Below are 55,710 nucleotides of genomic sequence, written 5' to 3'. Positions count from 1 at the left end.
GAAAATAACTACTGGCCTTAAGAGCTCGCGCCTGAGGGTTAAGTTCCTCATTTGTTTCAGATATATAAGTTTGTTTTGCTGCGGAACTTTTGCTGTGTTTCCTACTACTGGCAAATGGATTTAACGAGAGTAATTATCAAATGGCTGACCACCCCGTTTTTGAGCGTGCGACACGATTTCTGTCGGCGTTGCGTCACTGTCAGGTTCTTGGTTTGCAGGTGCACAGCGCCTCCACCGAAGGGCTCACGGTTATCCTGCCGTACAGCCCGAAAATCGTGGGCAATCCGCAAACCGGGGTGATTCATGGCGGGGCAATCACCTCGTTGATGGACACGGCCTGCGGGATGTCCACTTTGTGTGTACTACCGGAGTTCGAGGTTTGCCCGACTCTTGATCTGCGCATCGACTACATGCACGCCGCTGAACCCGGCAAAGATGTTTATGGCTTCGCTCAATGCTACCGGGTAACGACCGATGTGATCTTCGCTCGCGGCTTTGCTTATCAGGATGATCCCGGACAGCCGATCGCCCATGTCGTTGGCACGTTCATGCGTATGGGGAAGGGGCTCAGGGGCACCAAAGGTTTCGGCGGTGCGATCAAGGGGGAAGGTCAATGAGTGATGAATTGAAGGATCAACTGCAACAGGCCCACGAACAGGGTGACTACACGCCGCTGCTGAAGTTGATCCCCTACGCCGGGCTGATCGGCATCGAATGCTCACGGGTCGGTGATGAGTTGCTTTTCAAGCTCCCGGCGAACAAGGACAACATTGGTAACCCTTTATTGCCGGCGATCCACGGCGGCGTTATTGCCGGGTTCATGGAGCTGGCCGCTGCCCTGCATTTATTGATTTTTACCGGTGCGCCGGGCGTGCCGAAGATCATCGACTTTTCCCTCGATTACCTGCGAGCCGGGCAATTTCGCGACACTTGGGCCAAGTGCGAGGTCTGCCGGCAGGGGCGGCGAGTCGCTAATGTCGCGGTCACAGCATGGCAAAGCACCGAAAACGAACCGATTGCCACTGCCCGTGCGCACTTCAAAATCGATGACCCCTTGAAATCCTGAACACTGCCCCAAACTCTGATGACAACCCGCCGCAGACCATTCGGGTCGCGGCCAATGCCATCTGATTGGAGTTTGATGACCATGAGTGTGGAAACTCAAAAGGAAACCCTGGGCTTCCAGACCGAGGTGAAGCAACTGCTGCACCTCATGATCCATTCGCTGTATTCCAACAAGGAAATCTTCCTTCGCGAATTGATCTCGAACGCCTCTGACGCTGTAGACAAGCTACGCTTCGAAGCCTTGGCCAAGCCTGAGTTGCTCGAAGGTGGCGCAGACCTGAAAATCCGTGTGAGCTTCGACAAAGACGCCAAAACCGTCACCCTCGAAGACAACGGTATCGGCATGAACCGTGACGATGTGATCACCCACCTGGGCACCATCGCCAAGTCGGGCACTGCCGATTTCATGAAAAACCTCTCGGGCGATCAGAAGAAGGATTCTCACCTGATCGGTCAGTTCGGCGTCGGTTTCTACTCGGCCTTCATCGTTGCAGACCAGGTTGACGTGTACAGCCGTCGCGCCGGCACACCTGCCAGCGAAGGCGTGCACTGGTCGTCGAAAGGCGAGGGTGAGTTCGAAGTTGCCACGATCGAAAAACCTGAGCGCGGCACTCGCATTGTCCTGCACCTGAAAGCGGCGGAAGACGAGTTCGCCGATGGTTGGCGTCTGCGCAACATCATCAAGAAGTACTCCGATCACATTGCCCTGCCGATCGAACTGCCGAAGGAAGTCACCGCAGCCGAAGGCGAAGAGCCGCCAGCCGTTGAGTGGGAAACCGTCAACCGCGCCAGTGCCCTGTGGACCCGTCCTCGCACCGAAGTGAAGGATGAGGAATACCAGGAGTTCTACAAGCACATCGCCCATGACTTTGAAAACCCGTTGGCCTGGAGCCACAACAAAGTCGAAGGCAAGCTCGAATACAGCTCGCTGCTGTACGTGCCGGCCCGCGCACCGTTCGACCTGTACCAGCGTGAGGCGCCGAAAGGCCTGAAGCTGTACGTGCAGCGTGTGTTCGTGATGGATCAGGCCGAGTCGTTCCTGCCGTTGTACCTGCGCTTCATCAAGGGTGTGGTCGACTCCAACGATCTGTCGCTGAACGTGTCGCGGGAAATCCTGCAGAAAGACCCGATCATCGACTCGATGAAGTCGGCGCTGACCAAGCGCGTACTCGACATGCTGGAAAAACTGGCGAAGAACGAGCCTGAGCAATACAAAGGCTTCTGGAAAAACTTCGGTCAGGTCATGAAAGAAGGCCCGGCCGAGGATTTCGCCAACAAGGAAAAAATCGCCGGGCTGCTGCGTTTCGCATCGACCCATGACGAAGACGGCGAGCAAGTTGTCGGTCTGGCTGACTACCTGGCGCGCGCCAAGGAAGGTCAGGACAAGATCTATTACCTCACCGGCGAAACCTACGCGCAGGTCAAGAACAGCCCGCACCTGGAAGTCTTCCGCAAGAAAGGCATCGAAGTGCTGCTGCTGACCGACCGTATCGACGAGTGGCTGATGAGCTACCTCAGCGATTTCGACGGCAAGACGTTTGTCGACGTGGCACGCGGTGATCTCGATCTGGGCAACCTGGACTCGGAAGAGGACAAGAAGGCCGCAGAAGAAGTCGCCAAGTCCAAAGAAGGTCTGGTCGAGCGTCTGAAGACCGCGCTGGGCGATTCCGTTGCCGAGGTTCGCGTGTCCCATCGTCTGACCGATTCGCCAGCCATTCTGGCCATCGGTGAACAGGACCTGGGCCTGCAAATGCGCCAGATCCTCGAAGCCAGCGGGCAGAAAGTGCCGGAATCAAAGCCGATCTTCGAATTCAACCCGAGCCACCCGCTGATCGAGAAACTCGACGGCGAGCAGAACGAAGGACGTTTTGGCGACCTGTCGCACATCCTCTTCGATCAGGCCGCTTTGGCGGCTGGCGAAAGCTTGAAAGACCCGGCCGCGTACGTGACCCGTCTGAACAAGCTGCTGGTTGAACTGTCGGTTTAATCACGTTGCAAAAAAAACCCGCTTCGGCGGGTTTTTTCATTCTGGTGTTTAACAAATCAGGAGTCAGAAATGAGCCAAGTCACTGTACGTTCCGTGGTCTATCAGATTGATGGCCAGCCTTTTGAAGGCCGGTTAGCCTTCGATGCCGATCATAAGGGCGCGCGTCCGGGTCTGTTGATGGCGCCGAACTGGATGGGCGTCAGTGCCGGCGCCGAAGAGGTCGCCAAATCGGTCGCAGCCAAAGGCTACGTGGTGTTGATCGCTGACGTTTACGGTCAGGCGGTGCGTCCGCAGAACGCCGATCAGGCTGGTGCGGCGATGATGCCGCTGAAAAATGATCGGGCCTTGCTGCGCAAGCGCATGCAAGCGGCGTTCGAGCAGTTGCACACGCAGGGTGAAGCCGCGGTCGATATTTCCAGGCTGGCGGTGTTCGGCTTCTGTTTTGGCGGTTGTTGTGCGCTGGATCTGGCGCGTACCGGTGCGCCGGTGAAGGCAGTGGTGTCGTTCCACGGTACGCTGGATTCGCCAAACCCGGCGGAGGCGAAGAACATCAAGGGCTCGGTGCTGGTGTTGCATGGTGCTTCCGACCCCTTGGTGCCGAAAGAGCAATTGCCGGCTTTCGAAGATGAGATGAACGCGGCGAACGTGGACTGGCAATTGCTGAGCTACGGCGGTGCAGTGCACTCGTTTACCGATCCGCACGCCAATGTGCCGGGCAAGATGATGTACGACGCGAAGACCGCTGCGCGCGCCTTCAAGTCGATGCATGACTTATTGGATGAAGTGTTCAGGGGCTGATTCAGGCGGCGCCTGTTCTGGCCTCTTTTCCCGCATTGGAACGCGTTCCAGTGCGGGAACAGGCTTGCTCGCGAAGAGGGTTAATCAGCGACACAAGATTCAGGGCAATTCAATCCGCTCACTTTCCCCGGGCACTGTCGGCCAATCCCCGGCCGCCCATTTGCGCCGTGCCTCATCAATGGCTGCCGGATCGCTCGCGACAAAATTCCAGTTGATCCGCCGAGGTCCGTCCAGCGGGGCGCCGCCGAACACCACAGCATGACAATCAGTCTCGGCAAACAAGCTCATCTCTTCCCCGGGCGGGAGCACGACCAATAGATGGGGGTCGATCGTTTCGCCATTCAATTGCGCATCACCACTCAACACATACACCGCCCGTTCTTGATGCTCGGTCGGGATCAGTAGTGTGGTTGCCGCTTGCATTTTCACTTCGGCGTACAGCGTAGGAGAAAGCACCGGTACCGGCGATTCAAGACAAAAGCCTGACCCGGCAATCATCCTTATCTGCACGCCGAGGTTATCGCTGACGGGTAGCGTCGCCGCCGGGTGATGGCTGTAATGCCCAGGGCCTTGCTCATGATCCTTGGGCGAGGCCAGCCAGATCTGCAAACCGTGCATGGTGAAGCTTTGCTTCCACAACGGCTCGGGTGTGCGCTCGACGTGAGCGATGGCGCTGCCAGCGGTCATCCAGCTGACATCGCCAGCGCTGACCACCTGATCGGAGCCGAGGCTGTCCTTGTGCTGGATTTGCCCTTCAAACAGATAGGTCAGGGTCGACAGGCCGATGTGCGGATGCTGTCGGATGTTCATGCCTTTGCCCGTCGGATAAATCGTCTCGAGCATGTGATCAAAAAACACGAAAGGCCCGACGCTGCGGCATTTGGCTGACGGCAGTGGGCGCAGAATCGGCTGGCCTTCGACGTCTTCGGCGCGCGCGCGGATGATCAGAGGTTGCGTGTCCATGGTGCATTCCAGGCTGAGCGGGTGATGTGCAGAGCATAACCCGCCGCAGCGCGCGTGTTGATTATTGGCTGTCGAAGCCTTGTGGCGCGTGGGTTTCGATCGTCACGTCGGTGGTGGTCATCAGCTTGTGGATTGGGCAGCGGTCGGCAACGCGCAGCAGTTCTTCACGCTGGGCGTCAGTCAATACGCCTTTGAGGGTGAGTGTGACGTGCAAGACGTATTTGCCTTTTTGTTCTTCGCTGTTGTCGCGTTTGACGTCGACACCTACGCCCGTCAGCGGGATGTCTTTCTTCTTTGCGTACATCTTCAGGGTTATTGCCTTGCAGGCCCCCAGAGCCGCGTCAAAGTAATCATGCGGCTCGGGGGCCGAGCCTTCGCCACCGGCAGATTTCGGTGCGTCGGCAAACAGTTCGTGGTCATCGATCCTTACGGTGTGACGAAAGCCTTCAGCGGAGACGGTATTGACGGTAACGGTCATGGGAACCTCACTGGCAGTAGGAAAAGTCGTTCGATCAAAAAAGACCTTGCAGTTATAGAGCATTCCCACCGGCACGCGTTCCACTTTCCTGCGGGATGAACCCTTGTCGTCAGGGCGGGGTCTAGGTTATGCCTACTTGTTGGAGATTAATTGTGTCCCTGTATCGTTTGAGTCTTGCCTGCCTTCTGGCCTTTGCCAGTTCGGCCAGTGCCCGCGAATACACCTACAGCGACGCGCACCTGCACTACGTGGATTTTTTCCAGGAAACGGCTGGCATGTCGAAACTGCTGACAGCCATGAAGGACAACTTCGTCGAGCATGTGATGATTTCCGGTATTCCCGTGGCCAAAAAGTGGCACGAAGACGAACCCAAACGCCCGCGTTATTACGCCGGCGATGATGCCGATGCGTATTGGTACAGCGCCACCGACGTGATCGTTGCAGATGCGGTGCAAAAACTAACGCCTGAACAACGCCCCTTTTTCCATCCCTTTCTTTCAGGTTTCAACCCCAACGACAAAAACTCTGCTGCGCACATCCAGCGCATGCTCGATCTGTACCCGGGGCTATGGCAGGGCATCGGCGAGGTGTTCACCCGCCATGACGATCTGACGGCGCTGACGTCTGGTGACACGCCACGCGCCAATAACGAAGCGATGACCAGGATCTATCATCTGGCGGCGGAAAACGATCTGCCGGTGATGCTGCACTCCAACATCACCTCCAAACGTGAGAAAAATCCGCTTTATCTGAGGGAAATCGAAGAGCCGCTGCGTAATCATCCGCACACCCGATTTATCTGGGCGCACGCGGGGACAAGCGCCGAGATTCATCGGCATCAGACACAGTTGAAATTCCTGCTTGCGACCCTGACGCGGATGCTTGAGGCCTATCCGAATCTCTACATCGATCTGTCCTGGACCATGCTCACTCCGTATCTGCTGGATGCGCAGGGGAAGCCTCGCCCGGTATGGCTGGCACTGGTAGAGCGTTATCCGGAGCGCTTCATGCTCGGTTCGGACGTGGTCGGGCGATTCAACAGGCTCGGTCAGGAAATGCACAGCTTCAAACCGTTTCTCGATGCGCTACCGGAAGACGTCGCCCATAAAGTCGCAAAGGACAACTTCCTGGCGATCTTGCCACGAACGGAGCTCAAATCCGCTAAAACCACGCTGAATCGATAATGCCGCGTGTTCGGAGTATTAAGGCGTTTTGATATCACGTTTTGGTCTTACGCAAATTTCCGCCGGGCCGATACCTTCTAGAGCAACCAGCTGCAGGGTTGATGCAGCGCTTTTGGAAGGAAGGAACCAGAGCAATGAGTATCCGTAGTCTCAATATTGCCCCGCGCGCCGGATTGGGTTTTGGCCTGTTGGCCCTCATGGTGTTTGCCCTGGGGGTGTTCGCCTTGCTGCAAATGTCCAACATGCGTGCCCAGTCCGATGAGGTCGATAAAAACTGGTTGCCGAGCGTGATGGCCGTCGGCGAGATGAGTCAGGACATGCTTCGCCTGCGGGCGTTGACCATGCGCCTGTTGATCGACCGTGATCGGCAGGCGCTTGAGCAGAATGTTGCCAAACTCAATGAGTTGCGCGGCGTGCTCGGTGAAGCTCAGCAACGATATGACGTGCTGATCGTGCTGCCCCAGGAGCGTCAGTTGTTTGATCGTTTCAAAGTTGCCGAGCACAAGTACCTGGAGTTTCAGGCGCAGGTGATGCAGTTGTCCGCACAGAGTCGGGTAGAGGAAGCGGCGGCGATTCTCAACACTCAGATGAGCCCGTTGGCCGATGACATCACGGTCACCCTGCGTGAACTGGTCGAACTGAACAAGCACAACGCCAATCTTGCTACCGAAGCTGCACGGTTAGTGTTCATCAATTCGCGGGTGTGGGTCGGTGTGATGATCGCCGTCACGGCGTTGATCACCATAGGCCTGGCGTTGTTACTGACCCGCAGCATCGTGATGCCGTTGGCGCAGTCGTTGGGCGTGGCGCAAGTGGTGGCCGGAGGTGATCTGACTGGAGAGATCGACATTGCAGGCAAGGACGAGCCGGCGCGACTCCTGCAAGCGCTGCAAAGCATGCAGCACAATCTGCGTGACACGATTCGGCATATCTCCGAGTCATCCAGCCAGTTGGCTTCGGCGTCGGAAGAACTCAGTTGTGTCACGGAAGACGCAACGCGCGGACTGCATCAGCAGAGTCTCGAAATCGAGCAGGCGGCCACGGCGGTCAATCAGATGACGGCAGCGGTGGAGGAGGTGGCCAGCAACGCGGTGGCGACGTCCGAAGCCTCGCGCGAATCCGATCGTATTGCCCAGCATGGTCGTGAACAGGTGCGCCAGACCGTGACGTCGATTGAGTGTCTCGCCCAGGACGTTACCAATAATGCGAGTCAGGTGGAGGATTTGGCGCAGAAGGTTCATGGCATCAGCAAGGTACTGGATGTCATTCGTTCAATTGCCGAGCAGACCAATCTACTGGCCCTTAACGCTGCGATAGAGGCGGCGCGGGCCGGCGATGCCGGGCGTGGGTTTGCAGTGGTGGCCGATGAAGTGCGGGCGTTGGCCCATCGTACCCAGCAGTCGACGCAGGAAATCGAGCAGATGATTGGCGGTATTCAGCAGGGCACCGATTCGGCGGTCAGTTCGATGCAGCAGAGCAATGGGCGAGCGGGTTCAACACTGGAGTTGGCCAAAGCTGCGGGAGTGGCGTTGGAGGAGATTGCGTCGGCGTTTACGCTGATCAACGAGCGCAATCTGGTGATCGCCAGCGCTTCGGAAGAGCAGGCCGCGGTAGCGCGGGAGGTGGATCGCAATCTGATGAACATCCGCGATCTGGCGATGCAGTCGTCGGCGGGGGCTAATCAAACCAGTGCAGCGAGTCAGGAGTTGTCGCGGTTGGCGGTGGATCTGAACACCATGGTGGCCAAATTCTCGGTATGACTCGATAGCCGATCGCAACGGTGAACCCGCTCACAGTGGTTGTGTGTTGTTGCGCAAATTGCAGGCATGAAAAAGCCCCGCTTTGCGGGGCTCTTCAATATCGCGCTGGATCAGCTACCTTTGACAACCTTGCCGTTGACCGTGCCGTCCTGGAGCATGATGTTGTACTCCTTGCCGTCGGTTTCAACCTGTTGCAGGCGAACCAGCAGATAGTCCCAATCCTTGGCGAACCACAGGACGGTGATGCGCTTGCTTTGTGTCGGGTCGCGCACGCGCTCGACTTTGATCGAATCGATCTTGCCAGCCTTGGTGTCGACCTTTTCCGAGCCCAGCACGCGGAAGTCATAGGTGTCGACTTCGCCATCATCGACCACTTGGTAGCTCATGGTCTTTTTGCCGGCAGCTACGTCATGTTGCAGCGCCAGCTGATAAGTGGATTTGTCGACCATGCCACGGTTGAGCGGGATCTTCACCGCGTCGCCACGGTCAGTGCCGGTAACCATTTTGCTGTTCCAGTCGAAATCCAGGTCAGCCTTCTTGGCTTTGCCCAGGCCACCCCGTTCGAAGTGGTAGGACTGCGGCAGCAAGGTGTCCTTGTCCAGGGTCAGGGTGCTTTTTTCACTCAGGCTGGCAATCATCATCGATGCCTTGAAGCTGAGCGTCCAGACGCCGTTGGCATCCTTGGTCAGGCTGCGTTCGGCGGTGCCGCTCATGGGCAACTGTTTCCAGTCGGCGGTATAGCTGGCGGAGAACGGTTGAAGGTCTGCTGCCTGCGCGAAAGGCAGGGCGAGCAGAGCGCAAGCGAAGAGCAGGGCGCGACGCATAATATCTCCTAGTTTCGAATCAAGTGGCCGCTGGCCGCGAGTAGCTGGCTATCCAGTAAAGCACCTTGTTCTCCGAGCGTCAGCCTGCCTTCGGCAAACCAGCGTACCGCCATCGGATAGATCAGGTGCTCCTGAACGTGAACTCGCTGCGCCAGACTCTGCGGCGTGTCGTGCAACTCTACCGGTAATACTGCCTGTACGACCAGTGGTCCGCCATCGAGTTCCTCGGTGACGAAGTGTACGGAGCAGCCGTGCTCGGTGTCGCCGGCTTCCAGCGCGCGCTGATGAGTGTGTAACCCTTTGTATTTGGGCAGCAGCGACGGATGGATATTGAGCAGGCGACCCTGATAGTGGCGAACGAAATCAGCGCTGAGAATGCGCATGAAACCGGCCAGTACCACGAGTTTGGGATTGAATTCGTCAATCAGTTTGATCAGGGCAGCATCGAAGGCCTCGCGACCTTCGAATGCCTTGTGATCCAGCGAGCGGGTGGCGATACCCGCGTCACTGGCGCGTTGCAGGCCGTAAGCGTCGGCGCGGTTTGAAATCACCGCAGCGATGCGAACCGGGCTGTCGCCGGTCCGCGAGCTGTCGATCAAGGCCTGCAAGTTACTGCCGGTGCCGGACAACAGCACCACGACATCACAGGTTGCGGACATTAATGAGCCTTAAGGTTCTTCAGATCAACCTGAGCTGCGCCTTCGGCGGCGGCAGCGATCTGACCGATGAGCCAAGGCTGCTCACCCGCTTCACGCAGGGTGTTCAGGGCCACTTCAACGTGCTCCTGAGCCACGCAGATGACCATGCCTACGCCGCAGTTCAGTACGCGGTGCATCTCGGTTTCGTCAACGTTGCCTTTTTCTTGCAGCCAGTCGAAGACGGCCGGGCGAGTCCAGCTGGCCACGTCAACAACGGCCTGGGCGCCTTTTGGCAGAACGCGCGGGATGTTGTCGAGCAGGCCGCCGCCGGTGATGTGGGCCATGGCTTTGACGGCGCCGGTGTCTTTGATCAGCTTGAGCAGCGGCTTGACGTAGATGCGGGTTGGCGCCATCAGCAGGTCGGTCAGCGGTTTGCCGTCGAGCTGGATGTTTTCGATGTCGGCGCCGGACACTTCGATGATCTTGCGGATCAGCGAGTAGCCGTTGGAGTGCGGGCCGGACGATGGCAGGGCGATCAGGGCGTCACCGGTGGCGACTTTCGAGCCGTCGATGATTTCGGCTTTTTCCACGACACCGACGCAGAAACCGGCCAGGTCGTAGTCTTCGCCTTCATACATGCCAGGCATTTCTGCGGTTTCGCCGCCCACCAGCGAGCAACCGGACAGTTCGCAGCCAGCGCCGATGCCGGTAACGACCTGGGTTGCAGTTTCGACGTTGAGTTTGCCGGTGGCGTAGTAGTCGAGGAAGAACAGTGGCTCGGCGCCGCACACCACCAGATCGTTCACGCACATGGCAACGAGGTCGATGCCGATGCTGTCGTGCTTGTTCAGGTTCAGTGCCAGACGCAACTTGGTGCCGACGCCGTCAGTGCCGGAGACCAGCACAGGCTGCTTGTAGCCGGCCGGGATTTCGCAGAGGGCGCCGAAACCGCCCAGGCCGCCCATGACTTCCGGGCGCGCAGTGCGCTTGGCGACGCTCTTGATGCGTTCGACCAATGCTTCACCGGCGTCGATGTCTACACCGGCGTCCTTGTAGCTCAGGGAGGGTTGCTTGCTCATGATCCAGGCCTTTAGGGGGGATTCAGGGGTAACGACCGAGTTCAGCGGGAACGCCGAAGTCGATGGGGCGATTGCCTCACGCGAGTTTCGAGGTGCCCGGCTGTTGCCGGTCTGCGAAGGCGCGCGATTTTATCAGGCTTGAGGGGCAGCGGCCATCCTCGCACCGACGGGCAGGGGCATATCGGCCGAAATTTTTTGCAATTGAGCCGTCCGGGTGCCTGTATAAGGTGTTGCAATTAACCGTCTATCGTTATCACTGTGCAAAAACTTACCGCCGCTGTGTGAATGTTTTGCAACGGCCGGTGGTCACAGCCTTGCTCAATCGGTTCACGCGGCCTGTTCCAGCCGCTCCTGTCGACGGGAATTTTCCATGCGTTTTTGTAAATTGTTGTTTGTGTCCTGTTTGTCTGTGGTCAGCCTGGCGAGTCATGCCGAAAACCTCAAAGGCCTTTATCAAGTGCGTGAGCCGGTCAGCGGCCAAGCGCCGCAAGAGCGTGATCGCGCGACCCAGGCCGCGCTGGACACCCTGGTGTTGCGCCTGACCGGTGATCCTAAAGCCCCGCAAAATCCCGGGTTGGCGCCGATCAGGAAAGATCCGCAGCAGATCATCACCCGGTTCGGCTTTGATGCCGGTCCACCTGAGGTGCTGAAAGTCGATTTCGACCCCAATACCACCGAGCAGGCCTTGCGCCGCGCCGGGTTATCCCTGTGGGGGGCCAGTCGGCCGTCGATTCTGGGTTGGTGGCTGAGTGACTCGACCGAGGGTTCGAGTCTGGTCGGTGATGGTCAGGCCGCTGCTGCGCCGCTGCGTGCAGCCGCTCAGCATCGCGGTTTGCCATTGCGTTTGCCGCTGGCGGACCTCAGCGAACAATTGGTTGCTAGCGCGCCAGTACTGGAGGGCTCTGATCCGGCGCCATTGCAGGACGCTTCGGAACGCTACAATGCTGACGCCTTGCTGGCAGTACATGCCCGTGAAGAGGGCGGGCAGTGGCAGGCCAAATGGCACTTGTGGATGGCCGATCAAAAAGACGCGGGGAGCGTGCAGGGTGCCGATCAGGCCGCCGTGGCCGATGCCGTGATGCTGGCGGTTGCCGAGCGACTGGCGCCGCGTTATGTGGTCAAGCCCGGCACTTCAGGTCAGCAGACGCTGGAGGTGCAGGGCATGAATCTGGAGCGCTATGCGACGTTGTTGCGGGTGCTCGAGCCGTATGGGGTGCGTCTGCAGAGTGTTGATGGCGATCGTATCGTCTATCGGGTCAATGGCAGTGTCGATCAGTTGCGTGCTCAGTTGTCGCTGGCGAAGTTGCAGGAGTTGCCGGCCGCAGCGCCAGTGCCTGTGGCTGCGCCGCAAGCGTCGGTCCAGGGTGCAGCGCCGGTTGCTGCTCCGGCCCCGACACCTGCGGCGCCGTCTCTGCGGTTTCGCTGGTAAGTCTTTCCTTATATAGAAGAAGCAGGAGTGGTAAATGGCCGATACGCGGCGTTGGTTCTGGCTCGGTGGGGTGGTCCTGCTTTGCGCGTTTGTGTGGTTGCTGCACCCGATCCTCACGCCGTTTCTGGTGGCGCTGCTGCTCGCTTATCTGTTCGATCCGCTGGTGGATCGACTGGAAAAGCTCGGGCTGTCCCGAACCTGGGGCGTAATCACCGTGTTTGCCTTGTTCTCGCTCATCGTGACGGCGCTGTTGTTGGTGTTGGTGCCGATGCTGGCCAAACAGATGCTGCGATTGTATGAGTTGACCCCCCAAATGCTGGACTGGTTGCAGCACACGGCGGTGCCATGGGCGCAGTCGAAGCTGGGGTTGGCGGATGGCTTCTGGAAATTCGACAAGGTCAAGGCGGCCATCAGCGAGCACATGGGCCAGACCAGTGACATTGTCGGTGTGGTGCTCAGTCAGGCGACGGCTTCGGGGCTCGCGCTGATTGGGTGGTTGGCCAATCTGGTGCTGATCCCGGTGGTGGGTTTCTATCTGCTGCGAGACTGGGACTTGATGATGGCCAAGATTCGCAGCCTGCTGCCGCGTGATCGTGAGGAGCGCGTGGTAACGCTGGCAGGCGAATGCCATGAGGTGCTAGGGGCATTCATGCGCGGTCAGTTGCTGGTGATGCTGGCGCTGGGCGTGATTTACGCGGCTGGGCTGATGATCGTCGGTCTGGAGTTGGGGCTGTTGATCGGTCTGATTGCGGGTCTGGCGGCGATCGTGCCGTACATGGGTTTCGTGATTGGCATTGGTGCGGCGCTGATTGCCGGGTTGTTCCAGTTCGGAGGGGATCTGTACCCGATGGTCGGGATCGTCGCGGTATTCATGATTGGTCAGGCGCTGGAAGGCATGGTGCTGACGCCGCTGCTGGTGGGCGACCGGATCGGATTGCACCCGGTGGCAGTGATCTTTGCGATTCTGGCCGGCGGCGAGTTGTTTGGTTTCACCGGGGTACTGCTGGCGTTGCCGGTAGCGGCCGTGATCATGGTGCTGGTGCGACATGTGCACGATCTGTACAAGGATTCCGACATTTATAGTGGCGTGGACGAACTCGAGCTGTGATCGAGACGGGCGACCCGGCAGATCGCCGGGTTGGCTCGTGTCTTGCGGGTGATACGGGTCTGACCGCGTCAGAGAATCTGTCATAAAACCAATGCGTTAACGCAAACCTTTGATTTTGCTTGGACTCTGTCGCATTGTGCGCTCAGCTTCACGGGTATAAACTTCGCAAACTTTACACAGAGGCCACTAACGGTTCCTTGAGAACTGTTCAGTCAGCATGAAACCGATTCAGCTGCCCCTAGGTGTGCGTCTGCGCGACGACGCCACCTTCATCAACTACTACCCAGGCGCCAATGCCGCTGCACTCGGCTATGTCGAGCGCCTATGCGAAGCCGACGCCGGCTGGACAGAAAGCCTGATCTACCTGTGGGGTAAACACGGCGTAGGGCGTACGCATCTGTTGCAGGCCGCTTGCTTGCGATTCGAGCAGATGGGTGAACCTGCGGTGTACCTGCCGTTGGCCGAGTTGATGGATCGTGGCGTCGAAATCCTCGACAACCTTGAGCAGTACGAACTGGTCTGCCTGGATGACTTGCAGGTCATTGCCGGCAAGGCTGACTGGGAAGAGGCGATGTTTCATCTGTTCAACCGTCTGCGTGACAGCGGTCGGCGCTTGCTGATTGCCGCTTCAACCTCTCCGCGTGAGCTGCCAGTGAAACTGGCTGACTTGAAATCACGCCTGACCCTGGCGCTGATTTTCCAGATGCGTCCTCTCTCCGATGAAGACAAGTTGCGTGCGCTGCAATTGCGTGCGTCGCGTCGCGGTCTGCACCTGACGGATGAGGTCGGACATTTTATTTTGACTCGCGGCACTCGCAGCATGAGCGCGCTGTTTGATCTGCTCGAGCAACTCGATCAGGCCTCATTGCAGGCTCAACGCAAGCTGACCATTCCTTTCCTCAAGGAAACCTTGGGCTGGTAAAGCCTTGGGTTTCATTGGGTCTCGGTATATTTCAGGCGCCAGAAAATCCGCTTTCCTGCAGGCTGTGCAGGCCGCGTTTCGTTTCAAATGGGCTTAAGCGCTTAGATGTAAACGAGAAACCGGGAAGTCACAAAAAGATCGATTGAATTTGCAAATGAAGTCGATAGCGGGCATAGTCTCGGCTTCTTTACAACTACCAGCCACGGTCGTGCCCATGCTAAAGCGCTTCGCACCCCTCGTGCCTCTCGCACTCGTCACCCTGTTGTACGGTTGCGCTGCTCATTCTCCAGTTCAAGAGCAGTCACAACAGGTTAAAAATTCTGCTACTGCCCAGTCTTCCGTTATTTACCAGGAAGAGCTGGATACCGAAAAAGAACTCTCTGACTTCAACAAGAAGCCCTATGAGTTGCCAGTTCTGGCCGACAGCATCCTTGAGCGCGGCATGTCCCTGATCGGTACCCGTTACCGTTTTGGCGGTACCTCGGAGGCTGGTTTCGACTGCAGTGGTTTCATCGGTTATCTGTTTCGCGAAGAAGCTGGCATGAATCTGCCTCGCTCCACCCGCGAAATGATCAACGTTGACGCACCGCTGGTATCGCGCAGCAACCTCGAACCGGGTGATCTGCTGTTCTTCGCCACCAGTGGTCGTCGCGGTCGTGTCAGTCACGCCGGGATCTACCTGGGTGACAACCAGTTCATTCATTCCAGCAGTCGTCGTAGCGGTGGTGTTCGTATCGATAACCTGGGTGACAGCTACTGGAGCAAGACCTTCATCGAGGCCAAGCGCGCGCTCGCGATGGCACCGACCGTGGTCACCGCTCGCAAGTAATACCGCCCTTTGTCGCTGCATTCGCGGCGACAATCTGCCATCGGCAACGCAGTAGACCTAAACTTTACAAGGTGAAGTTAAAGTCTTACTTGAAGTTTGTCGTGTAGCCGCTAGAATCTGATCCTATATTGATGGCAAACCGCCTGCGTGTTCACGCAGGCGGTTTTGTTTTCTGTCCATCCGGCAGAGAAAGCCGCAGCCAGATCAGGATGTTCTGCTTATGACCATGTCGGCCCGCCTTGCAATGATGTTTTTCGCAGCGCTGCTCAGCGCCTGCGCCAGTCGCACGCCACCACCTGCGCCGGTTGTTCGCGCTCCGGTAGCGTTCGGCCCTTCTCAGTCTTATTCACCTGCTGCCGACGACGTGTTGTTCCGCGCGCTTGGCCTGGTCGGCACGCCTTATCGCTGGGGCGGCAATACCCCGGATTCGGGGTTTGATTGCAGTGGCTTGATCGGTTTTGTTTATCGTGATGCAGCGGGTATTTCTCTGCCGCGCTCTACCCGCGAACTGATCGTCATGCAGGCGCCGAATGTCAGTAAAGAAGGCTTGCAGACAGGCGATCTGATTTTCTTCGCCACCAATGGCGGCTCGCAGGTCAGTCATGCGGGGATTTATGTCGGGGAAGGGCGTTTCGTGCATGCGCCGGCTACCGGCGGTACGGTGAAGCTCGATAGCCTGTCGAAAGCGTATTGGCAGAAGGCGTACCTGAGTGCCAAGCGGGTGTTGCAGCCTGAGCATCTGGCGCATAACCCGTAGCGCTGGGAAAAGAGATGTGGGTGCGGGCAAGCCCGCTCCCACATTTATTATGTGTCGCCCCTGATTTATTGAGCGGAAGACACCCGCCAAACTTTGTTTCCCACATCATCGGCCACCAGCAAGCCACCTTGCTGGTCGATCACCACGCCTACCGGGCGACCCAGAGCGTTTTCGTCCTTGTCGAGGAAACCGGTCAGCACATCCACCGGTTTGCCATTCGGCTTGCCGCCGGTAAACGGTACGAAAATCACTTTGTAACCACTGTGCGGCTTGCGGTTCCAAGAGCCGTGCTGGCCGATGAACGCCCCTTCCTTGAATTGCGCGGGCAGTGTGTTGCCTTCGGCGAAAGTCAGGCCCAGTGAGGCGGTGTGCGGGCCGACGGCGTAATCCGGGACGATGGCCTTGGCCACCAGGTCGAGATTCTGCGGGCTGACGCGCACATCGACATGCTGCCCGTAATAGCTGAACGGCCAGCCATAAAAACCGCCATCCTTGACTGAGGTGATGTAGTCCGGCACCAGGTCGCTGCCAATCTCGTCGCGCTCATTGACTGCGGTCCACAATGCGCCGCTGCTTGGCTCCCAAGCCAGGCCGTTGGGATTGCGGATGCCTGAAGCGAAGATCCGGTGATCGCCGGTGGCCCGATCCACTTCCCAGATCGCTGCGCGACCTTCTTCTCTATCCAGTCCGTTCTCGCCGACGTTGCTGTTCGAACCGACAGTGACATACAGCTTGCTGCCGTCCTTGCTGGCAATGACGTTTTTGGTCCAGTGATGATTCAGCGTGCCGCCCGGCAGGTCGGTGACCTTGATCGGCTGCGTTTTGATTTCTGTTGCGCCAGTTTCGTAGTGCAAGCGCAGCAGGCGATCGGTGTCCGCGATGTACAGGTCATTGCCGACCAGGGTCATGCCGAACGGTGAGTTGAGATTTTGCACAAACACCGTACGCGTCTCAGCCACGCCATCGTGATCGGCATCACGTAGCAGGGTGATGCGATTTGCGCTCGGTACGCCGGCGCCAGCCTTGCCCATGACTTTCTTCATGATCCAGCCACGAATGCCGCTGCTGTCGTCAGGTTTGGGCGGAGCATTGGTTTCCGCCACCAGCACGTCGCCGTTGGGCAGCACGTAAAGCCAGCGCGGATGGTCTAGACCTTCGGCGAATGCCGCCACTTGCGTGCCTGCCGCGGCAGTCGGTTTTGCGCCATCTGGCCAGCCGACCGCCGGGGCGATATTCACGGTTGGGATCAGGGTTTTGTTGGGTTCGGGTAGTTTCGGTGACGGGCCGGTGCCGTCGGAGACTTGAAGGCTTGAGGATTCACCACAGGCGGCGAGCCCCCCGGCGAGCGCGATAACGAGAGCGAGCTGGGTCTTGCGCATTGCTGATCTTCCCTATGAATGCATTCGTAATCATAGAGGCACGCGCAAGCCCGATGGTTCAACCGCTTAGCCGCGGGCCTCCTTGAAGAGCACGGCAATGCCCGGGTGATAGTTGCCAGCATCGCTGCGCAATTTGCGATAGGCGTAAGGGAAATACCAGGCCGCGGCGCAGGTGTGTTCTTTTTGCAGGTCGTCGACCATGTCCTGCAGTTCTTCGGGGGTGGCGCTGTGCTGGGCTTTTTGCGGGGCGACAAACAGGCAGCCGAGCTTGAGGTCGCTGGCGAAACTGATGCGTTTGGCGTCGCTGGTGATCTCCAGCAGGGCTTGGGTCAGGTTGAGATTGTTCACGCGTGGCCAGCGCTGGGTGGCTTGAATGAACGCGCGATCTTCGGCGCCGGCCAGGAACAGGTCGGCGCGGGCATTGCGCTCGCCATCCTCGTTTTGCTTGCGGGTAGCGGTCTGCTCTAGCGTCACCAGTTCGGCCATCCAGGCCGCAGCGGAAAGCAATCCGAGATTGGCTTTCTCGTCATGCCAGTAGGGTGTGTCGCTGTCGCCGCGCACGGCGTTGTAGCGGTCGATACAGTCAAACCAGCGTTCCAGTACCGGGCGCAGAAATTCCAGGCGCGGGTTGCTGATGATCATGCCTTGCATGTGGCTCACCTTATTCTTGTGTGATGTGAGATTGTGGCTCTTTGATATCACTCTTGAGAGTGTGGCACAAGATTGGCGTCAGATCATTGATCGACGGCAGTTATTCGCCCGACAGCCTCCTCTTTAATTGACGCTCCACCCCCAACCCTCTAACCTTCGCGGCTTGTTTCAGGTGCTCTGTGACCCCTGTCGACAGAGTGAAACAGGGAAGCCGGTGAGGGTCGTCTTCAAACGAAGAGCAACCACGATCCCGGCGCTGCCCCCGCAACGGTAAATGAGTGAAAACTGCGTCGAATGCCACTGCTCAAAGCGGGAAGGCGCGCAGCCAGGCGATTCGCCGCTCATGAGCCCGGAGACCGGCCTGATTCATCCAACGGCATCACGGTGGGCGATGCCAGGCTTTTTTGCCTTCTATTCTTGTGCCTGCCCGCCGTTATCCAGCCTCAACGGAGAGCTCCCCCATGACTGATTCCCCTGAGCGTGACGAACGCCATCTGGCGCGTATGCAGCGCAAAAAAGCCGTGATCGATGAACGTATCGCCAATTCGCCTGATGAGTGCGGCCTGGTGCTGGTGCTCACCGGCAATGGCAAAGGCAAAAGCAGTTCGGCGTTCGGCATGCTCGCCCGCGCCATGGGGCACGGCATGCGCTGCGGCGTGGTGCAATTCATCAAGGGGCGCAACAGCACCGGCGAAGAGCTGTTTTTTCGGCGTTTCCCCGAGCAGGTGCGCTTTCATGTGATGGGCGAGGGCTTCACCTGGGAAACCCAGGACCGTCAGCGCGATATCGCCGCCGCCGAAGCCGCTTGGGAAGTGTCCCGCGAGCTTTTGCGCGATCCGTCGATTGGCCTGGTGGTGCTGGATGAGCTGAATATCGCCCTCAAGCACGGCTACCTCGATCTCGATCAGGTGCTCAGCGACTTGCAGGCGCGTGCGCCGATGCAGCATGTGATTGTCACAGGGCGCGGCGCCAAGCCGGAAATGGTCGAGATGGGCGACACCGTCACTGAAATGGGCATGATCAAACACGCCTTCCAGGCCGGTATCAAAGCGCAGAAAGGCGTCGAACTTTGAATCAGTCACGTCATTGCCCGGCGGTACTGATTGCCGCGCCGGCTTCCGGTCAGGGCAAGACCACCGTCACGGCCGCGCTGGCCCGTTTGCACCGCAATCAAGGGCGCAAGGTGCGCGTGTTCAAGTGCGGCCCGGACTTTCTCGATCCGATGATTCTCGAGCGCGCCAGCGGTGCGCCGGTCTATCAATTGGACATGTGGATGGTCGGTGAGCAGGAAAGCCGTCGTCTGCTGTGGGAGGCCGCAGCCGAGGCCGATCTGATTCTGATCGAAGGCGTGATGGGGTTGTTTGACGGCACGCCGTCGAGCGCTGATCTGGCCCGGCATTTCGGCGTGCCGGTGCTGGGTGTGATTGATGGAACGGCGATGGCGCAGACCTTTGGTGCGTTGGCGCTGGGCTTGGCGAAATATCAGCCGGATCTGCCGTTCGCTGGCGTGCTGGCCAACCGGGTCGGTACGTTGCGTCACGCACAATTGCTCGAAGGCAGCCTGACCGAAGGCTTGCGCTGGTATGGCGCATTGTCCCGCGAGACCGGCATCGAATTGCCGAGCCGTCATCTTGGTCTGGTTCAGGCCGGTGAGCTCAATGACCTCGATGTGCGCCTGGACGCCGCTGCACAAGCGCTTGCCAGCAGTTGCGAGGTAGCGCTGCCACCGGCCGTGGAATTTGCCGCGCCTGAAGTCATCAATGTAGAGCCCTTGTTAAAAGGTGTGCGAATCGCCGTCGCCCACGATGAAGCGTTTGCCTTCACCTATGGCGCCAGCCTCGACCTGTTGCGGGCGATGGGCGCTGTGTTGAGTTTCTTCTCGCCGATCCGCGATACGCAGTTGCCAGAGGCCGACAGCCTCTATCTGCCCGGCGGTTACCCGGAACTGCACCACGTTGCGTTATCGCAGAACAGCGCAATGCTCGATGCCATCCGCGCCCATCATGCGGCAGGAAAACCGTTGCTCGCTGAATGTGGCGGCATGCTGTATCTGCTCGACTCGTTGACTGACGTTGAGGGCAGTCGCGCCGAACTGGTCGGCTTGCTCGCAGGCGATGCGGTGATGCAGAAACGCCTGGCGGCATTGGCGCTGCAAGCGGTTGATCTGCCGGAAGGCACGTTGCGCGGCCACACCTATCACCATTCCCTGACGACGACTGAATTGACGCCGATTGCCCGAGGCCTGAGCCCGAATGGCGGGCGTGGTGCGGAGGCGGTTTATCGGGACGGGCGGATGACGGCGTCGTATGTGCATTTTTACTTCCCGTCGAATCCTGCGGCTATTGCTGCACTATTGCTGCCTGACCGCGAGGCCGCCTTCGCGAGCAAGCTCGCGCCCAAAGGGGATCGCGTTTCTTGAGCAAGCACCCCGACCCATGTGGGAGCGAGCTTGCTCGCGAAGAGGCCGTGACGGACAACGCATTTTCCGAAGCCGAACGCGCAGCGGTCTACAAAGCCATCGCCGAACGCCGCGACATGCGCCACTTCACTGGCGGCACCGTCGAGCCCCAGTTGCTGCGCCGTTTATTGGACGCCGCACATCAAGCACCAAGTGTCGGCTTGATGCAGCCTTGGCGTTTCATCCGCGTCAGCGACCGTGCACTGCGCGGGCAGATCCGCAATCTCGTAGAAGAAGAACGCATCCGCACCGCCGAGGCCCTCGGTGAGCGCAGTGACGAGTTCATGAAGCTCAAGGTCGAAGGCATCAACGACTGCGCCGAAGTGCTGGTCGCGGCGCTGATGGATGATCGCGAGAAACACATTTTCGGGCGCCGCACGCTGCCGGAAATGGACATGGCTTCGTTGTCCTGTGCGATTCAGAATCTGTGGCTGGCGTCCCGTGCCGAAGGATTGGGCATGGGCTGGGTCTCGTTGTTCGAGCCGCAAGCGCTCGCCGATCTGCTGAAACTGCCGGCCGGGGCCAAGCCTTTGGCCGTTTTGTGTCTGGGCCCGGTTAAGGAATTCTATCCGGCGCCGATGCTGGTACTCGAAGGGTGGGCGCAGGCGCGTCCGCTCAATGAGTTGCTGTATGAAAATTATTGGGGAGTGAGTCAATGAGTGTGGCGTTGTTGAGTGTCGCCGCGGTCGCGCTGGATGCGCTGCTGGGTGAACCGAAACGCTGGCATCCGCTGGTAGCGTTCGGCAATTTTGCCGGGCGCATCGAGCAACGGTTCAACGCCGGTGGCCGGGGCTGGCGAAGCCACGGCGTGACCGCGTGGGTGATCGCGGTGCTGCCGCTGACCTTGCTGGCCACTGCATTGTCCTGGGCGCCGTATGTGGGCTGGGTTGTCGAGATCCTTGCGTTGTATTGCGCCCTTGGCATGCGCAGCCTCGGCGAACACGTCGAGCCGGTGGCCCAGGCGTTGCGCGCCGATGATCTGGAAGAGGCGCGTAAGCGTGTCGGTTATCTGGTCAGCCGCCAGACCCATGAACTGGACAGCACCGCCGTCGCCCGCGCGGCCACCGAGTCAGTACTGGAGAACGGCAGCGATGCGGTGTTCGCCGCGCTGTTCTGGTTTGCTGTGGCGGGTGCGCCGGGCGTTGTCCTCTACCGTTTGAGTAATACGCTCGATGCGATGTGGGGCTATCGCAACGAACGTTTCGAGCGTTTTGGCTGGTGCGCGGCCAAAATCGACGACGTACTCAACTACGTTCCTGCACGCCTGGTGGCGTTGACCTACGCACTGCTCGGTAAAACCCGGCTGGCGTTGAAATGCTGGCGCACCCAGGCGCCGAAATGGGACAGCCCCAACGCCGGCCCGGTGATGGCGGCGGGAGCCGGTGCGCTCGGCGTGGAACTGGGTGGTCCGGCGATTTACCACGGCGAACTGCATGAGCGTCCGCAACTGGGCGAAGGCGTTCAGGCCGATGCCGATTCCATCGACCGTGGCTGGCAATTGGTTCAGCGCGGCGTATGGTTATGGCTGCTGATTCTTTGCCTGGGGGCTGAATTCTATGCTTGAGCACGGTGGCCGGCTGCGCAAGGCTGCTCTCGATTACGGTATTGCCGAAGCCGACTGGCTCGACCTGTCCAGTGGTCTGGCGCCGTGGCCGTTTCCGATCCCCGACATACCGCTGCGAGCCTGGGCGCGATTGCCGGAGACCGACGACGGTCTGGAACAAGCCGCGTGCGATTATTACGGCGCTTCGCAGGTGTTGCCGGTGGCCGGTTCGCAGATGGCCATCCAGTTGCTGCCGCGCTTGCGTCGGGCTGGCAAAGTCGGTGTGTTGTCGCCGTGTTATGCCGAGCACGCCGAAGCCTGGCGCCGCAGCGGCTACATCGTGCGTGAAATGCTCGAACAGGAAGTCGACTTCTTTATCGACAACCTTGACGTGCTGGTGGTGGTCAATCCGAACAACCCCACCGGCCTGAGTCTGAGCCCGGCGCGGCTGCTCGACTGGCATGCACGGCTGGCCCAGCGCGGTGGTTGGCTGGTGGTCGACGAAGCGTTCATGGACAACACCCCGCAGTTGAGCCTGGCTGCACATACCCATCAGGTCGGTTTGATTGTGTTGCGTTCATTCGGCAAGTTTTTTGGTCTGGCCGGGGTGCGACTGGGTTTTGTCCTGGCCGAGCGCAAGTTGCTTAAATTGCTCGCCGAGCAAGTCGGGCCGTGGGCTGTAAGCGGGCCGACGCGGGTGTTGGGTCGGGCCTGTCTGCGCGACACTGAAGGTCACACCCGGCAACGCATTCGCAGTGACGAGGCGAGTGAAAGGCTTGCCCTTGTGCTGGAGCGTTACGGCTTCAAACCCCACGGCGGTTGCGCCTTGTTCCAGTGGCTGATCACTGAGCATGCCGCCGCGCTATACGAATTCATGGCCCGTCGCGGCATCCTTCTGCGCCTCTTCACCCACAACAGCAGCCTGCGTTTCGGCTTGCCTGCCGACGCGGCTGAGCAAGCGCGTCTCGAACAGGCGCTGCAGGCCTTTACCAAGGAATTGAAATGACAACCCTGATGGTGCAGGGCACCACCTCCGACGCGGGCAAAAGTACGTTGGTGACGGCGCTGTGCCGCTGGGCGACCCGTCAGGGTGTCGCCGTCGTGCCGTTCAAACCGCAGAACATGGCGCTCAACAGCGCGGTGACCGCTGACGGCGGCGAAATCGGCAGGGCGCAGGCTGTGCAGGCACAAGCGGCGTTTCTTGAGCCGCACACCGACATGAACCCGGTACTGCTCAAACCCAATAGCGACACCGGCGCGCAAGTGATCATTCATGGGCGCGCCGTCACCAGCATGAACGCCGTGGCCTATCACGACTACAAAGCCATCGCCATGAAGGCTGTGCTGGCCTCGCACGAACGATTGAGCGCGGCGTACCCGTTGGTTATGGTCGAGGGCGCAGGCTCGCCGGCGGAGATCAACCTGCGCGCTGGCGACATCGCCAACATGGGGTTCGCCGAGGCGGTCGATTGCCCGGTGCTGCTGATTGCCGACATCAATCGCGGTGGTGTTTTTGCTCATTTGGTTGGCACGCTGGAGTTGCTGTCGCCGAGCGAGCAGGCGCGGGTAAAAGGCTTCATCATCAACCGTTTTCGCGGTGACATCGCCTTGCTGCAACCAGGCCTCGACTGGCTTGAGCAGCGCACCGGCAAACCGGTGGTCGGCGTGTTGCCGTATGTGATGGATCTGCATCTGGAGGCGGAAGACGGCATCGACCAGCGCCAGACCGACAAGGCCGATCAAGTGCTCAAAGTGGTGGTGCCGGTGCTGCCGCGCATCAGCAACCACACCGATTTCGATCCGCTGCGTTTGCATCCACAGGTTGATCTGCAATTTGTGGGGCCGGGGCAGGCGATTCCGGCAGCGGACCTGATCATCTTGCCGGGCTCGAAAAGCGTGCGCAGTGATCTGGCCTATCTGCGCGCCAACGGCTGGGACACGGCGATCAACCGTCACTTGCGTTACGGCGGCAAAGTGCTGGGGATATGTGGTGGCATGCAAATGCTCGGTCAGCAGGTGCATGACCCGCTGGGGCTGGAAGGCTCGCCGGGGTCCAGTGCCGGTTTCGGTTTGCTGGCGTTTGAAACGCAGCTTGAGGCCGAGAAGCAATTACGCAATGTGCGCGGGCGTCTGACGCTGGAAGATGCCGAAGTCAGCGGTTATGAGATTCATGCTGGCGTGACCACTGGCCCTGCACTGGAAAACGCAGCGGTGCGGCTCGATGACGGTCGTTGCGATGGCGCGCAGAGTGTTGATGGGCAGGTGTTCGGTACGTATCTGCATGGCGTGTTCGAATCGCCGGCGGCCAGTGCGGCGTTGCTGCGCTGGGCGGGGCTGAGCGATGTGCAGGACGTGGATTATCACGGGTTGCGCGAGCGCGATATCGAACGGTTGGCGGATCTGGTGGAGAAGCATCTGGATACCGATTTGTTGCGTCAGCTCTGTGGGGTCTAGGGTGTTTCGGCTACCGCGGTCTCTGTGGGAGCGGGCTTGCTCGCGTAGAGGCCGGTGGCCTCAATGCATAATTTTCAGGATGTTCCCATGCTCCAATTGATCCTCGGCGGCGCCCGCTCCGGCAAAAGTCGCCTGGCGGAAACGCTCGCCACCGACAGCAACCTGTCAGTCACCTACATCGCCACCAGCCAGCCGCTGGACGGCGAAATGAATGACCGCGTCGCTCATCATCGCGCTCGTCGTCCTGCCCAATGGGCGCTCATCGAAGAACCGCTGGAACTGGCCCGCGTCCTGCGCGAAAACGCCAATGCCGAGCGTTGCCTGCTGGTCGATTGCCTGACCCTGTGGCTGACCAACCTGTTGATGCTCGATGACGTTGAGCGTCTCGTCGCTGAACGCGACGCCCTGCTCGAATGCCTGGCGTCCTTGCCGGGTGAAATCATTTTTGTCAGCAACGAGACCGGAATGGGTGTCGTGCCGCTGGGCGAATTGACTCGCCGCTACGTCGATGAAGCCGGTTGGCTGCATCAAGCTCTGGCTGAGCGCTGTCAGCGTGTCGTCCTGACCGTCGCCGGCCTGCCCCTGACCCTGAAAGGACCTGCCTTATGACCCAAGCCTGGTGGCTGAGCCCGTGCAAACCGGTGAACGCCGATATCGTTGAACAAGCGGCAGCACGGCAACAGCAATTGACCAAACCAGCCGGCTCTCTGGGGCGGCTCGAGTCGGTGGCGGTGCAGTTGGCCGGTCTGCAAGGGCAGGTGAAGCCGACGCTTGAACAGGTCTGGATTGCAATCTTTGCCGGTGATCACGGTGTTGTGGCTGAAGGTGTGTCGGCATTTGCGCAGGAAGTGACCGGGCAGATGCTGCTCAACTTCGTCAGCGGCGGCGCGGCGATCAGCGTGCTGGCACGCACGCTCGGTGCACAACTGGAAGTGGTGGACCTGGGCACGGTAACGCCGACGCTGAATCTGCCGGGAGTGCGTCACTTGAATATCGGCGCAGGCACGGCGAATTTCGTTCAGGGTTCGGCGATGACTCAATCGCAAGGCGAACTCGCGTTGCTGGCCGGTCGCGACAGCGTGTTGCGTGCCAAAGCGGCGGGTACGCAGTTGTTCATCGGTGGCGAAATGGGCATCGGTAATACCACCGCTGCCAGTGCGCTCGCCTGTGCGTTGCTCGATTGCCCGGTGGCGCACCTGACCGGCCCCGGCACCGGTTTGAATGCCGAAGGTGTCAGCCATAAAGCGCAAGTGATCGAGCGCGCATTGGCGTTGCACGCCGCGCAGCGTGGTGACGCGTTGCAGACACTGTTCAACCTTGGGGGGTTCGAGATTGCCGCGCTGGTCGGCGCGTATCTGGCCTGTGCGCAGGAAGGCGTAGCCGTGCTGGTCGACGGCTTTATCTGCACCGTCGCCGCGCTCGTCGCGGTGCGCTTGAATCCGGCTTGCCGTGAGTGGTTGCTGTTCGGACATCGCGGTGCTGAGCCGGGCCATCGGCATGTGCTGGAAACCCTGAGCGCCGAACCGTTGCTGGAACTCGGCCTGCGTCTTGGCGAGGGCAGTGGCGCCGCGCTGGCGGTGCCACTGCTGCGTCTGGCCTGCGACCTGCATGCACAGATGGCGACGTTCGCTGAGGCGGCGGTGGCGGATCGTCCGGCATGACGTTGCGTCTGGATTTACTGCGACACGGTGAGACCGAACTCGGTGGTGGCTTGCGCGGCAGTCTCGATGACGCGCTCACCGAAAAGGGCTGGGCGCAGATGCGTGCGGCTGTCGTCGCGGGCGGGCCGTGGGATCGTTTGGTCAGCTCGCCATTGCAGCGGTGCGCGCGGTTTGCCGCTGAACTCGGTGAACAACTGAATCTGCCGGTGCAACTGGACAAAGATCTGCAAGAACTGCATTTCGGCTCTTGGGAAGGGCAGAGCGCGGCGGCGCTGATGGAGACGGATGCCGAGGCGCTAGGGCTGTTCTGGGCTGACCCGTATGGGTTTACGCCACCGCAGGGCGAGCCGGTCAGTGATTTTTCTGCGCGGGTATTGGCGGCGGTGGCGCGGCTGCAAGCGGCGTATGCGGGTGAGCGGGTGCTGCTGATCAGCCATGGCGGCGTGATGCGCCTGTTGCTGGCGCAGGCGCGAGGATTGCCGCGTGAACAGTTGCTCAATGTTGAAGTCGGTCACGGCGCGCTCTTCTCGCTGACGGTCGAGGTTGACGGTTTGCTCAAGGAAGGTCACTGACATGCTGGCGCTGTGGATCGCCCTGCAATTTCTCAGCAGCCTGCCGATTCGTTTGCCGGGCATGCCTGAGCCGGAACAGCTTGGGCGTTCGCTGTTGTTTTATCCGCTGGTGGGGTTGCTGTTCGGCGTGATCCTTTGGGCGCTGAACCTGGCGCTGGCGGGTGCACCGTTGCTGCTGCACGCGGCGCTGTTGTTAACGGTTTGGGTGTTGCTCAGCGGTGCGTTGCACCTTGATGGTCTGGCCGACAGTGCCGATGCCTGGTTGGGTGGCTTTGGTGATCGCGAACGTACGTTAACGATCATGAAAGACCCGCGCAGCGGGCCGATCGCTGTGGTGACGCTGGTGCTGGTGTTGCTGCTGAAATTCGCGGCTTTGCTGGCGCTGATTGAGCAGCAGCAAGCGATGGCGTTGATCATCGCGCCGTTGCTTGGGCGGGCGGCGTTGCTCGGGCTGTTTCTGACCACCCCCTATGTGCGCGCCGGTGGCTTGGGGCAAGCGCTGGCCGATCATCTGCCGCGCAAGACGGGGTGGCGGGTGCTGGGGTTGAGCGCGGCGGCGTGTTTGCTGATCGCCGGATTCAAAGCGATGGTTGCTTTGGTTGTAGCGCTCGTTGTGTTTTTCTGGCTGCGGCAAGTGATGATGCGACGGCTGGGCGGGACGACCGGGGATACGGCGGGGGCGTTGCTTGAATTGCTGGAGATGGCGGTGTTGGTGGGGGTGGTCTTGGTCTGACGGATGGCTGGCTTATCACGCGCCACAAACCGTATTGATAAACTGATGTGTAACTTGATTTAACACAGTCACGGGTATATACACGCACCATGCTTCCTTCTCAGTGTTTGTGCACCAACCTGCGTCGCGCCGCGCGTGGCGTCAGCAGGCATTACGACGGCGCTCTCGACGGCTTCGGGATCAACGTTGCCCAGTATTCTTTGCTGTGCAATCTGCAGCGTCTGGAACAACCGAGCATCTCGGAACTGGCCGAAGCCATGGGCCTGGACCGCAGCACCCTGGGACGCAATGTGCGCGTGCTGGAGGGCGAGGGATTGGTCGCGCTGGCCGAAGGCGAGGACATGCGTAACCGCATCGTCCGGCTCACCGAGGCAGGTATACAGCGACTGGCAGCGGCATTGCCAGCCTGGGAAGCGGCGCAGCAGCGATTGATTGATCGTTTGGGCGCCGAGAAGCGTGAAACCTTGCTCAGATTGCTCGACGAACTGGCGTAGCGCCGGTTTTTTCGGGCTCAAGCGGGTATATACCCGCGAATGGAGAACAACAATGACATCGATGTGGCGTACGTGCGGTTGGGTGTTGCTGGGGAGTGCGCTGATTTTGGCGTTGTCATTGGGCATAAGACACGGTTTTGGCTTGTTCCTGTCGCCGATGAGTGCGCAGTTTGGCTGGGGGCGTGAGGTGTTCGCCTTTGCCATCGCCTTGCAGAACCTGATTTGGGGGCTCGCCCAGCCGTTCACCGGCGCACTGGCGGACCGCTTCGGCGCGGCGAAAGTGGTGCTGATCGGTGGCGTGCTCTACGCCGCGGGGCTGGTGTGCATGGCCCTGTCGGATTCGGCGTTGACGTTGTCCCTGAGTGCGGGCCTGTTGATTGGCATTGGCCTTTCTGGCACCTCGTTCTCGGTGATCCTGGGCGTCGTCGGTCGCGCGGTGCCCCCGCAGAAACGCAGCATGGGCATGGGCATTGCCAGCGCTGCCGGCTCCTTCGGCCAGTTCGCCATGTTGCCAGGCACGCTGGGTCTGATCGGCTGGCTCGGTTGGTCGGCTGCGCTGCTGGTGTTGGGTCTGTTGGTGGCGCTTATTGTGCCGCTGGTGAGCATGCTCAAAGACAACCCGCTCCCAGTACTCGGTCATGAACAGACACTCTCGCAAGCCCTGCGTGAAGCCTGTTCGCACTCTGGATTCTGGCTGTTGGCCTTCGGCTTTTTCGTCTGTGGTTTTCAGGTGGTGTTTATCGGCGTGCATCTACCGGCCTATCTGGTTGATCAGCACTTGCCGGCCACGGTTGGCACCACGGTGCTGGCGCTGATCGGACTGTTCAATATCTTCGGCACCTACACCGCCGGTTGGCTCGGTGGCCGCATGTCCAAACCACGGTTGCTGACAGCGTTGTATTTGCTGCGAGCGGTGGTGATCGCGTTGTTCCTGTGGCTGCCGGTGACAACGACATCGGCGTATGTGTTTGGCATGGCCATGGGGTTTCTGTGGCTGTCGACGGTGCCGTTGACCAACGGTACGGTAGCGACCTTGTTCGGCGTGCGAAACCTGTCCATGCTTGGTGGCATCGTGTTTCTGTTCCATCAGCTTGGTGCGTTCCTCGGTGGCTGGCTGGGCGGGGTGGTGTATGACCGTACCGGGAGTTATGACTTGATCTGGCAAGTGGCGATACTTCTGAGCCTGTTGGCGGCGGCGTTGAACTGGCCGGTGCGCGAGCGTCCTGTCGCACGCCTGCAAACCAGTGCGGGCGCTGCATGAGTCGTTTGTGGTCACGAATTGCCCTCACCGCGCTCGGCGTCGCCTTGCTGGCGCTGGTGTGGTGGGGCTGGCATCAGGGCGGCCTGGCCTTGATGCAGTTGGGCACGAGTATTTGCTAGAAGCAGGCGTGGCGAGTAACGTCGACCTCTGACGACTGCTCAAGGAGGCTCGAAATGCTGATGCGCTGGTGTGCGGTTCCCGCGTTGCTGATGGCGTTGGCTGGCCTGGCCCAGGCCGCAGACTGTCCGGAATTGTTGCAAGGCTCATTGCCGAAATTGCGTGCCAAGGATTCCATTGATCTGTGCAAGCAGTACGCCGACAAACCGCTGGTGGTGATCAACACCGCCAGTTTCTGTGGTTTCGCGCCACAGTTCGAAGGCCTCGAGGCACTCAATCAGCGCTACAAGGCGCAAGGTCTGGAAATGCTCGGTGTGCCCTCCAACGACTTCAAACAGGAGTCCAGGGACAGCGCTGAGACTGCCAAGGTTTGCTATGCCAACTACGGCGTGACATTCGCCATGACCGAGCCGCAGAAGGTTCGGGGTGATGACGCCACGCATATGTTTCAGGTGTTGGCTGCGCAGAGCAGTGCGCCGAAGTGGAATTTCTACAAATACGTGGTGGATCGCCAGGGCAAAGTGATCGCCAATTTCTCCAGCCTGACCAAGCCGGATGATCCGGAGTTTCTCGCCGCGATCGAGAAAGCCATTGCCTCAAAGCCGCTGAAACCCTGATCTAAATGAAAAAGCCCCGCGCTCTTTACCGAGGCGGGGCTTTTTAGTGGGCGAGGGGTTAGCCTCGCCTGACAGCATCAGAAGCGGTAGGTTGCGCCGAGACCGAAACCGTTTGCCGAGTTTTCATACTTGGAGTTGTAGCTCTGGCCGCGATCGTTTTCGTTGCGGATCTTGACCGACTCTTCCTTCAGGTACGAATAAGCGACATCGATCGTCAGGTCTTCGGTCGGGCTCCAGCCAGCGCCGATGCTGAAGATCGTCCGGTCGCCGGTAGGAATGCGTGGCGAACGGTCGACGTTGTTGGTCGGCGACTGGTCGAACGTCAGGCCGGTACGCAGTACCCACTCCTTGTTCAACTGGTACGACGTGCCCACGGCGTAAGCCCAGGAGTCGTGCCAGTTCTGGTCTTCGGTGATTTCACCGAACTGACCGGCCAATGCAGGCTGTACGCCGGAGTTCTTGACGGTGATTTTTTCCAGTTGGCTCCAACGGGTCCAGGTGGAACCGGCATAGACGTTCCAGCGGTCGTTGATCGCTTGGGTGACCGAGAAGTCGATGGACTCAGGCGTGGTGATCTTCAGCGAAGCATCGTACTTCTGGCTGGCGCTAAGACCGGCCAGCGCCAGTGCGCCGTAGTTGACCTTGGTGTTGCCTTCAAGCTTGTAGTCGACTTTGGAGTGATACGTCAGACCCAGTCGGGTGGTGTCGGTGGCTTGTACCAGCACGCCGATGTTGTAGCCCAGTGCGGTGTCGTCGCCCTTGATCTTGACCTTGCCATCCGGCAGGGCCTGAGTGATCGACAGGTTGGATTCCAGCGTGCCGTCGATGCGGTTGATGGTCGGGCCGAAACCGATCGACACCTTGTCGTTGAAGGCGTAGCTGACAGTTGGCTGAAAGGTGATGACCTGTACTTCGGACTTGCTGCCGAAGTAACGACCGGCAAACCCTTTTTCATAGTCGGTAATCAGGCCGAACGGTACATAAACCCCCAGACCAAATGCCCAATGCTCATCGATCGGTTTGACGTAGAAGCCCATAGGTACGGAGGTGAAGGGCACCATGTCGCCTTTGTTGCTGCCGCCGTTAGGGCTGGAGCTACCGTCGCTGATATCGGTCTTGGCATCGAGGAATGCAACACCGCCAGTGACTTGTTCGCGCTTGAGGCGCGACATGCCGGCAGGGTTGCCATAAACAGTGCTTGCGTCGTCGGCAGAAGAAGATCGCCCGGCGTAACCCGTCCCCATCCCGCTAATGCTGTGTTCGTTGATGGCAAAGCCAGCGGCGAAAATCTGCGTGGATGCCATGGCAACGGCGAGGCTAAGGGTGGTTTTGAGCATTACTTTTTTCATTATTAGAACTCCTGGTGATCACCGGGGCGAAAATTACCAACATTTTCGTTCCGGCGCTATAGTCCGTATGCGTTGAGTTAGAGCGGTTTTGTAGGACAATCCGACCAGAATGGCGACATGATGGGCGATCTTGAAAAACTGGTCAGTCAGCAAGCGACCTGATTCAGTGGTGAAACACAGGTTTGCCATGCATAAGTGAAGTCCCGCAGGCGACCCTGGGGCTGAAAAGTCTGACGCCAGATCCGCGCCATGCCGAGCAGATCATTGGGGGCGGGAAGGGTGGGGTTTTGTTCTTCCACCAGCAGCCAGGCGATGGCCGTGGCGTAACGCAGGTTGACGGTCAATTCCAGGTGCGGGCTGCTGAGAAAGGCATGCTGGCTGGCCAGTCCGCGAACCAGGCTGGCGCGTTCCGGATCGAGCGCCAGATAGTCATCCCAGAGTGCCTGATGGCGATGCTCGGCGATGCGGTAGAGGCCGTGGCCTCGGCGGTCATGCAGGGCGGACCCGAGGTCGGACTGGCTGGCTGCAATGCCCAGCAAAAGGGATTCGGCGGTTGCGCAATGGCGTCCCAGATAAATCAGCGTAGGACGGATCACGTAGCGACACAGTTCGCTGGCAGCGATACCCATAAAGCCCTCGGATCTTGTTATTGGGCGGCGATACCTGAAGGTGGCCTTGGCAGCGGTGGATCGACTCAGGCTCGCCGGAAGCGGATCACGCCGCTTGAGTTGAAGTGTAGTGTCATATTTGCGACGTAAAGGCCTGTTTTTAAAATATTTCCGGCAGTGAGTTATAACCGTTATATCCGATAGTGCTTAGGCGTCGAGGGTAAAAAGTGAAACATCAGGCAATAAAAAGCCCTGCGTTTTAAGCAGGGCTTTTGCTTTTTGCAGCCTTTTCGGCTCTCAGGCAATCAGGGCCTGACGTGTACGATCGATCACGGCCTGCAGCGGTTCGGCGCTGGAGTATTGATCGGGGTACAGACGCTCGCTGTGGCGGGCGATCCCGTGTTCATTGACCACGGTGAAGCTGAAGCAGCCTTTGCGAGCGGCCATGATCAGGCAGTTCATTGGTGCAAAAGCGTTGGTTAGGGTGCGAATGGCATCCTGAGTATGAATTTGAGCAGACATAGTTATTAGGTGTTCCTACAAATGACACGGATAAGAGCCGTGCAACGTTAAAACGTTCCAGTAACGTCGACCACCATTGGTCGAACGAAGAACCCGACTGGAACAAAGCAGCCAGTTTGAAGCGCTATTAAGTTGGCGCGCTTGGGCTGGCAGGTAGGTACTTAGGAGGGCAGGCAACACATCAAGGGCAAAGGTTCTGGGCCCGGGGTGAAGATCCTGATCAATTTGCAGGTTGGTTCGGTCAGAGTAAGTGGCCTTCGCAACACCCTTTGCATTCATTCAAAGGCTGTGTTGTCGCAAGATTTACCTGGAAACCATCGAGGGGTCGATCCCGCTTTTTTCGGTAGTGGCTTCTTGGAAGAAGGTTGACCGTGGGGATGTGTTCGACCGGAATTGACTTTCAGCTTGGTACTAACGCCGCGGATACTAACGGATCGAATTGGACAAAGCAAACCCTGCGTTGAAAAAGATTGCAGTAGCGAGCGGAGTTCGCGAAACGACCTCGCTGGGGCGCCCCGGATTGGCTCACATCTCGACCGTCGGTCGGCGAAGACGTATCCGTGAAACGGCGCCTCAGAGGCCTCTTTCGTTAGTCAGGGTGCCAAAACGAACCGAAAAAGCGCATTGATATAACCGGGTAACAGGCACTTGTGCACATTAGTTGCGCAAGCTGTAACGACGCTGTCACATCAATCCTGACTCCGGTGGCTGCCTGTATCGAAAGTTTAAGTCAATGAAAAACATCGCTTTTTTTTGTTGGTGAAAAAATCGTCAGTTTGACTGCGGGCCCCATTCCACAAGGCTTTGCGAGGGTTGGAGAGCGGTTGTCCACTGAGTTATCCACAGCTTCTGTGGATTGTCCCGAGCGCTTGCTCTAGCACGGGCGTGCCGGGTTGTTTTTCGACTTTACCTGTAAGAAAAAGAGAGTAAAGTGGCGCGCCTTCCGATCTGTCCCACAGTGCTTTATGAAGTTTCGCTCAGTACCAGACGCTGTTACCTCAGAACATCTCCGTGTTACCTCTCCCAAGCGATTTTCCGTGCGTGTGGCCGAATGGTTGCTCGACAGTCCGCGCCTGAGTGACAGCCATAACGCCAAACACTTGGCTGGCCGCCTGCTCAAGCAACCGGCGCGTGAAGGCGTGGTCGCCGCACAAAGTCGTCTCGGTCAGTTGATGTGCCGCGAGTGCGGTAATGCCCGGGACCGTCGCATTGGTCAGGATCTGCTGCGTCAGGCCGCCCGCGCCGGCGACCGTCGTGCGCAACAGGAACTTGGCCTCATCGAAGACTGAGCTGTCCAAGTTCTGACACCTTCGTTACCCTTCAGGCTTTATCGGATCGGCAGGAGTCGCTATGGCTATGGACTTGACCAGCGTATTGCTCGGTCTCGCAGGCGCTGGGCTGCCATTGTTGGCGTTGGCCTGGCAACTGCAACGCCGGGCGAGTACCGGACAAGCCGAGGTGGCCTTGCTCGAAGAGCGGCTGGCCATGGCGCAATTGGCGCAGGACGGGCTCAGCGCTCAGCTTGATGCCAGCCGCGACGAAGTCGCTGACCTCGGTCAGGCCAACGCGACCAAACAGGCCGATCTGGCGGCACTGCGCCGCGAAGTCGAACTGCTGCAAATCGAGCGCGATGACGCCCGTGACGCCTCCCATGCCTGGAACATCGAGCGTGCCAACAAAGAGGCTGAACTGCGCCGCCTCGACGCTCAGGCGGCTTCGCTGAATGCCGAACTGCGTGAGCAGCAGGAAAGCCATCAACAACGCCTCAACGACCTGCAAGGCTCGCGCGATGAGTTGCGTGCGCAGTTCGCCGAGCTGGCGGGCAAGATCTTCGATGAGCGTGAACAACGTTTCGCCGAAACCAGCCAGCAGCGTCTCGGCCAGTTGCTCGATCCGCTGAAGGAACGCATTCAATCCTTCGAAAAACGCGTGGAAGAAAGCTATCAGGCCGAGGCCCGTGAGCGTTTCTCGCTGGCCAAGGAGCTGGAGCGTCTGCAAGCGCTCAACCTGCGTTTGAGCGACGAGGCGACCAACCTGACCCGCGCCCTGAAAGGCCAGAAAACCCAAGGTAACTGGGGCGAGCTGATTCTTGAGCGCGTGCTGGAACACGCAGGTCTGGAAAAGGGCCGCGAATATCAGACCCAGGTCAACCTCAAAGGCCCGGACGGTGAGCGCTTCCAGCCCGACGTGATCATTTACCTGCCGGGCGACAAGCAAGTGGTGGTCGACTCCAAGGTCAGCCTCACGGCCTATCAACAATATGTGGCGGCGGATGACGACACGCTGGGGCAGGTGGCAATCAAGCAACATGTGCTGTCCCTGCGCAATCACGTCAAAGGCTTGGCCGGCAAGGATTACAAGCGCCTGGAGGGCTTGCACAGCCTGGATTTCGTCTTGCTGTTCGTGCCGATCGAAGCGGCGTTTTCCGCTGCATTGCAGGCTGAGCCCAGCCTGTTTCAAGACGCATTTGACCGCAATATCGTCATCGTCAGCCCGACCACGTTGCTGGCGACTCTGCGGGTGATCGACAGCCTGTGGAAGCAGGAACGCCAGAGCCAGAACGCCCGGGAAATCGCCGAGCGCGCCGGATGGCTGTACGACAAGTTCGTGCTGTTCATTCAGGATCTGGACGAAGTTGGCAATCGCCTGCAGCAATTGGACAAAGCCTACAGTTCGGCGCGTAACAAACTGACAGAAGGGCGCGGCAATCTGGTCAGTCGCAGTGAACAGCTCAAGCTGCTGGGCGCGCGGGCCAGCAAGAGCTTGCCGGCAGATTTGCTCGAGCGGGCGATGACGGATGTCGATGGGCTGGTCGAGCTACCCGAATAATCACCACAAGCCCGCGCCTGCAAGGGGCACCCCAACCCGGTGGGCGCGGGCTTGCTCGCGAAGGCATCAGTCGTTTCGCTGCAAACCCGAGATTTACAGCGGCAAATACCGACTCAGCAATGCCCGCAACGCCGCCGGCTTCACCGGTTTGGCCAGATAATCCAGGCCCGCCGCGTGTACCTGCGCGACCATCTCGGGGCGCCCATCGGCGCTGATCACCACGCCCGGTACCGGCTCGCCCAGAGTCGTGCGCAACCACGCCATCAGCTCGGTCCCGGTGTCGCCGTGATCAAGGTGATAGTCGACCAGCGCCAATTGCGGCCGCACCCCCTCGCTGAGCAGCGCGGCGCATTCCTCACGATTGCGCGCCGTCCACACTTGGCAGCCCCAGCGGCTCAACAAGCTGTTCATGCCGATCAGAATGCTGTCTTCGTTGTCGATGCACAGCACCTGCGCGCCGCTCGGCAACTTGCCATTGATCTCGGCAACGACGCCCACCGGTGTGGTTTGCGTGCGAGCCAACGGCACACTGACACTGAACACACTGCCGCGCCCCGGCCAAGAGCGCACCCGCAGCGTATGACCGAGCACGCGACACAAACCGTCGGCGATCGCCAACCCAAGGCCGAGGCCTTTTTCGGCGCGCGTCTGGTGGCTGTCAAGGCGTTTGAACTCCTCGAAAATAACGTGCTGCTTGTCTTCCGGAATACCAGGCCCGCGATCCCAGACCTCCAGACACAATTCCCCGGCGCGTCGCCGCACACCCAGTAAAACCGGGCCTTTTGCGTAACGGTAAGCGTTGGTGAGGAAGTTCTGCAAAATTCGTCGCAGTAACTTGATGTCGCTGTCGATGCGCAACTGACTGCCGCGCACGCGGAACGTCAAACCTTGTTCCTGGGCCAGCGCCTTGAACTCCGCCCCCAGCGTGTCGAACAGTTCATTGACGGCAAACGGCTTGCGATCGGGATTGATCTTGCCGTTTTCCAGACGGGAAATATCCAGCAGATCACTGATCAGGTCTTCAGCCGAGCGCAACGAACTGTCGAGGTGCTGGACCAGTTTCTGCGCCTCGCTGCTCAAGCCGTCGTCCTGATGGGAGAGGGCGGCAGAGAACAACCGTGCGGCGTTCAATGGCTGCATCAGGTCATGACTGACGGCAGCGAGGAAACGGGTTTTCGATTGGTTTGCCGCCTCGGCGGTGCCCTTGGCGTCGGTCAATGCGACGTTGAGTTGCGACAATTCCTGCGTCCGTTCGCTGACCCGTTGCTCCAATCCTTCATTGGCTTCGGTCAGAGCCTGCTCGGCTTCGCGGAATGCGGTGATGTCGGTGAAACTCATGACGAAACCGCCGCCGGGCATCGGGTTGCCGATCAACTCGATCACCCGACCATTGGGGAACAAGCGTTCAGAGGTGTGCGCTCGGCCCTGGCGCATCCAGTGCAGGCGTCGGGCAACATGCACTTGCGCTTCACCCGGGCCACACAAACCGCGCTCGGCGTTGTAGCGAATGATGTCGGCAATCGGCCGGCCGACGCTGATCAAGCCTTCCGGGTAGTTGAACAGTTCCAGATAACGACGGTTCCAGGCCACCAGTTTCAGTGACTGGTCGACCACGCTGATGCCTTGGGTGATGTTTTCAATCGCACCTTGCAGCAGCGCACGATTGAATTGCAGGACCTCGGAAGCTTCGTCAGCGATACGCACGACGTCCTCCAGTTGCATCTCCCGACCTTCGATAGCGGCTTTTACTACCGCGCGCGTCGAAGACGCGCCGAGTACGCCGGCCAGCAAGCGCTCGGTGTGGGCGATCCATTCGCCGTCAGCGTTCTGGTTCGGGTTGTAGCCTTTGCCCTGACGGTAAGCGAAACGAATGAAGCTCTGCCGTGCGCGTTCCTCCCCGACAAACCGCGCCGCCAGTTGCAGCAGGTCGTCAATTTGCACCGCCAGCATCGAGCGCGCACTCGGGCGGGCGCTGATTTCCTGGCCGATGAAACGCCCGGCCTGCCAGTGCTCCGACACCCGTGTGCGGGATAACACCGAGACCCACGCAAACAGGGTGAAGTTACCCGCCAGTGACAGCACTACGCCCTGAGTCAGGGGCGAGATCGGCAGGTTCAATGGGTTGCCGTGCAGCCACGCCAACCCCGGGAAACTGCTCAGCGACCAACCCAGGCTGTGGGCGGCAATGGGCAGAACCAGCGTGTAAAACCACAGGAACGTGCCGGCGGCGAGGCCGGCAAAGACGCCACGGCGGTTCGCCTGTTTCCAGTACAAGGCGCCGAGCATGGCCGGAGCGAGTTGGGTGACCGCGGCGAAAGCGATCTGGCCGATGGTCGCCAGGCTCGCCGTCGAGCCCAGCAAGCGATAGCTGACGTAAGCCAGCAGCAAGATCACCACGATGGTGACCCTGCGCACCGAGAGCATCCACTGACGGAACACTTCGAACGGGCGCTCGGCGTTTTTGCGCCGCAGCAACCACGGCAACAGCATGTCGTTGGAGACCATGGTCGACAGCGCCACACTGGCGACAATCACCATGCCGGTGGCTGCCGATGCGCCGCCGATAAATGCCAGTAACGCCAGTGCCGGATGGGCCTGCGCCAGTGGCAGGCTGATCACGAACGAGTCGGGCAGCACGTCGCTCGGTAGCAACATCTGACCGGCGAGGGCGATCGGGACGACAAACAGCGCGGCCAAGGCGAGGTACGCCGGGAAGACCCATTTGGCCAGGCGCAGATCCTGCGGATCAATGTTCTCGACCACCGTGACGTGGAACTGCCGGGGCAGGCAGATGATCGCCATCATCGCCACGCCGGTCTGCACCACCATCGAAGGCCAGTTAATGGTCTCTTTCCAGTATTGCTCAAGGCGCGGCGCGAGCATCGCCTGGTTGAACAGGTCGTCGAAACCGTCGTAGAGGCCGTAGGTCACGAAGGCACCGACAGCCAGAAACGCGAACAGCTTGACCAGCGATTCGAACGCAATGGCCAACACCATGCCACGGTGGTGTTCCGTGGCGTCGAGGTTGCGGGTGCCGAAGACGATAGTGAACAGCGCCAGCACCAGTGACACGATCAGCGCCGTGTCCTGGCCGCGAGTGCCCATGGCGTCGACGCCGGCGCCAATCAACAGGTTCACGCCCAGGACGATGCCTTTGAGTTGCAGGGCGATATAGGGCAGGACGCCAACCAGACAGATCAGCGCGACGACCACCGCCAGCGATTGTGATTTGCCGTAGCGCGCCGCGATGAAGTCAGCAATGGAGGTGATGTTCTCCTGTTTGCTGATCATTACCATTTTTTGCAGAACCCACGGTGCGCCCACTAACAGAAGGATCGGCCCCAGGTAAATCGGCAGGAATGCCCACAATTGTTCAGCGGCCTGGCCGACCGCGCCGAAGAATGTCCAGCTGGTGCAGTAAACCGCCAGCGACAGGCTGTACACCCAGGCCCGCATTCGCGGTGGCAACGGTGTGCTGCGACGGTCGCCGTAGAAGGCGATGGCGAACATGATGGCCATATAGGCCAGGGCAACGGCGGCGATCAGCCCGGTGGACAACGACATGCAACACTCCCGACAGAAGACTCCCCGGCACTCCTGCCCGGGCGGACAGTCTCGCATGAGTGTGGCGGTTAGTCAGTGTCGACCAAGGTCGTGGCGTGGCGGGGTGTCGCGGGTAGGGATCCGGGTGGTTTTCATGGTGACTGGGCTGGCTTCATCGCTGGCAAGCCAGCGACAGCATCAGTCCTGTTTCAGCGCAATATCGATCAACCGATGCAACTCTTCCACCTCAAGCGCCGACGCCGAAAACAGGATGCGAAACACCACGGGCGACACCACCAGATTGATCAGCCGATCAACGCTCGGTGCCGGCTCGTCAGGATGGCGCTCGATGATGGTCTGTAACTGCGCCCCGATAATCGTCACGCAATAGCCTGGCGTGGCGCTCGCTTGCACGTCGCGCATCATGTTGCGCCCAGGTTCGGAACTCATTTCATCGAGATACTGCTCGGCCCACGCGCGAATATCGCTGCGCAGGCTACCGGTTTCAGCCGGCGCGCTGTCGGGGCGCATGCGGGCGAGGGCAACGTCGGCCAGCAACGCTGCCAAATCCCCCCAGCGCCGATAAATCGTCGATGGCGTAACGCCGGCACGCGCCGCGATTTGCGGGACGGTCACGCTCGAGCGCTCCTGCTCTTGCAGGAGAGCGCGAACGGCCGAGTGAATCGACTCTTGCACCCGGGCGCTGCGACCGCCGGGGCGTAAACCTTCTTTAATAGCCATGCGGCAGACCTTAACACAAAGAATTTGCTTTAAGCGTTGAGCGGTAGCACACTCCGCAAAAGCAAAAAATTAGCTTTTGCGGAGTGTGCTCATGAATAGTCCTGTTTCCCATCGCTCGAACCTGTGGTTTCTGGCGATCACTTTACTCAGTTTTCTCGCCGCTTCCACTGCGCCGACACCGTTGTATCACCTGTATCAGGATCAGCTACATTTCTCGGCCGCGGTGCTGACCCTGATTTTTGGTGTCTATGCCCTGAGTCTGCTGGCGGCGTTATTAACCGTCGGTTCGCTCTCCGATCACCTGGGGCGCAAACCGGTGATCTTCACGGCTGTGCTGCTCAATGCGTTGGCGATGTTGCTGTTCATTTATGCCGACAGCATCAGTGGGTTGATTGCAGCGCGGGTTCTGCAAGGCTTCGCCACCGGCATGGCCACCGCGGTTTTAAGCGCCACGTTGCTGGACACCGACCGCCAGCAAGGGCCGTTGATCAACAGCGTTGCACCGCTGCTCGGCATGGCATTGGGCGGCATGGGCTGTGGCTTGTTGGTCGAGTTCGCCCCAGAACCATTGCAACTGACGTATTGGCTGCTGTTCGCGCTGTTTGTGCTTCAGGCGCTGTATGTCTGGCGTCTGCCGGAAAGCGTAACGCCGCAAGCCGGGGCTTGGGCGTCATTGCGGCCAACCTTGCACGTCCCCGTTCAGGCACGTTCAACGTTATGGCGAGTATTGCCGCTGAACACTGCGACTTGGGCGCTCGGTGGTTTTTACGCATCCCTGGCACCGTCGCTGGTGCGCGCCGCCACCGGTTCCACTTCCAACCTGGTCGGCGGCGCCACCGTGGCGGCATTGACCGTGACCGGCGCACTGATGATCTTCACCCTGCGCAGTCGCAGCGCCAAACGAGCCTTGCAGTTGGGCGCGAGTCTGCTGCCGATGGGGCTGGTGCTGATTCTGCTTGGCGTTCACAGCGCCAGTCTGTCGCTGTTTTTCCTCGGCACGCTGGTGGCAGGCTGCGGCTTTGGCGCCGGGTTCCTCGGCGCCGTGCGCAGTCTGGTGCCACAGGCCTTGGCTCATGAGCGCGCCGGGTTGATGTCGGCGTACTACACGCTGAGTTATCTGGCGTTCTGCCTGCCAGCGTTGCTCGCCGGCTACCTGGCGCGCCGCTTTGGATTGCTCGCGACCACCGATGGCTACGGTGTGGTGCTGATCGTATTGGCGCTAGGCGCTTTGTTGCTCAGTCTGCGTGCTCAACCGGTCAAGGTGTGCAACGCTCCATAACCGCCGCGGTTTCGGTTAGCCTTGCCCGGCCATTCTTCTCACGGATCGACTCATGAAGATTATTCGCAGCAAAACCTTCACCGCCGACCGAGCCTGGGGGGCGCTGGACATCGCCAACATGAACGGCATCACCACACGCCTGCACTGGACCGATCAGCCCTATAAATGGCACGTCAACGATGGTGAGGAAGTGTTCGTGGTGCTCGATGGGCAAGTGGAGATGCGCTATCGCGAGCAGGGCGAAGAAAAACAGGTGCAACTCAACGTTGGCGACATCTTCTACGCCTCGGTTGGCACCGAACATGTCGCCCATCCGCAAGGCGCGGCGCGGATTCTGGTGATCGAGAGCGAAGGTAGCGTTTGACTGCTTATTTGTAAAATAGATAACAGTTAGAGATATTACCCGTTATATAGATATTCGATTCGGTTCTACCATGGACTCAACCTCACCCGAGGACAGGAGTTCACGATGACTTGCCCCAACAGCGCCAAACCCGGCATCAAGCCGTTCAATCAACTTCAGCATCCGCGTGAAGTGATCCGTCAATTCACCCCGAACTGGTTCGCCGCGACCATGGGCACCGGCGTGCTGGCGTTGGCGCTGGCGCAATTGCCGTTGACCCTTCCCGGGATGCACGCTGTGGCCGAAGGGTTGTGGTTGTTCAACATCCTGTTGTTCGCATTGTTTACCGCTGCTTACGCCGCCCGCTGGATGCTGTTTTTCGACGAGGCACGGCGGATTTTCGGCCATTCCACCGTGTCGATGTTCTTCGGCACCATTCCCATGGGGCTGGCGACGATCATCAACGGCTTCCTGGTGTTCGGTCTGCCGCGCTGGGGCGATGGGGTGATTCAGCTAGCTGAAGTGCTGTGGTGGGTTGATGTGGCGATGTCGCTGGCCTGCGGCGTGTTGATCCCGTACATGATGTTCACGCGCCAGGAACACAGCATTGATCAGATGACCGCCGTTTGGCTGTTGCCCGTCGTGGCTGCCGAAGTCGCGGCGGCCAGCGGTGGTTTGCTCGCCCCGCACCTGACCGATGCCCACTCGCAACTGGTGGTGTTGACCACAAGTTACGTGCTTTGGGCATTTTCCCTACCGGTAGCGTTCAGCATTCTGACCATCCTGCTGCTGCGTATGGCCCTGCACAAACTGCCTCACGAAAACATGGCAGCGTCGAGCTGGCTGGCACTCGGGCCTATCGGCACCGGGGCGTTGGGCATGTTGCTGCTGGGCGCTGATGCGCCGGCGATCTTCGCGGCCAACGGTCTGCCAGGCATCGGTGAAATCGCTGCGGGCCTGGGGCTGGTGGCGGGGATCACTTTGTGGGGCTTTGGCTTGTGGTGGATGTTGATGGCGTTGCTGATCACCGTTCGCTATCTGCGTGACGGCATCCCGTTCAACCTCGGCTGGTGGGGATTCACCTTCCCGTTGGGCGTGTATTCGCTGGCAACCTTGAAACTGGCGAGCACGCTCAACCTGACATTTTTCAGTATTTTCGGCACGGTGTTGGTGACTTTGCTGGCGGTGATGTGGCTGATTGTCGGCAAGCGAACCCTGCAAGGCGCCTGGCGCGGCGAGCTGTTTGTCTCGCCGTGCATTGCAGGTTTGAAGAAATAACCTGAAAAGTTTAGGTAAGGTGTGGCCTGGATCGCGGTTCGAGATTCCAATAAACAGTATCCAGGCCTCCCTCTACAAAAACAGGTACACACGGAAGATGAGCCACCCCTCACAGTTCAACCTGCTGCGCACCCGGCGCTTCTTGCCGTTTTTCATCACGCAGTCGCTCGGTGCGTTCAACGACAACGTGTTCAAGCAGTCGTTGATCCTCGCCATTCTTTATCGGCTGACCATCGAAGGTGACCGCTCCATCTGGGTCAACCTGTGCGCGCTGCTGTTTATCCTGCCGTTCTTCCTGTTCTCGGCGCTGGCCGGACAGTTCGGTGAGAAGTTCGCCAAGGACGCGCTGATCCGTCTGATCAAACTGGCGGAAATCGCCATCATGGCGGTGGGATCGGTCGGCTTCCTCTTCGATCACCTGTCACTGATGCTGGTCGCGCTGTTCGCCATGGGCACGCATTCGGCGTTGTTCGGGCCGGTGAAGTATTCGATCCTGCCGCAGGCGTTGCATGAGGATGAACTGGTGGGTGGCAACGGGCTGGTGGAGATGGGCACGTTCCTGGCCATCCTCGCCGGCACTATCGGTGCCGGGGTCATCATGTCTTCCACGCATTACGCGCCACTGGTGTCGATCGCCATCGTTGGCATCGCGGTGCTGGGCTATCTGGCCAGCCGCAGCATTCCCCGTGCGGCGGCTGCATCGCCGCAAATGCGCTTGAACTGGAACATCTTCAGCCAGTCCTGGGCGACCTTGAAACTGGGTTTGGGTCAGACGCCAGCGGTGTCGCGTTCGATTGTCGGCAACTCGTGGTTCTGGTTCGTCGGGGCGATTTACCTGACGCAAATCCCGGCCTACGCCAAGGAGTGGATGCACGGCGATGAGACCGTGGTTACGCTGATTCTTACGGTGTTCTCGGTCGGTATCGCTCTCGGCTCGATGCTTTGTGAAAAGCTTTCCGGGCGTAAGGTCGAGATTGGTCTGGTACCGTTTGGCTCGTTCGGCCTGACTGTGTTTGGCCTGCTGCTGTGGTGGCATTCCGGCGGAATTCCACAGAGCGTCACCGGCCATAGCTGGACCGAAGTGCTCGGCTTCGCACACACCTGGGCAGTGTTGATCGACATTCTCGGCCTTGGCGTTTTCGGTGGTTTCTACATCGTGCCGCTGTACGCACTGATTCAGTCGCGCACCGCCGAGAACGAGCGGGCGCGGGTGATCGCGGCCAACAACATTCTCAACGCACTGTTTATGGTGGTCTCGGCGATTGTCTCGATCGTGTTGTTGAGCGTGGTCAAACTGTCGATACCGCAACTGTTCCTGGTGGTGTCGCTGCTGAATATCGGCGTCAACGCCTACATCTTCAAGATCGTTCCCGAGTTCAGCATGCGCTTCATGATCTGGCTGCTCAGCCATTCCATGTACCGCGTCGAGCATCGCCATCTGGAAGCGATCCCGGATGAGGGCGCGGCGCTGCTGGTGTGCAACCACGTTTCGTTTGTCGACGCCTTGCTGATTGGTGGCGCGGTGCGTCGGCCGATTCGCTTTGTCATGTACTACAAGATCTACAACTTGCCGGTGCTGAACTTTATCTTTCGCACGGCGGGGACAATTCCGATTGCCGGACGCAACGAAGACATTCAGATCTACGAAAAGGCCTTCAGCCGAATAGCCCAGTATCTGAAGGATGGTGAGCTGGTGTGTATCTTTCCGGAAGGCAAGTTGACGGCCGATGGCGAGATCAACGAGTTCAAGGGCGGGTTGACGCGGATTCTGGAGGAAACACCGGTGCCAGTGATTCCGCTGGCATTGCAGGGGTTGTGGGGGAGTTTCTTCAGCCGCGATCCGAACAAGGGCGTGTTCCGCCGGTTGTGGTCGCGGGTGACGTTGGTGGCCGGACCGGCGGTGGCTGTGGAAGCCGCGCAGCCGGCGAAATTGCAGGAGTTGGTGGGGGCGTTGCGCGGGACAATCAGATAGTCGCTGAATTCAAGGGCCCCTTCGCGAGCAAGCCCGCTCCCTCAGTTGACCGTATTCCTCTGGCAGAACGCGGCTGAATATGGGAGCGGGCTTGCTCGCGAAAGCGGTAGTGGCCTAAGCGCTGACCTTGAGGCCAATCAATCCGGTAATGATCAATGCCACACTGGCCAACCGAATCAGCGCCATCGACTCGCCAAACAAAATGATCCCGGCAATCACCGTGCCCACGGCGCCAACGCCGGTCCAGATCGCATAAGCGGTGCCCAGCGGCAACTCCTTCATCGCAAGGCCCAGCAGGCCAAGGCTGATGGCCATGGCCGCAACGGTCAGTACGGTGGGGAGCGGGCGGGTGAAGCCGTCAGTGTATTTCAGGCCGACGGCCCAGCCGACTTCGAACAGGCCGGCGCAAAACAGAATGATCCAGGACATGAAAGACCTCCATCGATTGATGGGGTCGTCCCCGGATTAATGACTCGATCGAGCCGCAGGGTCGTCCCCGCGTTGCGAAATAGTCTGACGAGCATTAACCCCGGGATCAAGTTTTGAAATCAGTCCGCTGTTTGTCGTGACAGCATTTGACGATCTTCTTTCTCACTCATTCGCCGGAAGTATGTCGAAAGCAGTGCCCCGGAAATGTTGTGCCAAACGCTGAACAGTGCGCTCGGCACTGCCGCCAATGGCGAGAAATGTGCGCTGGCCAGCGCGGCGCCCAAACCGGAGTTCTGCATCCCGACTTCCAGTGCCAGCGATTTGCGCTGGGCCAACGGCAACTTGAACAGGCGCCCGGTGAAGTAACCCAGCAAGTAGCCGAAGCTGTTGTGCAGCATCACCACGGCCATGATCAGCAGGCCGGATTCGGCAATCTTCGCCTGACTGGCCGCCACCACAGCGGTGACGATGATCACGATGCTGACCACCGACACCAGAGGCAATACATTGACCGCGTGGCGAACCTTATCGCCGAGCAAACGTTGAGCAACGACGCCGAGGATGATCGGCAGCAGCACCACTTGCAGGATCGACCAGAACAGCTCCATGAACGACACCGGCAACCACGCCGAGGCCAGCAGCCAGATCAGTGCCGGGGTCAGCAGCGGGGCGAGGAGGGTGGTGACGGCGGCGATGGCCACCGACAGCGCCAAGTCGCCGCGGGCCAGCCAGGTCATCACGTTGGAGGAGGTGCCGCTGGGGCAGCAGCCAACCAGAATCACACCGACAGCAATTTCTGGCGGTAGGTGAAACGCTTGGCACAACAACCACGCCACGCCCGGCATGATCACGAAATGCGCGACCACGCCCAGCGCCACACGCCATGGGTGGCGGGCAACGGCGGCGAAGTCGTCGAGTTTGAGGGTCAGGCCCATGCCGAACATCACCAGTCCGAGCAACGGCACGATGGCGCCTTTGAGGCCAAGGAACCATGCCGGTTGCAGGAATGCCGCGACGGCGAAAATCAGAACCCAGTAAGCGAAGGTGTTGCCGACAAAGCGGCTGAGTGCAGCCAGTGCGCGCATGGCCCGATCCTTATTATTAGTCACACCACAAAACCAATTGTGGGAGCGGGCTTGCTCGCGAAGGCGTTGGGTCAGCCAATATTTATTTGAATGACACACCGCTTTCGCGAGCAAGCCCGCTCCCACAGTTTGAACTCCGTTGGTCTTTAGATCCCCTGCGGAGTCTCTTCACCCCCCAACGCTTCAACCAGCGCCGGCAGGAAGTCGCCGAACGTCAGCATCATCAGGGTGAAGCTGGCGTCCAGTTGGCCTAGAGCTTCGTCGCCGCCGTCCTGTTCCGCCTGATCCTGCAACAGGTCTTCGAACTTCAGGCGCTTGACGGTCATTTTGTCGTCGAGCATGAACGACAACTTGTCCTGCCAGGCCAGCGACAACTGAGTGACGACTTTGCCGGTGCTCAGGTGCAACTGGATTTCTTCGCTGGTCAGGTCCTGGCGCTTGCAGCGCACGATACCGCCGTCTTCGTGGGTGTCGCGCAGTTCGCACTCGTCCAGCACATAGAAATCGTCGGCGGCTTTTTGCGTGGTGACCCAATCGGTCATCACAGCGGTCGGTGCCATCTTCACGGTCAGCGGACGGACGGGCAGGGTGCCGATCACTTCACGCAGGGTGGAGAGCAGGTCTTCGGCACGTTTCGGGCTGGCCGAGTTGACCAGGATCAGACCCGTTTTCGGCGCAATGGCCGCAAAGGTCGACGAGCGACGGATGAAGGCACGCGGCAGGAAGGCCTGGATGATTTCATCCTTGATCTGATCGCGTTCCTTCTTATAGACCTTGCGCATCTGCTCGGCTTCGATCTCTTCGACCTTTTCCTTGACCGCGTCACGCACGACGCTGCCAGGCAGAATGCGTTCTTCTTTACGGGCAGCGATCAGCAGAAAATCACCGCTGACGTGCACCAGTGGAGCATCTTCGCCTTTACCGAATGGCGCGACGAAACCGTAGGTGGTCAACTCCTGGCTTGCACATGGACGCGCCAGTTTGGTGGCCAGTGCAGTTTCCAGCGCCTCGGCATCGACAGGCAGGTCTTGGGTCAGGCGATAGATAAGCAGGTTTTTGAACCACATGGGGTGAGTCTCTCCTTTATACAAAGGGGGGCATTATTGTCTTCGCCGTGGCATAGGCCAACCCTTCTCTAAGCCTTTGGAAGGCCTGAGAAAATTATTTAAAAAAGTGCTTGCCAGAGGTGGGGTCGCTCCGTAGAATGCGCGCCACACCGAAGCGAAGGGTGATTAGCTCAGCTGGGAGAGCGTCTGCCTTACAAGCAGAATGTCGGCGGTTCGATCCCGTCATCACCCACCATTCGTTTCAAGTGTTTAGCGCAGCGGTAGTTCAGTCGGTTAGAATACCGGCCTGTCACGCCGGGGGTCGCGGGTTCGAGTCCCGTCCGCTGCGCCATATTCGGTAACCTGGACCACTGAACGCCAGGTCACCACGGAAGAACCCGCTAAAGCGGGTTTTTTTCTGTCTCAAGTTTGTACCTTGTTCCATCGGGTTTGTGTCGTTTCACCGGTTTTCGGATTTTTTTGAAAAAACTTCAATTAAATCAACACATTACGAAAACTTGTGGCATAATGCGCCCCGTAACGAAGCGAAGGGTGATTAGCTCAGCTGGGAGAGCGTCTGCCTTACAAGCAGAATGTCGGCGGTTCGATCCCGTCATCACCCACCATTCGTTTCAAGCGTTTCGCGCAGCGGTAGTTCAGTCGGTTAGAATACCGGCCTGTCACGCCGGGGGTCGCGGGTTCGAGTCCCGTCCGCTGCGCCATATTCGGTAATCTGGAACACTGAACGCCAGATCACCACAAGAAGCCCGCCTAGTGCGGGTTTTTTGCTGTCTGGCGTTTGCTGTTTATCGGCCGGACTTGAAATGGGGGTCACGTCTACGGTGCAGCATTCTGGCTATGTCGATAGTCACTCACAGCTTCATAGACGGCTTTACGCAGACGATTGATCCCGCCAATGGGCCGATGCGCTTCAATGCCAAACCACGGGTTGAACGATAAGTTGTCGCAGGCCAGATTCAGCGCCGGTGTGTCGAAGTCCTGCGGCGGCAAGGTTATCCGCGCTACGGTTTCGAACGTTGAATCCTGCTCGCGCCATTCGATGCTGGTGTCCTCGATCGGCATGTAATGGTTCGCATCCTGGCGCTGGATCTGCAAGACGAAACACGCAGGCACGCGATCCGTCGACAATTGCTGATTCAACGCACTGCGCAAGAAATTTGGCAAGTCGTGGTTCTGCTTGGGCAGCGTGTAGGCGGGGCAATGGTCCGGGGCGGGCGCTACCCGGAACTTCGCATTGGCCTCGCCAAATTTGTAGGGTGATACTGAAAAGTAGGTCGTGTCCGTCGGACTGTCCGGCGGCGGCGACAGTGTGGCCAGTGCGATGAACAAATGGCGGATTTGCCAATTGCGCGGATCCCATCCCGGAAAAAACGCCGTGATCTTTTTGCCGTCAGCCTGAGCCGCCACATTCTGACGGTACTCGGCGACATCACTGACAAAGAAGTTCGGATGGCTGAACATCACGAAGTCCTGTTCGTGTTGTCCTTGGCGGTTCTCCAGCAACTGTTTGCCCGGCACATCGTGCAATTTGATCGCCATGCCCCGTGCGTCACGCATACTGTCGAACTGCGGGTAGGCGTTGCCATTCGATAATCGAATCATCGCCGGCCAGGTTTTACCCGGCTCACTGAACACGCCTTGACGCAGCGCCGGCGGTAGATCCGCCAACACTTGCACTTCAGCCTTCACGCAACCGTGCGCCTTGGCATGCGCGTCACGCAGGTGCCGCGTGCCTTCGCGGTGCTGATCGACGATACGCACAGCGGTCTGTATCACCTCCTGAGTCATGCCCGCTTCACCGGGTGGAACCTGCTCCAGCGCCGAAACCGGGCCGCGATGCTGCCAGGCAAACCAGGCCGCGGAGACCGCCCAGCCGAGCAGGCCGATCACAAGCATGATCAGCAAGGTTTTGCCCAGTAGACGTCCCAGCCACAACCAGATTCGCGCCAACATCGATAATTCTTTCTTGTGCGTCGACAGGATCATGGCAATTGCGCCTCCAATGGGCCGCCAAGGACTTTCAGGTATTCGAGCAGCGCCCAGCGCTCTTCGGGCTGCAACAGTCGGCCGATGACGCCGTTACCACGTACGCCGGCGCGAAATTCATGGCCGCTGTTATGGTTGCCGCTGATTCTTGTGTCGAACAGAAAACCGTTGGTGAAGGCTTCGGTGCGATAGCCCAGATGTCGTGGGTCGTACTCGAAGGTGCCTTTATAGAAGGTGGCAGCGCGTTCATCTTGCGGTGACAGCAACTGATAAATACTCGGCACTGAGCCGTTGTGCAGAAACGGCGCAGTAGCCCAGACACCCGCCAGTGGTCGCGCTTTGTAGGCGATTTTTTCACGAACACCGATCGGCAGGCCGAAACCGTCGAGTTGTGGCTTCTCCTGCGGCGTGACCCCGGCCTCGCGATAGGCCCGGTTCTCGACGAATGCGGTGACGTAAGCCAGGCCCTTGGCCACGGATAACTGGCTCAGATCCAGCGGTTCCTTCGGTGTCGGATGAAGTTTTACATCCATGCTCTCCAGTTCTTTGGGGTCCCATTGCAGGGCCGTCAGATCGAAGCGATGGCTGGCGATGTTGTTGGCGGCGTTTGGATCGGTGCCGATGACGTCTACGGGCAACATGTGCAAATGCTGCACCCAGCGTTCGCCTTCCTGAGTCGTGCGTGGAACGTGACACCCGGCGCAGTTTTCGCTGAATAGCGCGCGTCCTTTGGCGGCCAGGGGCTTGTCGATGGCGCCGAATAACCCCTCCGGCCAGGCGGGTGGCTGAAGCTTTTGCAAGGTTTCTTCTATCTTGTGCAGATCGCGCACACGAACGCTTGAGGCATAACGCGCATCGCCTTGCAGTGGCTGGCCGTTGTCATCGAAGAAATTCAGGGTAGCGCCGACACCCAGCGCCTCACCGATGTTGCGCGCCATCGGCTGCTGCGCCGAACCGTTCCATTGCACCCAATCGAAGGTCCACATGTCCCACAACTGCGGGTAGTCCACCGGGGCGTTGGCCACGCGGTAGTTGGCAGGGGATATCGCATCGCCGAACGTAGCGTTGGCGATGCGCCCGAATGCATCGGCGCGTCCCGGACCTTCTTCAGTCGGGTATAGGCCGCGATGGGTGTCGTTCCAGGCGACTCTCAGGAAGGTATTGAGTGAGGTTTTGAAGTCCTTGCGCAGTTGTTCATGGCGCGTGTCGTAATCATTACCCAACACCTGTCGTGCGAAACGCTCGAATTTCCAGGGGTTGTAGTAAGTCGAGGTCAGGCTTGCCACTAGTGCTTGTCCGAAACTGCCGCCACGGAGTGTAGGAACGCTGGAAGGCAAAACATGCTGCGCCGCGCCACCGTCGATGCGCACGGCCTGACCCTTGAAGCGCAATTCACCGGTGTGGCAAGCCGCGCAAGTGATGTCCAGGTAGTGCTCGGAGCTGCCGGGATTTTGGTGTCGGGCAAAGCCTACTGGCAGATTGCCGGGGCTTGTCGGCGTGGCTTTTTGCTGCGGATCGATCAGAAAGCCGAAGCGAGCGAGGTACTCTGGGGAGGCGAAGCGTTGCTCAGAGAAGGGTAATTCCAAGGCCTGGAACCACTCATAGCGCAGCCCTTTGACTTGGGTGCCCTGGGGTGTGAAATAGTAGATTTGCCGCTCTTGCTCAGTCCACTGACTCAGGTAGTGCACCTGTTGGACGGGGGTATAGAAGGGCAATTTCGGATTGGCGACGAAGTACAAAACCAACGCGAGGACGAGTCCCAGCAGTACGACGATCAGGGTCAGCACACGGAATAAGAGGCGCAAGATAAACATCCTTGTCGAGTTGTTGCGCTGTTATGCCTGAGCTTGGTCCTGTGCGGCAAGTGGCCATTACGCCAGATGTTGGGGGAGGGGAGTCGGTCCTTGTCAGGAATAGATGACAGAAGCTTCATCGTGCCTTTGGCCAAATGCGTTTTAGTCCCTGAACTTATCGCAAGATTCCTGCTCTCATGCCGGTAGCCATTGGTCGTGGCGGCCTGATAAGCTCGCGGCTTTACTCGATTGCCCTTTCGGCGCATGAACAAGGAAATAGCATGAAACAGCATCGGTTGGCGGCGGCGGTAGCCCTGGTTAGCCTGGTCCTCGCGGGTTGTGATTCGCAGACCAGCGTAGAGCTGAAAACCCCGGCGCAAAAAGCTTCCTACGGTATCGGCCTGAACATGGGCAAGAGCCTTGCTCAGGAAGGTATGGATGATCTGGACTCCAAAGCCGTAGCCCAGGGCATCGAAGATGCCGTCGGCAAGAAAGAACAGAAGCTGAAAGATGAGGAACTGGTCGAAGCCTTCGCCGCGCTGCAAAAGCGTGCTGAAGAACGTATGGCCAAGATGAGCGAAGAGTCGGCAGCCGCCGGCAAGAAATTCCTCGAGGAAAACGGCAAGAAGGCCGGCGTGACCACCACTGCTTCCGGTCTGCAGTACGAAGTCGTCAAGAAAGCCGACGGCCCACAGCCTAAGCCTACCGACGTCGTGACTGTTCACTACACCGGCAAGCTGACCAACGGCACCGTATTCGACAGCTCCGTCGAGCGCGGTAGCCCGATTGATCTGCCGGTGAGCGGCGTGATTCCGGGTTGGGTTGAAGGTCTGCAACTGATGCACGTTGGCGAGAAGTACAAACTGTACATCCCTAGCGATCTGGCTTATGGCGCACAGTCGCCAAGCCCGGCAATCCCGGCCAACTCGGTTCTGGTGTTCGACCTGGAGCTGCTGGCCATCAAGGATCCAGCCAAAGAAGACGCTGCTGCTGCAAAGTAATCAGCATCGGTTTCAACAACAACGCCTCGCTTATGCGGGGCGTTGTTGCGTCTGGAGGATGGCGAGGGTAAACAGAGCGAACCGATGCCGGTCACGACAGTCATAGCTTTGAGGCTGCCCGCATTAGACGCCCTGAGCTGCCAAGTCAATGAAATATTGGGGTTTTTTATGTGAGTAAAAAACGCCCGATCTGAGCGCGGCCCTTATAAAACGGGGCTCTCAGCGCGCAAATGCAGCTCTGTTCACAAGGTTATCCACAATTTGTGTGGATAACATTTCAACGGGAGGAATAGATGAAAGCTCCGTGGAATTTCGCTCGATTCCTGCCCTTGGCCGGCCGCCTGCTGGCTCGCGGTCGCCTGCCGACCTTATTGTTTGCCGTCGCCAGCAAAGGCGCCGCGCAAGGTGATCGGCTCGGCAAACTCAAGGACGATCTGCGTTTGCTCCAGGCATTGTGCCTGGCCTATTGGCGCGGTGAGTACCGCGCGATCAGCCCGAAAGCGTTGATTTCGGTAGTGGCGGGGTTGATGTATTTCCTCAGTCCGGTCGATGCGATACCGGATTTCATCCCGGTATTCGGTATGCTCGACGACATCGCCGTCCTCGCCTGGCTGATGAAAACCCTCGACGATGAACTGACGGCTTTCCGCTTCTGGCGCAAGCGCCAGCAACCGGAAAAACTCGCGGTGGTCGAGCGTCTGCCCGATACCCCCGAGCAACTTCAACTTCAGGGCCCGAAAAAGCCCTGATTCAAGAAGGCCACGTTCAGATAGATCCCCCCCGCGACCTTAGCCGCTGTTAGGATTACACTTCTAGGGAAAAGTGCCGACTCGCTAAGTGTTGTTGTCCTACGGGGTAGTCATGGATATTCAGATAATTGCACGCGATGGCGAACCCGAATATGCGGTTCTGCCATGGGCTCAGTATCAGGCTCTACTGAAAGCAGCAGGCATCAACGAAGCACCGTCGCGGCAGGCTCAAGCACCGCTCGCGGCATCGCCAGACCCGATGCTTCCAGGTCTGGATCAATTACGCAGTTTGCGCGAAGGGAAGGGCATCGCCATTGAGGCGTTGGCCCGCACGGTAGGCATCAGCCCGTCTTACCTGGCCATGATTGAAAGTGGTGAGCGTCAACCCGACGCCGCGATTCGCCGCAGCTTGGCTTGGGAACTGACGGTGCCCGGGTGGAGGGATGAATCGTGAGTGTACGCATCAGTCGTCAACATTGGGACGGATTGCTGGGGGAACTTGATCAGGCGCGCCGACAGCGCCATCTTCTGACTTATCGGGCTTTGCTCGAACGTTTGCAATTGCCGACGCCGGCGATGCAAACCTTGACCGCCGCACTTGAACATCTCGCGGCACTGGATGCCAAGGCCGAACAACCGCTGCGCAGTTCGCTCGTCATCAGCCAAGGCGCCAGTCGTTTGCCGCGTACCGGGTTTTTTGAATGTGTCGAGCGTCTGGGGCGCTTTTCCGGGCCATCCGATGGCGTCGCTGCAGCGTCTTGGCATGCGTCGGAAGTGGTCAGGGTGTTCGAATACGAGTACCCGGAATCGGCGGAGGCTTGAGTGTTTTTACGACTCAAGGCGCAGGCAAGTTACTGGTTGGCGCGTAGGCTGTTTCACTGGTCGTGGTTTGTTCGCCAGCCGCGTGGCTGGCGCTGGCTTGAAGGCCAGTTTGCGCGCATGGCCAACCTTGGCGATGTCGGTGCGCAAAGCTTCTACGGACACATCCTGACCTTTCGCGGCGTAGGGCTGGGAGCGCGTGAAGAGGGCGTGCGCTTACTGCGTCTGGCGGCTTTGGCGGGCGATGGCAAAGCGGCCTACCAAGTCGGCGTCATCAGTTTCGCGGGTACCGCGAGCAAAGCCCCGGATCCTGCTGAAGCCGCACGCTGGTGGGGTATGGCCGCCAAGGCCGGGCATCCATTGGCCGAGCTGAAATTGAAAGAGCTGGGTGCTAGGGATTCAACGCAGTAAATCCATTTGTGTCTGATCTATAAACGGGGCGTGAGGAAAACTCACGCCCCGTTTGCGTTTTCGCTTATTGGCTTGGCATCAAAAGCTTTGTTGCAGACTTCTCCTACAGCAATTGCCTACTCGCCTGACTTATTTCTTGAGTGATCCCCCGCAAAGTCCTCGCGCCTAATTTCTGCGCGAGGGAACGCCCATGTTCGACCCGGTCATTCAGTTTATCTCGCACTCAAGCGTGCGTTGATGGAAGCCATCACCCGTATCGAGCAAGCACTCGACCGCTTTCCCGACACCCTCAGTCTTTATCGCGAGCAGCTCAAGCACTGGGCCAGCCGTGCGGCCGACACCGTCAGCGATGCCATGGATCTGCCGTCCCTGATGGGTATGGAGCGGTTCATCCGCTTCGGCGACCGCAGTACTGCCGTCAGCAGCAGCGACAACGAGTTTTTCTCCGGCGTCGTCCAGTGCCCGAAGGGCGGGCTGATGCTGATCGAGAGCAAGTTCGAGTCGGTGTACGACATCCCGCTGGGCAACATTGTGGTCGATGTGATGGCCATGGACGGTGGTGAAACGACGCCCATCACCCTGGATGCCGAAGGTAAAGGCAAATTCAAGGGAACGCCGGGCAAGTTCTATCGCGTGCATGTACACAGCGAAGTCACCCCGGAGCAGGTCGAGGCGCTGTTCAAGTCCTATGACGGTTTGACTGGCGAGCTGGATGGCTGGCTGCGCAGCGAGTGGCAGGGTTTCAAGCCGCAGTGGTCGCAGTCGGTGGCGACGGCGGCAGGCAACGGCATGTTGGCCGGGAGCTGGGCGGCGATCGAGGGTGTGTGGGACAGCATCGGATTGCTGTCGGAGATCCTTCAGGATCCGGGCGCCTTTGTGGGGCGGTTAGGCAATGGTGCGACTGATCTGATCAATCTGGCTGCAACGGCTCCCAAAGTCATGGCACAGCTTCAATTGCTGGTCAGTGACGAGGCGGCGCTGTGCTTGCTGCTGCGCACCGCGAGTCTTTGGCTGGAAATGCTGCCGCCCAGTGAACTCGCCGGCAAAACCGCGGAAGCGGCGTCGATGATGATCGTGCAGTTGCTGATCGATGTGCTGATCAGCGTTGTGTTGACTTTCGCCAGCGGTGGCGCAGGGATCGCGTATCTGACGCTGCGTCTGGCGGATCGCGCGGTTCAGTTGCTGTCGACAGTGAAGCGATTGGTGAAGGCGTTGTTTGGCATCGTCAACGGCTTCATCAAGTACGTTGATCAATACAAAACCGTCGCCGCGCGCGGTATCGCCGCCGGGGTGAAAAAAGGCCGGATGCAACTGCGCTGGAATGCCAGGCGCAACGCCTTGTTGAAGAAAGACGAACATCACGACGACGCCCCGGATCAGGCAAAAAACCCCAACGGTGACAGCGCCGATTGCGTGCCGTCGACCTGCACCAACGGTTGCCCCGTATCGATGGTCACCGGCGAAGAACTGCTGACCCTCACCGATGGCACCCTCGATGGCTTGCTGGCGTTCGAGTTCACCCGGTTGTACCGCACCAGTGCCGCCGAAATCGATATCGGTCTGGGGTTTGGCTGGAGCCATTCGCTGGCGCATCGGCTGGCGTTCGACGCTGACGAGGTGGTCTGGATTGACCACGAAAACCGCCGTACACGGTTTCCGTTGCCGAGTGTCGAGCGGCCGGCGATTCACAACAGTCTGTCGCGGGCGGCGATTTTTCTGGGGGATGAACCGGAGGAATTAGTCCTCGCGCTGGCGGGAGACGCGGCGCGGTTTTATCACTTTCGCGCTGGCCGGCTGACAGCGATCAGTGATGCGTATGACAACCGTCTGACGGTGCATAGGGATCGGTCTGACAGGGTTCAGCGACTGGACAACGGGGCGGGTCGTTCTCTGTTATTGCGCTACGACCGTCAGCACCTGATCGGCATCGATTACCAGTCGTTTCAACAGGCTGAGTGGAAGACTGAACACACCCTCGTCAGCTACCGCTACGACGCCTATCAGCACCTGATCGAAGTGACTAACGCGGCCGGTGACAGCGAGCGTTACGACTACGACGATCTGCACGTCATCCTGCAGCGCCAACTGACCGGTGGCGCGAGCTTCTTCTGGGAGTGGCAAGGGGCCGGCAAGGCTGCCCGTTGT

At 59.3% G+C, this 55,710-nt stretch carries 54 protein-coding genes, 4 tRNA genes and 1 riboswitch; of the genes, 41 read left to right on the top strand and 17 right to left on the bottom strand.

Going from position 1 to position 55,710, the window contains the following annotated elements; all coding sequences use genetic code 11:
• The first annotated feature begins 140 nt into the window (after positions 1-140).
• The 4 genes from AACY02_RS21775 (at position 141) to AACY02_RS21760 (ending at position 3,850) form a co-directional block, all read left to right on the top strand.
• On the top strand, positions 141-617 hold the full coding sequence (locus AACY02_RS21775) for a PaaI family thioesterase (protein ID WP_339433717.1): 477 nt from the start codon (positions 141-143) through the stop codon (positions 615-617).
• Entirely contained in the window at positions 614-1,066 is a 453-nt protein-coding gene (locus AACY02_RS21770; RefSeq protein ID WP_339433716.1) for a PaaI family thioesterase, read from the top strand. Before AACY02_RS21775 ends, AACY02_RS21770 begins: the two co-directional genes overlap by 4 nt.
• Positions 1,067-1,147: 81 nt before the next feature.
• Entirely contained in the window at positions 1,148-3,052 is a 1,905-nt protein-coding gene (gene htpG, locus AACY02_RS21765; RefSeq protein ID WP_339433715.1) for a molecular chaperone HtpG, read from the top strand.
• Between the two features lie 69 nt (positions 3,053-3,121).
• Positions 3,122-3,850, top strand: coding sequence for a dienelactone hydrolase family protein (locus tag AACY02_RS21760; RefSeq protein WP_339433714.1), 729 nt, complete (start codon positions 3,122-3,124; stop codon positions 3,848-3,850).
• A 99-nt stretch (positions 3,851-3,949) separates the two neighbouring features.
• On the opposite strand, the gene AACY02_RS21755 is transcribed toward AACY02_RS21760, so the two are convergent.
• Together AACY02_RS21755 and AACY02_RS21750 are read right to left on the bottom strand one after the other, a co-directional pair.
• On the bottom strand, positions 3,950-4,813 hold the full coding sequence (locus AACY02_RS21755) for a pirin family protein (protein ID WP_339433713.1): 864 nt from the start codon (positions 4,811-4,813) through the stop codon (positions 3,950-3,952).
• 61 nt (positions 4,814-4,874) lie between these two features.
• Entirely contained in the window at positions 4,875-5,291 is a 417-nt protein-coding gene (locus tag AACY02_RS21750) for an OsmC family protein (RefSeq protein ID WP_339433712.1), read from the bottom strand.
• Between the two features lie 128 nt (positions 5,292-5,419).
• Here AACY02_RS21750 and AACY02_RS21745 point away from each other — a divergent pair, with 128 nt between their 5' ends.
• Together AACY02_RS21745 and AACY02_RS21740 are read left to right on the top strand one after the other, a co-directional pair.
• Positions 5,420-6,475 (top strand): amidohydrolase family protein, encoded by a 1,056-nt coding sequence (locus tag AACY02_RS21745; RefSeq protein ID WP_401160266.1) that lies wholly within the window; start codon positions 5,420-5,422, stop codon positions 6,473-6,475.
• Between the two features lie 134 nt (positions 6,476-6,609).
• Entirely contained in the window at positions 6,610-8,235 is a 1,626-nt protein-coding gene (locus AACY02_RS21740; protein WP_339433710.1) for a methyl-accepting chemotaxis protein, read from the top strand.
• A 110-nt stretch (positions 8,236-8,345) separates the two neighbouring features.
• Here AACY02_RS21740 and AACY02_RS21735 read toward each other — a convergent pair whose 3' ends face one another.
• Genes AACY02_RS21735 through purM form a run of 3 tightly spaced genes read right to left on the bottom strand, consistent with a single transcriptional unit; the run spans position 8,346 to position 10,776 of the window.
• Positions 8,346-9,059 carry a DUF3108 domain-containing protein gene (locus AACY02_RS21735; RefSeq protein WP_339433709.1) on the bottom strand — a complete coding sequence of 238 codons (714 nt, stop codon included), beginning with the start codon at positions 9,057-9,059 and terminating at the stop codon, positions 8,346-8,348.
• An 8-nt stretch (positions 9,060-9,067) separates the two neighbouring features.
• Positions 9,068-9,718: a phosphoribosylglycinamide formyltransferase gene (gene purN / locus AACY02_RS21730; protein ID WP_339433708.1), complete on the bottom strand. Its 651-nt coding sequence runs from the start codon at positions 9,716-9,718 to the stop codon at positions 9,068-9,070.
• A complete protein-coding gene (gene purM, locus AACY02_RS21725; protein WP_339433707.1) occupies positions 9,718-10,776 on the bottom strand; it encodes a phosphoribosylformylglycinamidine cyclo-ligase in 1,059 nt (352 codons plus the stop codon). The genes purN and purM overlap by 1 nt, the downstream gene beginning before the upstream one ends.
• Positions 10,777-11,146: 370 nt before the next feature.
• Between purM and AACY02_RS21720 the strand changes: the two genes are divergently transcribed.
• The 5 genes from AACY02_RS21720 (at position 11,147) to AACY02_RS21700 (ending at position 15,821) form a co-directional block, all read left to right on the top strand.
• On the top strand, positions 11,147-12,205 hold the full coding sequence (locus tag AACY02_RS21720; protein WP_339433706.1) for a DUF2066 domain-containing protein: 1,059 nt from the start codon (positions 11,147-11,149) through the stop codon (positions 12,203-12,205).
• Positions 12,206-12,239: 34 nt separating this feature from the next.
• Positions 12,240-13,313 carry an AI-2E family transporter gene (locus AACY02_RS21715; RefSeq protein ID WP_339433705.1) on the top strand — a complete coding sequence of 358 codons (1,074 nt, stop codon included), beginning with the start codon at positions 12,240-12,242 and terminating at the stop codon, positions 13,311-13,313.
• Positions 13,314-13,530: 217 nt separating this feature from the next.
• On the top strand, positions 13,531-14,235 hold the full coding sequence (gene hda / locus AACY02_RS21710) for a DnaA regulatory inactivator Hda (protein WP_007919828.1): 705 nt from the start codon (positions 13,531-13,533) through the stop codon (positions 14,233-14,235).
• A gap of 214 nt (positions 14,236-14,449) precedes the next feature.
• Positions 14,450-15,064, top strand: coding sequence for a C40 family peptidase (locus AACY02_RS21705; protein WP_339433704.1), 615 nt, complete (start codon positions 14,450-14,452; stop codon positions 15,062-15,064).
• 220 nt (positions 15,065-15,284) lie between these two features.
• Positions 15,285-15,821, top strand: coding sequence for a C40 family peptidase (locus tag AACY02_RS21700; RefSeq protein WP_339433703.1), 537 nt, complete (start codon positions 15,285-15,287; stop codon positions 15,819-15,821).
• 65 nt (positions 15,822-15,886) lie between these two features.
• Here the strand turns inward: AACY02_RS21700 and AACY02_RS21695 are convergent, their stop codons facing one another.
• Together AACY02_RS21695 and AACY02_RS21690 are read right to left on the bottom strand one after the other, a co-directional pair.
• On the bottom strand, positions 15,887-17,200 hold the full coding sequence (locus tag AACY02_RS21695; RefSeq protein ID WP_339433702.1) for a PQQ-dependent sugar dehydrogenase: 1,314 nt from the start codon (positions 17,198-17,200) through the stop codon (positions 15,887-15,889).
• A 66-nt stretch (positions 17,201-17,266) separates the two neighbouring features.
• On the bottom strand, positions 17,267-17,851 hold the full coding sequence (locus AACY02_RS21690; protein ID WP_339433701.1) for a hypothetical protein: 585 nt from the start codon (positions 17,849-17,851) through the stop codon (positions 17,267-17,269).
• A 153-nt stretch (positions 17,852-18,004) separates the two neighbouring features.
• A riboswitch (cobalamin riboswitch) is annotated at positions 18,005-18,230 on the top strand.
• A gap of 82 nt (positions 18,231-18,312) precedes the next feature.
• Here AACY02_RS21690 and cobO point away from each other — a divergent pair.
• The 14 genes from cobO to AACY02_RS21620 all read left to right on the top strand — a co-directional run bounded on the left by cobO (position 18,313) and on the right by AACY02_RS21620 (position 29,761).
• Positions 18,313-18,924: a cob(I)yrinic acid a,c-diamide adenosyltransferase gene (cobO, locus tag AACY02_RS21685; RefSeq protein ID WP_339433700.1), complete on the top strand. Its 612-nt coding sequence runs from the start codon at positions 18,313-18,315 to the stop codon at positions 18,922-18,924.
• On the top strand, positions 18,921-20,270 hold the full coding sequence (locus AACY02_RS21680) for a cobyrinate a,c-diamide synthase (protein WP_339433699.1): 1,350 nt from the start codon (positions 18,921-18,923) through the stop codon (positions 20,268-20,270). Before cobO ends, AACY02_RS21680 begins: the two co-directional genes overlap by 4 nt.
• 47 nt (positions 20,271-20,317) lie before the next feature.
• Entirely contained in the window at positions 20,318-20,968 is a 651-nt protein-coding gene (gene bluB, locus AACY02_RS21675) for a 5,6-dimethylbenzimidazole synthase (RefSeq protein WP_339433698.1), read from the top strand.
• A complete protein-coding gene (gene cbiB, locus AACY02_RS21670; RefSeq protein WP_339433697.1) occupies positions 20,965-21,873 on the top strand; it encodes an adenosylcobinamide-phosphate synthase CbiB in 909 nt (302 codons plus the stop codon). Before bluB ends, cbiB begins: the two co-directional genes overlap by 4 nt.
• Positions 21,866-22,858, top strand: a complete 993-nt coding sequence (gene cobD / locus AACY02_RS21665; protein WP_339433696.1) for a threonine-phosphate decarboxylase CobD — start codon at positions 21,866-21,868, stop codon at positions 22,856-22,858. The genes cbiB and cobD overlap by 8 nt, the downstream gene beginning before the upstream one ends.
• Complete coding sequence (locus AACY02_RS21660; RefSeq protein WP_339433695.1) at positions 22,855-24,306, top strand: cobyric acid synthase; 1,452 nt, start codon at positions 22,855-22,857, stop codon at positions 24,304-24,306. Before cobD ends, AACY02_RS21660 begins: the two co-directional genes overlap by 4 nt.
• 87 nt (positions 24,307-24,393) lie before the next feature.
• Positions 24,394-24,915 carry a bifunctional adenosylcobinamide kinase/adenosylcobinamide-phosphate guanylyltransferase gene (cobU, locus tag AACY02_RS21655; protein WP_339433694.1) on the top strand — a complete coding sequence of 174 codons (522 nt, stop codon included), beginning with the start codon at positions 24,394-24,396 and terminating at the stop codon, positions 24,913-24,915.
• Entirely contained in the window at positions 24,912-25,967 is a 1,056-nt protein-coding gene (gene cobT / locus AACY02_RS21650; protein ID WP_339433693.1) for a nicotinate-nucleotide--dimethylbenzimidazole phosphoribosyltransferase, read from the top strand. Before cobU ends, cobT begins: the two co-directional genes overlap by 4 nt.
• Positions 25,964-26,539, top strand: a complete 576-nt coding sequence (cobC, locus tag AACY02_RS21645; RefSeq protein WP_339433692.1) for an alpha-ribazole phosphatase family protein — start codon at positions 25,964-25,966, stop codon at positions 26,537-26,539. Before cobT ends, cobC begins: the two co-directional genes overlap by 4 nt.
• Before the next feature lies 1 nt (position 26,540).
• Complete coding sequence (locus AACY02_RS21640; RefSeq protein ID WP_339433691.1) at positions 26,541-27,272, top strand: adenosylcobinamide-GDP ribazoletransferase; 732 nt, start codon at positions 26,541-26,543, stop codon at positions 27,270-27,272.
• 89 nt (positions 27,273-27,361) lie between these two features.
• Positions 27,362-27,766, top strand: a complete 405-nt coding sequence (locus AACY02_RS21635; RefSeq protein WP_339433690.1) for a MarR family winged helix-turn-helix transcriptional regulator — start codon at positions 27,362-27,364, stop codon at positions 27,764-27,766.
• A 52-nt stretch (positions 27,767-27,818) separates the two neighbouring features.
• Positions 27,819-29,027, top strand: a complete 1,209-nt coding sequence (locus AACY02_RS21630; RefSeq protein WP_339433689.1) for an MFS transporter — start codon at positions 27,819-27,821, stop codon at positions 29,025-29,027.
• A complete protein-coding gene (locus tag AACY02_RS21625; protein ID WP_339433688.1) occupies positions 29,024-29,146 on the top strand; it encodes a hypothetical protein in 123 nt (40 codons plus the stop codon). Before AACY02_RS21630 ends, AACY02_RS21625 begins: the two co-directional genes overlap by 4 nt.
• Positions 29,147-29,200: 54 nt before the next feature.
• Positions 29,201-29,761: a glutathione peroxidase gene (locus AACY02_RS21620; protein ID WP_339433687.1), complete on the top strand. Its 561-nt coding sequence runs from the start codon at positions 29,201-29,203 to the stop codon at positions 29,759-29,761.
• Between the two features lie 77 nt (positions 29,762-29,838).
• Here AACY02_RS21620 and AACY02_RS21615 read toward each other — a convergent pair whose 3' ends face one another.
• From AACY02_RS21615 to AACY02_RS21605, 3 genes are all read right to left on the bottom strand, one after another.
• Positions 29,839-31,110, bottom strand: coding sequence for an OmpP1/FadL family transporter (locus AACY02_RS21615; RefSeq protein WP_339433686.1), 1,272 nt, complete (start codon positions 31,108-31,110; stop codon positions 29,839-29,841).
• 146 nt (positions 31,111-31,256) lie between these two features.
• A complete protein-coding gene (locus AACY02_RS21610) occupies positions 31,257-31,739 on the bottom strand; it encodes a hypothetical protein (protein WP_221732210.1) in 483 nt (160 codons plus the stop codon).
• A 276-nt stretch (positions 31,740-32,015) separates the two neighbouring features.
• Entirely contained in the window at positions 32,016-32,240 is a 225-nt protein-coding gene (locus AACY02_RS21605; protein ID WP_221732211.1) for a hypothetical protein, read from the bottom strand.
• Between the two features lie 965 nt (positions 32,241-33,205).
• Here AACY02_RS21605 and AACY02_RS21600 point away from each other — a divergent pair.
• Both AACY02_RS21600 and rmuC read left to right on the top strand, forming a co-directional pair.
• A complete protein-coding gene (locus tag AACY02_RS21600) occupies positions 33,206-33,529 on the top strand; it encodes a sel1 repeat family protein (protein ID WP_339433685.1) in 324 nt (107 codons plus the stop codon).
• Positions 33,530-33,704: 175 nt separating this feature from the next.
• Positions 33,705-35,069, top strand: coding sequence for a DNA recombination protein RmuC (gene rmuC / locus AACY02_RS21595; protein WP_339433723.1), 1,365 nt, complete (start codon positions 33,705-33,707; stop codon positions 35,067-35,069).
• 93 nt (positions 35,070-35,162) lie between these two features.
• On the opposite strand, the gene AACY02_RS21590 is transcribed toward rmuC, so the two are convergent.
• Together AACY02_RS21590 and AACY02_RS21585 are read right to left on the bottom strand one after the other, a co-directional pair.
• Entirely contained in the window at positions 35,163-38,633 is a 3,471-nt protein-coding gene (locus tag AACY02_RS21590) for a hybrid sensor histidine kinase/response regulator (protein ID WP_339433684.1), read from the bottom strand.
• 177 nt (positions 38,634-38,810) lie between these two features.
• Positions 38,811-39,353, bottom strand: a complete 543-nt coding sequence (locus tag AACY02_RS21585; protein WP_339433683.1) for a TetR/AcrR family transcriptional regulator — start codon at positions 39,351-39,353, stop codon at positions 38,811-38,813.
• A gap of 91 nt (positions 39,354-39,444) precedes the next feature.
• On the opposite strand from AACY02_RS21585, the gene AACY02_RS21580 reads away from it, so the two are divergent.
• The 4 genes from AACY02_RS21580 to AACY02_RS21565 all read left to right on the top strand — a co-directional run bounded on the left by AACY02_RS21580 (position 39,445) and on the right by AACY02_RS21565 (position 44,225).
• Positions 39,445-40,632: an MFS transporter gene (locus tag AACY02_RS21580; protein ID WP_339433682.1), complete on the top strand. Its 1,188-nt coding sequence runs from the start codon at positions 39,445-39,447 to the stop codon at positions 40,630-40,632.
• A 52-nt stretch (positions 40,633-40,684) separates the two neighbouring features.
• Positions 40,685-40,996 (top strand): cupin domain-containing protein, encoded by a 312-nt coding sequence (locus AACY02_RS21575; RefSeq protein WP_339433681.1) that lies wholly within the window; start codon positions 40,685-40,687, stop codon positions 40,994-40,996.
• Positions 40,997-41,101: 105 nt separating this feature from the next.
• Positions 41,102-42,253, top strand: a complete 1,152-nt coding sequence (locus tag AACY02_RS21570; protein ID WP_339433680.1) for a TDT family transporter — start codon at positions 41,102-41,104, stop codon at positions 42,251-42,253.
• A gap of 97 nt (positions 42,254-42,350) precedes the next feature.
• Positions 42,351-44,225 (top strand): MFS transporter, encoded by a 1,875-nt coding sequence (locus AACY02_RS21565; protein ID WP_339433679.1) that lies wholly within the window; start codon positions 42,351-42,353, stop codon positions 44,223-44,225.
• A 114-nt stretch (positions 44,226-44,339) separates the two neighbouring features.
• On the opposite strand, the gene sugE is transcribed toward AACY02_RS21565, so the two are convergent.
• From sugE to rdgC, 3 genes are all read right to left on the bottom strand, one after another.
• Positions 44,340-44,654 (bottom strand): quaternary ammonium compound efflux SMR transporter SugE, encoded by a 315-nt coding sequence (gene sugE / locus AACY02_RS21560; protein ID WP_126361504.1) that lies wholly within the window; start codon positions 44,652-44,654, stop codon positions 44,340-44,342.
• Positions 44,655-44,773: 119 nt separating this feature from the next.
• Positions 44,774-45,739, bottom strand: a complete 966-nt coding sequence (locus tag AACY02_RS21555; protein ID WP_339433678.1) for a bile acid:sodium symporter family protein — start codon at positions 45,737-45,739, stop codon at positions 44,774-44,776.
• 146 nt (positions 45,740-45,885) lie between these two features.
• Positions 45,886-46,806 carry a recombination-associated protein RdgC gene (rdgC, locus tag AACY02_RS21550; protein WP_339433677.1) on the bottom strand — a complete coding sequence of 307 codons (921 nt, stop codon included), beginning with the start codon at positions 46,804-46,806 and terminating at the stop codon, positions 45,886-45,888.
• Between the two features lie 159 nt (positions 46,807-46,965).
• On the opposite strand from rdgC, the gene AACY02_RS21545 reads away from it, so the two are divergent.
• From AACY02_RS21545 to AACY02_RS21530, 4 genes are all read left to right on the top strand, one after another.
• A tRNA-Val gene (locus AACY02_RS21545) sits at positions 46,966-47,041 on the top strand.
• Positions 47,042-47,060: 19 nt separating this feature from the next.
• Positions 47,061-47,137: transfer RNA gene (locus AACY02_RS21540), tRNA-Asp, on the top strand.
• Positions 47,138-47,335: 198 nt separating this feature from the next.
• Positions 47,336-47,411, top strand: a tRNA-Val gene (locus AACY02_RS21535).
• A 19-nt stretch (positions 47,412-47,430) separates the two neighbouring features.
• Positions 47,431-47,507 (top strand) — tRNA-Asp (locus AACY02_RS21530).
• A 115-nt stretch (positions 47,508-47,622) separates the two neighbouring features.
• On the opposite strand, the gene AACY02_RS21525 is transcribed toward AACY02_RS21530, so the two are convergent.
• On the bottom strand, positions 47,623-48,759 hold the full coding sequence (locus AACY02_RS21525; protein WP_339433722.1) for a catalase family protein: 1,137 nt from the start codon (positions 48,757-48,759) through the stop codon (positions 47,623-47,625).
• Between the two features lie 29 nt (positions 48,760-48,788).
• The gene (locus AACY02_RS21520) at positions 48,789-50,597 is read right to left on the bottom strand and encodes a di-heme-cytochrome C peroxidase (protein ID WP_339433676.1); all 1,809 of its coding nucleotides are present in this window, start codon (positions 50,595-50,597) and stop codon (positions 48,789-48,791) included.
• A gap of 269 nt (positions 50,598-50,866) precedes the next feature.
• Here AACY02_RS21520 and AACY02_RS21515 point away from each other — a divergent pair, with 269 nt between their 5' ends.
• The 6 genes from AACY02_RS21515 to AACY02_RS21490 form a co-directional block, all read left to right on the top strand.
• Positions 50,867-51,586, top strand: a complete 720-nt coding sequence (locus AACY02_RS21515) for an FKBP-type peptidyl-prolyl cis-trans isomerase (RefSeq protein ID WP_103306955.1) — start codon at positions 50,867-50,869, stop codon at positions 51,584-51,586.
• A gap of 293 nt (positions 51,587-51,879) precedes the next feature.
• Positions 51,880-52,335 carry a YkvA family protein gene (locus AACY02_RS21510; RefSeq protein WP_339433675.1) on the top strand — a complete coding sequence of 152 codons (456 nt, stop codon included), beginning with the start codon at positions 51,880-51,882 and terminating at the stop codon, positions 52,333-52,335.
• A 112-nt stretch (positions 52,336-52,447) separates the two neighbouring features.
• The gene (locus AACY02_RS21505; RefSeq protein ID WP_339433674.1) at positions 52,448-52,789 is read left to right on the top strand and encodes a helix-turn-helix domain-containing protein; all 342 of its coding nucleotides are present in this window, start codon (positions 52,448-52,450) and stop codon (positions 52,787-52,789) included.
• Positions 52,786-53,157 carry a hypothetical protein gene (locus tag AACY02_RS21500; protein WP_003223109.1) on the top strand — a complete coding sequence of 124 codons (372 nt, stop codon included), beginning with the start codon at positions 52,786-52,788 and terminating at the stop codon, positions 53,155-53,157. The genes AACY02_RS21505 and AACY02_RS21500 overlap by 4 nt, the downstream gene beginning before the upstream one ends.
• Positions 53,158-53,565, top strand: coding sequence for a sel1 repeat family protein (locus tag AACY02_RS21495; protein ID WP_339433673.1), 408 nt, complete (start codon positions 53,158-53,160; stop codon positions 53,563-53,565).
• Positions 53,566-53,802: 237 nt separating this feature from the next.
• On the top strand, positions 53,803-55,710 hold a 1,908-nt coding region (locus tag AACY02_RS21490), incomplete at its 3' end, for a DUF6531 domain-containing protein (protein ID WP_339433672.1).

Source organism: Pseudomonas sp. EA_65y_Pfl2_P78, from assembly GCF_963970495.1.
Lineage (GTDB): Bacteria > Pseudomonadota > Gammaproteobacteria > Pseudomonadales > Pseudomonadaceae > Aquipseudomonas > Aquipseudomonas baetica_A.
The sequence above is the reverse complement of the archived record's forward strand: the minus strand, read 5'-3'. Positions and strand labels throughout refer to the sequence as shown.

What these genes read in the sequence shown, in the direction of transcription:
- AACY02_RS21720 (WP_339433706.1), top strand. Translation starts at nt 11,147, where the DNA reads ATGCGTTTTTGTAAATTGTTGTTTGTGTCCTGTTTGTCTGTGGTCAGC.
- AACY02_RS21510 (WP_339433675.1), top strand. Translation starts at nt 51,880, where the DNA reads ATGAAAGCTCCGTGGAATTTCGCTCGATTCCTGCCCTTGGCCGGCCGC.
- AACY02_RS21700 (WP_339433703.1), top strand. Translation starts at nt 15,285, where the DNA reads ATGACCATGTCGGCCCGCCTTGCAATGATGTTTTTCGCAGCGCTGCTC.
- AACY02_RS21755 (WP_339433713.1), bottom strand. Translation starts at nt 4,813, where the DNA reads ATGGACACGCAACCTCTGATCATCCGCGCGCGCGCCGAAGACGTCGAA.
- AACY02_RS21715 (WP_339433705.1), top strand. Translation starts at nt 12,240, where the DNA reads ATGGCCGATACGCGGCGTTGGTTCTGGCTCGGTGGGGTGGTCCTGCTT.
- AACY02_RS21690 (WP_339433701.1), bottom strand. Translation starts at nt 17,851, where the DNA reads ATGCAAGGCATGATCATCAGCAACCCGCGCCTGGAATTTCTGCGCCCG.
- AACY02_RS21605 (WP_221732211.1), bottom strand. Translation starts at nt 32,240, where the DNA reads ATGTCTGCTCAAATTCATACTCAGGATGCCATTCGCACCCTAACCAAC.
- AACY02_RS21735 (WP_339433709.1), bottom strand. Translation starts at nt 9,059, where the DNA reads ATGCGTCGCGCCCTGCTCTTCGCTTGCGCTCTGCTCGCCCTGCCTTTC.
- cobC (WP_339433692.1), top strand. Translation starts at nt 25,964, where the DNA reads ATGACGTTGCGTCTGGATTTACTGCGACACGGTGAGACCGAACTCGGT.
- cobO (WP_339433700.1), top strand. Translation starts at nt 18,313, where the DNA reads ATGACTGATTCCCCTGAGCGTGACGAACGCCATCTGGCGCGTATGCAG.
- AACY02_RS21760 (WP_339433714.1), top strand. Translation starts at nt 3,122, where the DNA reads ATGAGCCAAGTCACTGTACGTTCCGTGGTCTATCAGATTGATGGCCAG.
- AACY02_RS21740 (WP_339433710.1), top strand. Translation starts at nt 6,610, where the DNA reads ATGAGTATCCGTAGTCTCAATATTGCCCCGCGCGCCGGATTGGGTTTT.
- AACY02_RS21600 (WP_339433685.1), top strand. Translation starts at nt 33,206, where the DNA reads ATGAAGTTTCGCTCAGTACCAGACGCTGTTACCTCAGAACATCTCCGT.
- AACY02_RS21625 (WP_339433688.1), top strand. Translation starts at nt 29,024, where the DNA reads ATGAGTCGTTTGTGGTCACGAATTGCCCTCACCGCGCTCGGCGTCGCC.
- htpG (WP_339433715.1), top strand. Translation starts at nt 1,148, where the DNA reads ATGAGTGTGGAAACTCAAAAGGAAACCCTGGGCTTCCAGACCGAGGTG.
- rdgC (WP_339433677.1), bottom strand. Translation starts at nt 46,806, where the DNA reads ATGTGGTTCAAAAACCTGCTTATCTATCGCCTGACCCAAGACCTGCCT.
- AACY02_RS21585 (WP_339433683.1), bottom strand. Translation starts at nt 39,353, where the DNA reads ATGGCTATTAAAGAAGGTTTACGCCCCGGCGGTCGCAGCGCCCGGGTG.
- AACY02_RS21640 (WP_339433691.1), top strand. Translation starts at nt 26,541, where the DNA reads ATGCTGGCGCTGTGGATCGCCCTGCAATTTCTCAGCAGCCTGCCGATT.
- AACY02_RS21570 (WP_339433680.1), top strand. Translation starts at nt 41,102, where the DNA reads ATGACTTGCCCCAACAGCGCCAAACCCGGCATCAAGCCGTTCAATCAA.
- AACY02_RS21610 (WP_221732210.1), bottom strand. Translation starts at nt 31,739, where the DNA reads ATGGGTATCGCTGCCAGCGAACTGTGTCGCTACGTGATCCGTCCTACG.
- AACY02_RS21580 (WP_339433682.1), top strand. Translation starts at nt 39,445, where the DNA reads ATGAATAGTCCTGTTTCCCATCGCTCGAACCTGTGGTTTCTGGCGATC.
- AACY02_RS21565 (WP_339433679.1), top strand. Translation starts at nt 42,351, where the DNA reads ATGAGCCACCCCTCACAGTTCAACCTGCTGCGCACCCGGCGCTTCTTG.
- AACY02_RS21515 (WP_103306955.1), top strand. Translation starts at nt 50,867, where the DNA reads ATGAAACAGCATCGGTTGGCGGCGGCGGTAGCCCTGGTTAGCCTGGTC.
- cbiB (WP_339433697.1), top strand. Translation starts at nt 20,965, where the DNA reads ATGAGTGTGGCGTTGTTGAGTGTCGCCGCGGTCGCGCTGGATGCGCTG.
- AACY02_RS21775 (WP_339433717.1), top strand. Translation starts at nt 141, where the DNA reads ATGGCTGACCACCCCGTTTTTGAGCGTGCGACACGATTTCTGTCGGCG.
- AACY02_RS21615 (WP_339433686.1), bottom strand. Translation starts at nt 31,110, where the DNA reads ATGAAAAAAGTAATGCTCAAAACCACCCTTAGCCTCGCCGTTGCCATG.
- cobU (WP_339433694.1), top strand. Translation starts at nt 24,394, where the DNA reads ATGCTCCAATTGATCCTCGGCGGCGCCCGCTCCGGCAAAAGTCGCCTG.
- AACY02_RS21590 (WP_339433684.1), bottom strand. Translation starts at nt 38,633, where the DNA reads ATGTCGTTGTCCACCGGGCTGATCGCCGCCGTTGCCCTGGCCTATATG.
- AACY02_RS21505 (WP_339433674.1), top strand. Translation starts at nt 52,448, where the DNA reads ATGGATATTCAGATAATTGCACGCGATGGCGAACCCGAATATGCGGTT.
- AACY02_RS21525 (WP_339433722.1), bottom strand. Translation starts at nt 48,759, where the DNA reads ATGTTGGCGCGAATCTGGTTGTGGCTGGGACGTCTACTGGGCAAAACC.
- AACY02_RS21555 (WP_339433678.1), bottom strand. Translation starts at nt 45,739, where the DNA reads ATGCGCGCACTGGCTGCACTCAGCCGCTTTGTCGGCAACACCTTCGCT.
- AACY02_RS21695 (WP_339433702.1), bottom strand. Translation starts at nt 17,200, where the DNA reads ATGCGCAAGACCCAGCTCGCTCTCGTTATCGCGCTCGCCGGGGGGCTC.
- AACY02_RS21745 (WP_401160266.1), top strand. Translation starts at nt 5,420, where the DNA reads ATGCCTACTTGTTGGAGATTAATTGTGTCCCTGTATCGTTTGAGTCTT.
- AACY02_RS21630 (WP_339433689.1), top strand. Translation starts at nt 27,819, where the DNA reads ATGACATCGATGTGGCGTACGTGCGGTTGGGTGTTGCTGGGGAGTGCG.
- purM (WP_339433707.1), bottom strand. Translation starts at nt 10,776, where the DNA reads ATGAGCAAGCAACCCTCCCTGAGCTACAAGGACGCCGGTGTAGACATC.
- AACY02_RS21635 (WP_339433690.1), top strand. Translation starts at nt 27,362, where the DNA reads ATGCTTCCTTCTCAGTGTTTGTGCACCAACCTGCGTCGCGCCGCGCGT.
- AACY02_RS21770 (WP_339433716.1), top strand. Translation starts at nt 614, where the DNA reads ATGAGTGATGAATTGAAGGATCAACTGCAACAGGCCCACGAACAGGGT.
- cobT (WP_339433693.1), top strand. Translation starts at nt 24,912, where the DNA reads ATGACCCAAGCCTGGTGGCTGAGCCCGTGCAAACCGGTGAACGCCGAT.
- sugE (WP_126361504.1), bottom strand. Translation starts at nt 44,654, where the DNA reads ATGTCCTGGATCATTCTGTTTTGCGCCGGCCTGTTCGAAGTCGGCTGG.
- hda (WP_007919828.1), top strand. Translation starts at nt 13,531, where the DNA reads ATGAAACCGATTCAGCTGCCCCTAGGTGTGCGTCTGCGCGACGACGCC.
- cobD (WP_339433696.1), top strand. Translation starts at nt 21,866, where the DNA reads ATGCTTGAGCACGGTGGCCGGCTGCGCAAGGCTGCTCTCGATTACGGT.
- purN (WP_339433708.1), bottom strand. Translation starts at nt 9,718, where the DNA reads ATGTCCGCAACCTGTGATGTCGTGGTGCTGTTGTCCGGCACCGGCAGT.
- AACY02_RS21620 (WP_339433687.1), top strand. Translation starts at nt 29,201, where the DNA reads ATGCTGATGCGCTGGTGTGCGGTTCCCGCGTTGCTGATGGCGTTGGCT.
- AACY02_RS21660 (WP_339433695.1), top strand. Translation starts at nt 22,855, where the DNA reads ATGACAACCCTGATGGTGCAGGGCACCACCTCCGACGCGGGCAAAAGT.
- AACY02_RS21575 (WP_339433681.1), top strand. Translation starts at nt 40,685, where the DNA reads ATGAAGATTATTCGCAGCAAAACCTTCACCGCCGACCGAGCCTGGGGG.
- AACY02_RS21750 (WP_339433712.1), bottom strand. Translation starts at nt 5,291, where the DNA reads ATGACCGTTACCGTCAATACCGTCTCCGCTGAAGGCTTTCGTCACACC.
- AACY02_RS21705 (WP_339433704.1), top strand. Translation starts at nt 14,450, where the DNA reads ATGCTAAAGCGCTTCGCACCCCTCGTGCCTCTCGCACTCGTCACCCTG.